This is a genomic window from Streptomyces lacrimifluminis (assembly GCF_014646095.1).
Classification (GTDB): domain Bacteria; phylum Actinomycetota; class Actinomycetes; order Streptomycetales; family Streptomycetaceae; genus Streptomyces; species Streptomyces lacrimifluminis.
The window spans coordinates 1-56,895 of record NZ_BMMU01000034.1 but is presented as its reverse complement, the minus strand read 5'-3'; the positions used below and the strand labels follow the sequence as shown (position 1 = coordinate 56,895).

Annotated in this window: 52 protein-coding genes and 3 pseudogenes (1 of these 55 only partly in view); 29 read left to right on the top strand and 26 right to left on the bottom strand. The window is 71.0% G+C overall.

Features of this window, described 5'->3' with window-relative positions:
- Positions 1-1,415: the 5' portion of a heavy metal translocating P-type ATPase gene (locus tag IEY89_RS34175; RefSeq protein WP_189151421.1), read on the bottom strand. The gene continues 895 nt to the left of window position 1, outside the view; only the first 1,415 of its 2,310 coding nucleotides appear in the window; its start codon is at positions 1,413-1,415; its stop codon lies beyond the left edge, outside the window.
- 19 nt (positions 1,416-1,434) lie between these two features.
- Complete coding sequence (locus IEY89_RS34170; protein WP_189151420.1) at positions 1,435-1,674, bottom strand: heavy-metal-associated domain-containing protein; 240 nt, start codon at positions 1,672-1,674, stop codon at positions 1,435-1,437.
- A 151-nt stretch (positions 1,675-1,825) separates the two neighbouring features.
- Here IEY89_RS34170 and IEY89_RS34165 point away from each other — a divergent pair, with 151 nt between their 5' ends.
- Positions 1,826-2,869, top strand: coding sequence for a zinc-dependent alcohol dehydrogenase family protein (locus tag IEY89_RS34165; RefSeq protein ID WP_189151419.1), 1,044 nt, complete (start codon positions 1,826-1,828; stop codon positions 2,867-2,869).
- 404 nt (positions 2,870-3,273) lie between these two features.
- Here the strand turns inward: IEY89_RS34165 and IEY89_RS34160 are convergent, their stop codons facing one another.
- Positions 3,274-3,474, bottom strand: coding sequence for a helix-turn-helix transcriptional regulator (locus IEY89_RS34160; protein WP_189151418.1), 201 nt, complete (start codon positions 3,472-3,474; stop codon positions 3,274-3,276).
- Positions 3,475-3,871: 397 nt separating this feature from the next.
- Positions 3,872-4,810, bottom strand: coding sequence for a sugar phosphate isomerase/epimerase family protein (locus IEY89_RS34155; RefSeq protein ID WP_189151417.1), 939 nt, complete (start codon positions 4,808-4,810; stop codon positions 3,872-3,874).
- 216 nt (positions 4,811-5,026) lie between these two features.
- On the opposite strand from IEY89_RS34155, the gene iolC reads away from it, so the two are divergent.
- From iolC to IEY89_RS34125, 6 genes and pseudogenes are all read left to right on the top strand, one after another.
- Complete coding sequence (gene iolC / locus IEY89_RS34150; RefSeq protein WP_189151416.1) at positions 5,027-5,977, top strand: 5-dehydro-2-deoxygluconokinase; 951 nt, start codon at positions 5,027-5,029, stop codon at positions 5,975-5,977.
- On the top strand, positions 5,974-6,918 hold the full coding sequence (locus tag IEY89_RS34145; protein ID WP_229695572.1) for a Cgl0159 family (beta/alpha)8-fold protein: 945 nt from the start codon (positions 5,974-5,976) through the stop codon (positions 6,916-6,918). The genes iolC and IEY89_RS34145 overlap by 4 nt, the downstream gene beginning before the upstream one ends.
- 23 nt (positions 6,919-6,941) lie before the next feature.
- Positions 6,942-7,154 (top strand): annotated as a pseudogene (locus tag IEY89_RS34140) (5-deoxy-glucuronate isomerase); the annotation flags it as partial.
- 35 nt (positions 7,155-7,189) lie between these two features.
- On the top strand, positions 7,190-9,100 hold the full coding sequence (iolD, locus tag IEY89_RS34135) for a 3D-(3,5/4)-trihydroxycyclohexane-1,2-dione acylhydrolase (decyclizing) (protein WP_189151414.1): 1,911 nt from the start codon (positions 7,190-7,192) through the stop codon (positions 9,098-9,100).
- Positions 9,101-9,114: 14 nt separating this feature from the next.
- Positions 9,115-10,617 carry a CoA-acylating methylmalonate-semialdehyde dehydrogenase gene (gene mmsA / locus IEY89_RS34130; RefSeq protein WP_189151413.1) on the top strand — a complete coding sequence of 501 codons (1,503 nt, stop codon included), beginning with the start codon at positions 9,115-9,117 and terminating at the stop codon, positions 10,615-10,617.
- A 117-nt stretch (positions 10,618-10,734) separates the two neighbouring features.
- Positions 10,735-11,436 (top strand): 2-phosphosulfolactate phosphatase, encoded by a 702-nt coding sequence (locus tag IEY89_RS34125; protein ID WP_189151412.1) that lies wholly within the window; start codon positions 10,735-10,737, stop codon positions 11,434-11,436.
- Between the two features lie 129 nt (positions 11,437-11,565).
- Here IEY89_RS34125 and IEY89_RS34120 read toward each other — a convergent pair whose 3' ends face one another.
- Positions 11,566-11,985, bottom strand: coding sequence for a GNAT family N-acetyltransferase (locus IEY89_RS34120; protein WP_189151411.1), 420 nt, complete (start codon positions 11,983-11,985; stop codon positions 11,566-11,568).
- Positions 11,986-12,177: 192 nt separating this feature from the next.
- Between IEY89_RS34120 and IEY89_RS34115 the strand changes: the two genes are divergently transcribed.
- From IEY89_RS34115 to IEY89_RS34105, 3 genes are all read left to right on the top strand, one after another.
- Positions 12,178-14,841, top strand: a complete 2,664-nt coding sequence (locus IEY89_RS34115) for an alpha/beta fold hydrolase (RefSeq protein WP_189151410.1) — start codon at positions 12,178-12,180, stop codon at positions 14,839-14,841.
- Complete coding sequence (locus tag IEY89_RS34110; RefSeq protein ID WP_373287329.1) at positions 14,838-15,728, top strand: ABC transporter permease; 891 nt, start codon at positions 14,838-14,840, stop codon at positions 15,726-15,728. The genes IEY89_RS34115 and IEY89_RS34110 overlap by 4 nt, the downstream gene beginning before the upstream one ends.
- 157 nt (positions 15,729-15,885) lie before the next feature.
- On the top strand, positions 15,886-17,487 hold the full coding sequence (locus IEY89_RS34105) for a vWA domain-containing protein (RefSeq protein WP_189151409.1): 1,602 nt from the start codon (positions 15,886-15,888) through the stop codon (positions 17,485-17,487).
- A 133-nt stretch (positions 17,488-17,620) separates the two neighbouring features.
- Here the strand turns inward: IEY89_RS34105 and IEY89_RS34100 are convergent, their stop codons facing one another.
- On the bottom strand, positions 17,621-18,256 hold the full coding sequence (locus IEY89_RS34100; RefSeq protein ID WP_189151408.1) for a chorismate mutase: 636 nt from the start codon (positions 18,254-18,256) through the stop codon (positions 17,621-17,623).
- 173 nt (positions 18,257-18,429) lie between these two features.
- Between IEY89_RS34100 and IEY89_RS34095 the strand changes: the two genes are divergently transcribed.
- Positions 18,430-20,361, top strand: a complete 1,932-nt coding sequence (locus IEY89_RS34095; RefSeq protein WP_189151407.1) for an AMP-dependent synthetase/ligase — start codon at positions 18,430-18,432, stop codon at positions 20,359-20,361.
- Between the two features lie 81 nt (positions 20,362-20,442).
- On the opposite strand, the gene IEY89_RS34090 is transcribed toward IEY89_RS34095, so the two are convergent.
- The 5 genes from IEY89_RS34090 to IEY89_RS34080 form a co-directional block, all read right to left on the bottom strand.
- Entirely contained in the window at positions 20,443-20,850 is a 408-nt protein-coding gene (locus tag IEY89_RS34090; RefSeq protein WP_189151406.1) for a rodlin, read from the bottom strand.
- Between the two features lie 165 nt (positions 20,851-21,015).
- A complete protein-coding gene (locus IEY89_RS41100) occupies positions 21,016-21,285 on the bottom strand; it encodes an LCP family protein (RefSeq protein ID WP_229695571.1) in 270 nt (89 codons plus the stop codon).
- Positions 21,282-21,821, bottom strand: coding sequence for an LCP family protein (locus IEY89_RS41095; RefSeq protein WP_229695570.1), 540 nt, complete (start codon positions 21,819-21,821; stop codon positions 21,282-21,284). The genes IEY89_RS41100 and IEY89_RS41095 overlap by 4 nt, the downstream gene beginning before the upstream one ends.
- On the bottom strand, positions 21,791-22,027 hold the full coding sequence (locus IEY89_RS41090) for a hypothetical protein (protein WP_229695569.1): 237 nt from the start codon (positions 22,025-22,027) through the stop codon (positions 21,791-21,793). The genes IEY89_RS41095 and IEY89_RS41090 overlap by 31 nt, the downstream gene beginning before the upstream one ends.
- 182 nt (positions 22,028-22,209) lie before the next feature.
- The gene (locus tag IEY89_RS34080; RefSeq protein ID WP_189151405.1) at positions 22,210-22,620 is read right to left on the bottom strand and encodes a rodlin; all 411 of its coding nucleotides are present in this window, start codon (positions 22,618-22,620) and stop codon (positions 22,210-22,212) included.
- Between the two features lie 253 nt (positions 22,621-22,873).
- On the opposite strand from IEY89_RS34080, the gene IEY89_RS34075 reads away from it, so the two are divergent.
- Positions 22,874-23,281, top strand: a complete 408-nt coding sequence (locus IEY89_RS34075) for a rodlin (RefSeq protein ID WP_308437473.1) — start codon at positions 22,874-22,876, stop codon at positions 23,279-23,281.
- A 288-nt stretch (positions 23,282-23,569) separates the two neighbouring features.
- Positions 23,570-23,821 carry a chaplin gene (locus IEY89_RS34070; RefSeq protein WP_189151403.1) on the top strand — a complete coding sequence of 84 codons (252 nt, stop codon included), beginning with the start codon at positions 23,570-23,572 and terminating at the stop codon, positions 23,819-23,821.
- A 366-nt stretch (positions 23,822-24,187) separates the two neighbouring features.
- On the opposite strand, the gene IEY89_RS34065 is transcribed toward IEY89_RS34070, so the two are convergent.
- From IEY89_RS34065 to IEY89_RS34055, 3 genes are all read right to left on the bottom strand, one after another.
- A complete protein-coding gene (locus IEY89_RS34065; RefSeq protein WP_189151402.1) occupies positions 24,188-24,751 on the bottom strand; it encodes a hypothetical protein in 564 nt (187 codons plus the stop codon).
- A gap of 116 nt (positions 24,752-24,867) precedes the next feature.
- Positions 24,868-26,142: an NAD(P)-binding domain-containing protein gene (locus IEY89_RS34060; RefSeq protein ID WP_189151440.1), complete on the bottom strand. Its 1,275-nt coding sequence runs from the start codon at positions 26,140-26,142 to the stop codon at positions 24,868-24,870.
- Entirely contained in the window at positions 26,142-27,458 is a 1,317-nt protein-coding gene (locus IEY89_RS34055; protein ID WP_189151401.1) for a carboxylate--amine ligase, read from the bottom strand. The genes IEY89_RS34060 and IEY89_RS34055 overlap by 1 nt, the downstream gene beginning before the upstream one ends.
- A 186-nt stretch (positions 27,459-27,644) precedes the next feature.
- Between IEY89_RS34055 and IEY89_RS34050 the strand changes: the two genes are divergently transcribed.
- On the top strand, positions 27,645-28,991 hold the full coding sequence (locus IEY89_RS34050; RefSeq protein ID WP_189151400.1) for a glycoside hydrolase family 26 protein: 1,347 nt from the start codon (positions 27,645-27,647) through the stop codon (positions 28,989-28,991).
- 22 nt (positions 28,992-29,013) lie between these two features.
- Here the strand turns inward: IEY89_RS34050 and IEY89_RS34045 are convergent, their stop codons facing one another.
- From IEY89_RS34045 to IEY89_RS34005, 9 genes are read right to left on the bottom strand one after another with little or no spacing between them, the layout of a single operon-like run.
- The gene (locus tag IEY89_RS34045; protein WP_189151439.1) at positions 29,014-30,165 is read right to left on the bottom strand and encodes a GNAT family N-acetyltransferase; all 1,152 of its coding nucleotides are present in this window, start codon (positions 30,163-30,165) and stop codon (positions 29,014-29,016) included.
- Positions 30,166-30,173: 8 nt separating this feature from the next.
- A complete protein-coding gene (locus tag IEY89_RS34040; protein WP_189151399.1) occupies positions 30,174-30,827 on the bottom strand; it encodes a YveK family protein in 654 nt (217 codons plus the stop codon).
- Entirely contained in the window at positions 30,824-31,978 is a 1,155-nt protein-coding gene (locus IEY89_RS34035; protein ID WP_189151438.1) for a glycosyltransferase, read from the bottom strand. Before IEY89_RS34035 ends, IEY89_RS34040 begins: the two co-directional genes overlap by 4 nt.
- Before the next feature lie 5 nt (positions 31,979-31,983).
- Positions 31,984-32,673: a polysaccharide deacetylase family protein gene (locus tag IEY89_RS34030; protein ID WP_189151436.1), complete on the bottom strand. Its 690-nt coding sequence runs from the start codon at positions 32,671-32,673 to the stop codon at positions 31,984-31,986.
- 46 nt (positions 32,674-32,719) lie between these two features.
- Positions 32,720-34,432: a murein biosynthesis integral membrane protein MurJ gene (murJ, locus tag IEY89_RS34025; protein WP_189151398.1), complete on the bottom strand. Its 1,713-nt coding sequence runs from the start codon at positions 34,430-34,432 to the stop codon at positions 32,720-32,722.
- Between the two features lie 35 nt (positions 34,433-34,467).
- A complete protein-coding gene (locus tag IEY89_RS34020; protein WP_229695568.1) occupies positions 34,468-35,805 on the bottom strand; it encodes an O-antigen ligase family protein in 1,338 nt (445 codons plus the stop codon).
- A 5-nt stretch (positions 35,806-35,810) separates the two neighbouring features.
- Positions 35,811-37,259: a sugar transferase gene (locus tag IEY89_RS34015; protein WP_189151397.1), complete on the bottom strand. Its 1,449-nt coding sequence runs from the start codon at positions 37,257-37,259 to the stop codon at positions 35,811-35,813.
- The gene (locus IEY89_RS34010) at positions 37,256-38,437 is read right to left on the bottom strand and encodes a glycosyltransferase (RefSeq protein WP_189151396.1); all 1,182 of its coding nucleotides are present in this window, start codon (positions 38,435-38,437) and stop codon (positions 37,256-37,258) included. The genes IEY89_RS34015 and IEY89_RS34010 overlap by 4 nt, the downstream gene beginning before the upstream one ends.
- Before the next feature lie 45 nt (positions 38,438-38,482).
- Positions 38,483-39,598, bottom strand: a complete 1,116-nt coding sequence (locus tag IEY89_RS34005) for a DUF3344 domain-containing protein (protein WP_189151395.1) — start codon at positions 39,596-39,598, stop codon at positions 38,483-38,485.
- 338 nt (positions 39,599-39,936) lie between these two features.
- Here IEY89_RS34005 and IEY89_RS34000 point away from each other — a divergent pair, with 338 nt between their 5' ends.
- From IEY89_RS34000 to IEY89_RS33970, 7 genes are all read left to right on the top strand, one after another.
- Positions 39,937-40,176 carry a chaplin gene (locus IEY89_RS34000; protein ID WP_006382607.1) on the top strand — a complete coding sequence of 80 codons (240 nt, stop codon included), beginning with the start codon at positions 39,937-39,939 and terminating at the stop codon, positions 40,174-40,176.
- A 276-nt stretch (positions 40,177-40,452) separates the two neighbouring features.
- Positions 40,453-41,385, top strand: a complete 933-nt coding sequence (locus IEY89_RS41085; protein WP_229695567.1) for a hypothetical protein — start codon at positions 40,453-40,455, stop codon at positions 41,383-41,385.
- Positions 41,386-41,625: 240 nt separating this feature from the next.
- Positions 41,626-41,916, top strand: a complete 291-nt coding sequence (locus tag IEY89_RS33990; RefSeq protein ID WP_189151394.1) for a hypothetical protein — start codon at positions 41,626-41,628, stop codon at positions 41,914-41,916.
- A gap of 152 nt (positions 41,917-42,068) precedes the next feature.
- The gene (locus tag IEY89_RS33985) at positions 42,069-42,563 is read left to right on the top strand and encodes a DUF5949 family protein (protein ID WP_189151393.1); all 495 of its coding nucleotides are present in this window, start codon (positions 42,069-42,071) and stop codon (positions 42,561-42,563) included.
- Positions 42,564-42,768: 205 nt separating this feature from the next.
- Entirely contained in the window at positions 42,769-43,278 is a 510-nt protein-coding gene (locus IEY89_RS33980; RefSeq protein WP_189151392.1) for a hypothetical protein, read from the top strand.
- 189 nt (positions 43,279-43,467) lie between these two features.
- The gene (locus IEY89_RS33975; protein WP_189151391.1) at positions 43,468-43,872 is read left to right on the top strand and encodes a tyrosinase family oxidase copper chaperone; all 405 of its coding nucleotides are present in this window, start codon (positions 43,468-43,470) and stop codon (positions 43,870-43,872) included.
- Positions 43,856-44,725, top strand: coding sequence for a tyrosinase family protein (locus IEY89_RS33970; RefSeq protein WP_189151390.1), 870 nt, complete (start codon positions 43,856-43,858; stop codon positions 44,723-44,725). Before IEY89_RS33975 ends, IEY89_RS33970 begins: the two co-directional genes overlap by 17 nt.
- An 83-nt stretch (positions 44,726-44,808) precedes the next feature.
- Here IEY89_RS33970 and IEY89_RS33965 read toward each other — a convergent pair whose 3' ends face one another.
- Complete coding sequence (locus tag IEY89_RS33965; RefSeq protein WP_189151389.1) at positions 44,809-45,114, bottom strand: chaplin; 306 nt, start codon at positions 45,112-45,114, stop codon at positions 44,809-44,811.
- Positions 45,115-45,345: 231 nt separating this feature from the next.
- On the opposite strand from IEY89_RS33965, the pseudogene IEY89_RS33960 reads away from it, so the two are divergent.
- The 6 genes and pseudogenes from IEY89_RS33960 to IEY89_RS33935 form a co-directional block, all read left to right on the top strand.
- A pseudogene (locus IEY89_RS33960) lies at positions 45,346-45,630 on the top strand (DUF2087 domain-containing protein); the annotation flags it as partial.
- A gap of 350 nt (positions 45,631-45,980) precedes the next feature.
- Entirely contained in the window at positions 45,981-47,180 is a 1,200-nt protein-coding gene (locus IEY89_RS33955; RefSeq protein WP_189151387.1) for an ATP-binding protein, read from the top strand.
- Positions 47,177-47,578, top strand: coding sequence for a roadblock/LC7 domain-containing protein (locus tag IEY89_RS33950; protein WP_189151386.1), 402 nt, complete (start codon positions 47,177-47,179; stop codon positions 47,576-47,578). The genes IEY89_RS33955 and IEY89_RS33950 overlap by 4 nt, the downstream gene beginning before the upstream one ends.
- Entirely contained in the window at positions 47,575-47,955 is a 381-nt protein-coding gene (locus tag IEY89_RS33945) for a DUF742 domain-containing protein (protein ID WP_189151385.1), read from the top strand. The genes IEY89_RS33950 and IEY89_RS33945 overlap by 4 nt, the downstream gene beginning before the upstream one ends.
- Positions 47,930-48,520 carry a GTP-binding protein gene (locus IEY89_RS33940; protein WP_189151384.1) on the top strand — a complete coding sequence of 197 codons (591 nt, stop codon included), beginning with the start codon at positions 47,930-47,932 and terminating at the stop codon, positions 48,518-48,520. The genes IEY89_RS33945 and IEY89_RS33940 overlap by 26 nt, the downstream gene beginning before the upstream one ends.
- A gap of 215 nt (positions 48,521-48,735) precedes the next feature.
- Entirely contained in the window at positions 48,736-50,049 is a 1,314-nt protein-coding gene (locus IEY89_RS33935; protein WP_189151435.1) for a cytochrome P450 family protein, read from the top strand.
- A 139-nt stretch (positions 50,050-50,188) separates the two neighbouring features.
- Here IEY89_RS33935 and IEY89_RS33930 read toward each other — a convergent pair whose 3' ends face one another.
- On the bottom strand, positions 50,189-50,737 hold the full coding sequence (locus IEY89_RS33930) for a PadR family transcriptional regulator (RefSeq protein WP_189151383.1): 549 nt from the start codon (positions 50,735-50,737) through the stop codon (positions 50,189-50,191).
- A gap of 249 nt (positions 50,738-50,986) precedes the next feature.
- Positions 50,987-53,002, bottom strand: coding sequence for an NADPH-dependent 2,4-dienoyl-CoA reductase (locus IEY89_RS33925; RefSeq protein ID WP_189151382.1), 2,016 nt, complete (start codon positions 53,000-53,002; stop codon positions 50,987-50,989).
- Positions 53,003-53,383: 381 nt separating this feature from the next.
- Between IEY89_RS33925 and icmF the strand changes: the two genes are divergently transcribed.
- Together icmF and IEY89_RS33915 are read left to right on the top strand one after the other, a co-directional pair.
- Positions 53,384-56,611, top strand: a complete 3,228-nt coding sequence (gene icmF / locus IEY89_RS33920; RefSeq protein ID WP_189151434.1) for a fused isobutyryl-CoA mutase/GTPase IcmF — start codon at positions 53,384-53,386, stop codon at positions 56,609-56,611.
- A 156-nt stretch (positions 56,612-56,767) separates the two neighbouring features.
- Positions 56,768-56,895: pseudogene (locus IEY89_RS33915) on the top strand (S-(hydroxymethyl)mycothiol dehydrogenase); the annotation flags it as partial.

Genomic DNA, 56,895 nt, shown 5'->3' with positions numbered 1-56,895 from the left:
ACCGTGCCCGTCTTGTCCAGGACGATCGTGTCGACGCGGCGCGTGGACTCCAGGACCTCGGGGCCCTTGATGAGGATGCCGAGCTGCGCCCCGCGCCCCGTGCCGACCATCAGCGCGGTCGGGGTGGCGAGGCCCAGCGCACACGGGCAGGCGATGATCAGGACGGCGACGGCGGCGGTGAAGGCGGCGACCGTGTCGCCCGTGACGCCGAGCCAGCCGCCGAACGTACCGGCCGCGATCAGCAGCACCACCGGTACGAAGATCCCGGAGATCCGGTCGGCGAGCCGCTGCACGTCGGCCTTGCCGTTCTGCGCGTCCTCCACCAGCCGGGCCATCCGCGCGAGCTGGGTGTCCGCGCCGACCCGGGTCGCCTCGACGACCAGTCGGCCCCCGGCGTTCACGGTCGCGCCCGTGACGGCGTCCCCGGCACTCACGTCGACCGGCACGGACTCGCCGGTCAGCATCGACGCGTCGACCGCCGAGGCTCCCTCGACGACCGTGCCGTCGGTGGAGATCTTCTCCCCGGGCCGTACGACGAACCGGTCACCGATCGCCAACTCGCCGACCGGAACGCGCACTTCACGCCCCCCGCGCAGTACGGAGACATCCTTCGCGCCCAGTTCCATGAGCGCCCGCAGGGCCGCGCCCGAGCGCCGCTTGGCGCGGGCCTCCAGATAGCGCCCCAGCAGGATGAACGCGACGACCCCGGCGGCGACTTCGAGGTAGATCTCCGCGGAGCCGCCGGTGCGGGAGGCGGTGAACGAGAAGCTCTCCCGTATCCCCATCCCGGTCATCCCGTCCGTACCGGTCATCCCTGGCATCCCCGCCATGCCCGGTGTCACGGGCCTGCCCGCGTCGCCCCAGAACAGCGCCCACAGGGACCAGCCGTACGCGGCGAGCGTGCCGACCGACACGAGGGTGTCCATGGTGGCCGCGCCGTGCCGCGCGTTGGTGAACGCGGCCCGGTGGAAGGGCAGTCCGCCCCAGACGACGACCGGCGAGGTCAGCGTCAGCGCGAGCCACCGCCAGTTGTCGAACTGGAGCGCGGGAATCATGGACATCAGGACGACGGGCGCGGCGAGCAGTACGGAGACGACGAGCCGCTCCCGCAGACCGGCCAGTTCGGGGTCCGTGTCCTGCTCGGCAGCGGGCGCCTCAGTCACAGCCGGCGGGGGCGGCTCCTCGGCCGTGTACCCCGTCCTCACGACGGTGGCGATCAGATCGTCGACCCCGACCCCGTCGCCGTACGCGATCTTCGCCTTCTCCGTCGCGTAGTTGACCGTGGCGAGGACGCCGTCCATGCGGTTGAGCTTCTTCTCGACGCGGGCCGCGCAGCTGGCACACGTCATCCCGCCGATGGTCAGCTCGACCTCATGGGGGGTGACTGCCGGGGTCTCGGTGCTGGTGCTGGTCATGGTCGCCGCGTCCGTACGGTCAGGCCCGGCCGGCCAGCTCGAAGCCCGCCTCGTCCACCGCGGCGCGCACGGCGGCCTCGTCGAGCGGGGCCTCGGACACCACGGTGACCTCACCGGTGGCGGCGACGGCCTTCACCGAGGTGACGCCGGCAAGCTCGGAGAGCTCGGTCGAGACCGAGCCCTCGCAGTGCCCGCAGCTCATGCCGGTCACCTGGTAGACGGCGGTGACGGAACCGGGGGTGTCGGTCTGGGCGGTCATGTCGTTGCTCCTCTTCGAGGTGTCATCGAGGGCGTCGTCGTGGCGCACGTGCCCTGTGAGTCTCACACTACTATACCCCTGGGGGGTACTTTGCTCGTGTCAGTGGCAAGATCTCCGGTACGGGGGACGGCGACGGTGAGGGCGAGGGCGTATGCGTGCGGTGGTGTTCGAGCGGTACAGGGAGCCGGCCGAGGTGCGGGAGGTACCGGACCCGGTGCCCGCGCCGCACGGTGTCGTGGTGCGCGTCGAGGCCACCGGGCTGTGCCGGAGCGACTGGCACGGCTGGATGGGCCACGACCCCGACATCGCGCTGCCGCACGTGCCCGGCCATGAACTCGCCGGTGTCGTCGAGGCGGTCGGCGCCGGGGTGGGCGGCTGGCGGGCCGGGGACCGGGTCACGGTGCCCTTCGTCTGCGCCTGCGGGAGCTGCCCGTCCTGCGCGGCCGGTGACCAGCAGGTGTGCGAGCGGCAGACCCAGCCCGGGTTCACGCACTGGGGCTCGTTCGCGGAGTTCGTGGCGCTGGACCACGCCGACGTGAACCTCGTCGCCATGCCGGAGGAGATGTCCTTCGGGACGGCGGCCTCGCTGGGCTGCCGGTTCGCGACGGCGTACCGGGCGGTGGTCCAGCTCGGGCGGGTGTCGGCGGGGGAGTGGGTCGCCGTGCACGGGTGCGGTGGCGTGGGCCTCTCCGCGGTGATGATCGCGGCGGCCTCCGGTGCCCGGGTCGTCGCTGTCGACGTGTCCCCCGGGGCACTGGAACTGGCGCGGAAGTTCGGCGCGGCGGAGTGCGTGAACGCGGCCACCACCGGCGACACGGCAGCGGCGGTACGTGAACTGACCGGCGGCGGTGCTCAGTTGTCGCTGGACGCGCTCGGCTCACCGGTCACCTGCGCGGCCTCGGTCAGCGGCCTGCGCCGCCGTGGCCGCCATGTGCAGGTCGGCCTGCTCCCGTCGGACACCGGTACGACACCCGTCCCGATGGCCCGCGTTGTCGCTCTCGAGCTCCAACTCCTGGGCAGCCACGGCATGGCCGCCCACACCTACCCGCCGATGCTGGAGTCGGTGGCGGCGGGCGTCCTGCGGCCGGACCTGCTGGTCACCTCCACCATCCCGCTGACCGAGTCCCCGGCCGCGCTGGCGGCGATGGGGGCGGGGCCGGGGGCGGGGGTGACGGTCATCGAGCCGTGGCGCTGACCTCTTCGAGGCCGGGACACCCGCGGTGTGCGGCACATCCGTGGGAGAGGACCGACATGCGTACGGCGTCGATCCACTCGCCCTGGTCAGGTCGTGAGGGCCGTGTCCGTCAGCGGCCTCCGGCCGCGGGGGCCTCCCGGGCTCGGACCACGCACAGGATGCGTGGCGCCACCCGGGGTCGAGTAGGCCGGGGACCAGCTCGCCCAAGACCGTTCGGGGCGCGCGGCTGAACGGACTCACGCCCGCTCAGCCCACAGGAACGGTTGAAGGCGAAGACGTGCAACGCCACGCGGTGCGGGCTCCCATGTCTGGATCCTCGGCTTCCCCCCTCGTATGCCCCGGCGGACCAGTAACGGCCGCGCCCCGCTCGTGACGGGCGGGGCACGGCCGGGGCTCGGGGTGTCTCAGCCGTCTCTTCGGCCGCGGTTGCCGGGGCGGGCCGCGACCCATGCCCGTACGGTGTCGGCGTACCAGTAGGGCTTGCCGCCCTCCACATGGTCGGGGGCGGGCAGCAGACCGTGTTTGCGGTACGACCGCACGGTGTCCGGCTGGACACGGATGTGTGCGGCGATCTCTTTGTACGACCAGAGCCGTCGGTCGGTCATCGGTGCACCTCCCTGTCGCGTGCGTCACGGGGTCGGCCAGGGTCGGCCGTCGGGGGAGCCGGACGCTGCGCTGGCGATCACAAAGCCATTGCCCGTTAAACGACCTTTGGTTACCCCTAGTGATCACCTGTTGACGTCATGTGACGTAGAATCCGCGTACGCGCGACATGTGTGACAGGAGAGGGGCTTTTGTGACACGAGTGATGAAAAGGCGCACGCCCACAGGCCGGAGTGGCTCGTTGACCTGCGGGGTGCACGCCGATAGGGAAGAGGGTGGCGGACGTGGAGGGGGCTGGTAAGTCCCCGGTGCGGGTCAGCGCCCCCTAAGAGGCGCGGGGAACTGCGCGACCAGCCCCCACCGGCCCGCGGATGGGGGAACCGCCGATCCCGCGGAGCGCTACGCCCCGCAGGACCTCAGGAACGCTCGCGTCCGCTGTGCGATCGGCAGCGGCTTGTCCGGCTCGCACGGGTACATGTCCTGCTCGACGATCGCGAACAGGTCCACGTCCAGCTTTTGGGCGGCGGCCAGGACGGGCCCCAACTCCGGCACCCCGGCCGGGGGTTCGCACATGACACCGCGGGCTACCGCCGGGCCGAACGGAACCTCGTTCGCCCGTACGTCCGCGAGGATCTCGGGGTCGACCTGCTTGAGGTGCAGGTAGCCGATCCGCTCGCCGTAGGTCTCGATCAGCTTGACGCTGTCGCCGCCGCAGTAGGCGTAGTGGCCCGTGTCCAGGCACAGCGAGACGAGCGACGAGTCGGTGCCGTCGAGGAAGCGGGTGACGTTCGCCTCGCTGTCGATGTGGGTGTCGGCGTGCGGGTGGACGACGATCTGCAGGCCGTACCGCTCCCGCACCTCGTGCCCGAGCCGCTCGGTCAGCGTGGTCAGGTTGCGCCACTGCTCGGGCGTCAGCGTGTCCGGCTCCAGCACCTCACCGGTCTTGTCGTCCCGCCAGAAGGACGGGATGACCACCAGGTGGGACGCGCCCATGGCCTGGGCGAGCACCGCGTTGTCCGCGACGTGCGCCCAGGTCTTCTCCCAGACGGACTCGCCATGGTGCAGCCCGGTGAAGACCGTGCCGGCGGAGACCTTCAGCCCGCGCCTGGCCGTCTCCTCGGTGAGGACGGCCGGGTCGGTCGGCAGGTACCCGTACGGGCCCAGCTCGATCCACTCGTAGCCGGACTGCGAGACCTCGTCGAGGAAGCGCTGCCAGGGAACCTGCTGGGGGTCGTCCGGGAACCACACGCCCCAGGAGTCTGGCGCCGAGCCGACCCGGATGCGTGACAGCGGGGGACTTGACTGGGAGGAAGCGGAGGAAGGGGACACCGTAGTCATGGGCGTCAGCTTCAGCCGATGCCTGGACGCGTGTCAAGGTCTGGTCCGAATGTCCGGACAAAGTATTGACAGGGCTCCGTGAAGCGGGCTAGACCTGAGTGCGAGCCGCTGTGACGACTGCCGTGACCACTGCTGTGCCGACCGATGTGCCGACCGATGTACGAGCAGTGCGAGCCACGTGAGCCGCTTGAGCCGAAGAAACGCGAAGGGAAGTCGATGGCGTACGACCTGATCACCATGGGGCGGATCGGAGTGGACCTGTATCCACTGCAGACCGGTGTGCCGCTCGCCCAGGTGACGTCATTCGGAAAGTTCCTCGGCGGCTCGGCGACGAACGTCGCGGTCGCCGCGTCCCGCCTCGGGCGCAGCACCGCGGTGATCACGCGGACCGGTGACGACGCCTTCGGGCGCTATCTGCACGACGCCCTGCGCGACTTCGGCGTGGACGACCGCTGGGTCACCTCGGTCCCCGGCCTCAACACCCCGGTCACGTTCTGCGAGGTGTTCCCGCCGGACGACTTCCCGCTGTACTTCTACCGGCAGCCCAAGGCGCCGGATCTTGAGATCGACGTCCACGAGCTGGACCTGGACGCGGTCGGCGAGGCGAGCGTCTTCTGGGTCACGGGCACCGGCCTGAGTGAGGAGCCCAGCCGCGCGGCGACCCTGGCCGCCCTCGCGCACCGCGCCAAGTCCGGTACGACGGTCTTCGACCTCGACTGGCGCCCCATGTTCTGGAAGGACCCCGAGTCGGCGCGCCCCTTCTACACCGAGGCCCTGCGCCACACCACCGTCGCCGTCGGCAACCTCGACGAGGTGGAGGTGGCGACCGGTGTACGCGAGCCGCACGCCGCCGCCCGCGCCCTCCTCGACGCCGGAGTCGAACTGGCGGTCGTCAAGCAGGGCCCTAAGGGTGTTCTCGCCGTCAACAGCAAGGGCGAGACGGCAGAGGTGCCCCCGCTCCCCGTGAACGTCCTCAACGGCCTCGGCGCCGGTGACGCCTTCGGCGGCTCCCTCTGCCACGGTCTCCTCGAAGGCTGGGACCTGGAGCGCGTCATGCGGTACGCCAACGCGGCCGGCGCGATCGTCGCCTCCCGCCTGGAGTGCTCGTCGGCGATGCCCACCCCGACCGAGGTCGAGGCGGCACTCGCGGCGGGAGCGGTGCGATGAGTTCCACCGCGTCCCTCGCGTCCATCGGCAACGCCACAAGCAGCGGCACCAGCCCTCTCGCCCCCGTGGACATCTCCGCCCTCGCCGCCACCCGTGCCCGGCACCCCGAGGCCATCGCGGAAGCCGCCGCCCGGCGGACCCGCCGCCCTCTCCTCGGGGACTCCGGCCGGCTGATGATCGTCGCCGCCGACCACCCGGCCCGCGGCGCCCTCGGTGTCGGCAACCGCGGGCTGGCCATGGCCAACCGGGCCGACCTGCTCGAACGTCTGTGCCTCGCGCTGTCCCGCCCCGGCGTCGACGGGGTCCTCGCGACCGCCGACATCCTGGACGACCTGCTCCTCCTCGGCGCGCTCGACGGCAAGGTCGTCATGGGGTCGATGAACCGCGGCGGCCTCTCCGGCGCCAGCTTCGAGCTCGACGACCGCTTCACCGGCCACCGCCCCGAGGACATGGCACGCCTCGGCTTCGACGCCGGCAAACTGCTCGTACGCATCGACTACGACGACCCGGGCTCCCTCACCACCCTGGAGTCCACGGCCCACGCGATCGACGCGATGGCCGAAAGGCAACTCCCGCTCTTCGTCGAGCCGTTCATCAGCAGGCGTGGCCCCGACGGCAAGCTCCGCAACGACCTCTCCGCCGAGGCCGTCACCAAGTCCATCGCCATCGCGTCGGGCCTGGGCGGCAGTTCGGCGTACACCTGGCTGAAGGTCCCCGTCACCGAGAACCCGGACGACATGGCCGAGGTCATGCAGACCTCCACCCTGCCCGCCGTGCTGCTCGGCGGTGAGGTCGGGGACGACCAGGAGGGCGCGTACGAGAAGTGGCGCGGTGCGCTCCAACTCCCCACCGTCCAGGGCCTGGTGGTCGGCCGCTCGCTGCTGTATCCGGCGGACGGCGATGTGTCCGCCGCCGTGGACACCGCCGTCGGACTCCTGTGAGGCGCGCGATGACAGAGGGGTACGGCGGCTGTACCGTGCGGGCGGCGTCCGGCGCGGCGCACGACGACTTCCAACTCCTGGGCAGGAAAAGGGTGTTCGCGTCGGTCATCGACCTCGCGCACGCACCCCGGAACGCCCGGGCACTGATCGCCTCCGGCGCGGGAGACCGCTTCGCCCTGGCAGGAGCGAAGTGCGGGCGACGACTCCCCGCTCGCTACGGCCCCGCGCCGGAGGTCCACTTGGCACACCCGGACAGCACAGGGGGACACCGATGACCCCGCCCACCTCGACCACCTCCACGAACTCGACGACGAGGCTCACGGTCGCGCAGGCGCTCGTACGCTTCCTGGCCGCCCAGTACACCGAGCGGGACGGCGTCCGCCGCCGCCTGATCGAGGCCACCTGGGGCATCTTCGGCCACGGGAACGTCGCCGGGCTCGGCCAGGCGCTCGTCGAGTACGCCGACGACATGCCGTTCCACCAGGGCCGCAACGAACAGTCCATGGTGCACGCGGCAGTTGGCTACGCCCGTCAGTCCAACCGCCTCTCCACGCACGCCGTGACGACATCGATCGGCCCGGGCGCGACCAACCTCGTCACCGGCGCCGCGCTCGCCACGATCAACCACCTCCCGGTGCTCCTTCTCCCCGGCGACACCTTCGCGACCCGCCCGGCGGACCCGGTTCTCCAGCAGCTCGAAGTCCCGTACGCGGGCGACGTGTCGGTCAACGACTGTCTGCGCCCGGTGTCGAGGTACTTCGACCGCGTCACACGCCCCGAGGCACTGATCCCGGCGGCGCTCCAAGCGATGCGGGTCCTCGCCGACCCCGTCGAGACAGGCGCGGTAACTCTCGCTCTCCCGCAGGACGTTCAGGCCGAGGCGTACGACTGGCCGGACGAGTTCTTCGCCGACCGCGTGTGGCACGTACGCCGCCCAGCCGCCGACCCCGACGAACTGGCGGAAGCGGTCCGGGTGGTCCGTGCCGCCCGCCGTCCCCTGATCGTCGCGGGCGGCGGGGTCCACCACAGCCGCGCCGAGGGGGCGTTGGCGGAGTTCGCCTCGGCGACCCGCATCCCGGTCGCCTCCACCCAGGCCGGCAAGGGCTCCCTGCGCCACGACCACCCCCAGGACGTAGGCGGCATCGGCCACACGGGAACGGCTACGGCGGACGAACTCGCGCGCCTGGCAGACCTGGTGATAGGGGTCGGCACCCGCTACACGGACTTCACCACGGCCTCCCACACCCTGTTCGCGGAGCCGGGCGTCCGCTTCCTGAACCTCAACCTCGCTCCGTACGACGGCCACAAGCTGTCCGCCACCCCGTTGATCGCGGACGCCCGCAGCGCGCTGGAGCAGCTGACGGAAGCACTGGCGCTCCACGAGCACCGGGTCACGGACGGGTACGCCCGCGAGTACACCGAGGACAAGGAGCGCTGGGAACAGCGCGTCGACGCCGCCTACGAGGCCGACGAGCCGGACGTACGCCCGACGCAGCCCCAGGTGCTGGGCGCGCTGGACGCCCTCGCCGACGAGTCGGACATCATCATCAACGCGGCCGGTTCGCTCCCCGGTGACCTGCACAAACTCTGGCGCGCCCGGTCGCAGGACCAGTACCACCTGGAATACGGCTACTCCTGCATGGGATACGAGATCCCGGCCGCGATCGGTGTGAAACTGGCGGCGCCCGAGCGTCCCGTCTGGGCGCTGGTGGGCGACGGCACGTACCTGATGATGCCGACGGAGATCGTGACGGCCGTACAGGAGGGGATCGCCATCAAGCTCCTCCTCATCCAGAACCATGGCTACGCGTCCATCGGCGGCCTGTCCGAGTCGGTCGGCGGCGAGCGCTTCGGCACCGCCTACCGCTACCAGGCGGACGACGGAACGTACACGGGCGCCCCCCTGCCCGTGGACCTGGCCGCCAACGTGGCGAGCCTGGGCATGCGCGTCCTGCGCGCGAAGACGGTACGGGAGCTGCGGGCGGCGCTCGCCGAGGCCCGTACCGCCGACACTCCCACTTGTGTCTACGTCGAGACGGAAACGGCAGACACAGTGTCGGGCGCGCCTCCGGCGCAGGCCTGGTGGGATGTTCCTGTGGCCGAGACCGCGACCCGCCCGTCGGCGGTCAAGGCACGTGAGCTGTACGAACGGCACGTCTCTACCCGACGCCGCCATCTGTGAAGGAGAACCTGGGCATGACGAAGATCGTCAACCACTGGATCGGCGGCAAGACCGTCGAGGGCGCGTCGGGCACGTACGGGCCGGTCACCGACCCCGCGACCGGCGCGGTCACCACGAACGTCGCCTTCGCGACGGTCGACGAGGTCGACGCGGCGGTCGCGGCAGCCAAGGACGCGTACGCGACCTGGGGCAGGTCGTCCCTGGCCAAGCGCAGCACCATCCTCTTCAAGTTCCGCGCGCTGCTGGACGCCAACCGCGACGCGATCGCCGAGCTGATCACGGCGGAGCACGGCAAGGTGCACTCCGACGCGCTGGGTGAGGTGGCCCGCGGCCTGGAGATCGTCGAACTCGCGTGCGGTATCACCGTGCAGCTGAAGGGCGAGCTGTCGACGGAGGTGGCGAGCCGTGTCGACGTCTCGTCCATCCGCCAGCCCCTCGGCGTCGTCGCGGGCATCACGCCGTTCAACTTCCCGGCCATGGTGCCGATGTGGATGTTCCCGATCGCCATCGCGTGCGGCAACACGTTCGTGCTGAAGCCGTCCGAGAAGGACCCGTCGGCGGCCATGAAGCTCGCCGAACTGCTGTCCGAGGCGGGCCTGCCGGACGGCGTCTTCAACGTCGTCCACGGCGACAAGGTGGCGGTCGACCGCCTCCTGGAGCACCCGGACGTCAAGGCGGTCTCGTTCGTGGGCTCGACTCCCATCGCCCGCTACATCCACACCACGGCCTCGGCGAACGGCAAGCGCGTCCAGGCCCTGGGCGGAGCCAAGAACCACATGCTGGTCCTCCCGGACGCGGACCTGGACGCGGCGGCCGACGCCGCCGTGTCGGCGGCCTACGGCTCGGCGGGCGAACGCTGTATGGCGATCTCCGCGGTCGTGGCGGTCGGCGCGATCGGCGACGAACTGGTGGAGAAGATCCGCGAGCGCGCCGAGAAGATCAAGATCGGCCCCGGCAACGACCCCACCTCCGAGATGGGCCCGCTCATCACCAAGGTCCACCGCGACAAGGTGGCCTCGTACGTCACGGGCGCGGCGGCCGAGGGCTCGGAGGTCGTCCTCGACGGCAGCGGCTTCACGGTCGAGGGCTTCGAGGACGGCCACTGGATCGGCATCTCGCTCCTCGACAAGGTGCCCACGTCGGCAAAGGCCTACCAGGACGAGATCTTCGGCCCGGTCCTGACCGTCCTGCGCGTCGACACCTACGAGGAGGGCCTGGCGCTGATCAACGCCTCCCCCTTCGGCAACGGCACCGCGATCTTCACCCGGGACGGCGGCGCGGCCCGCCGCTTCCAGCTGGAGGTCGAGGCGGGCATGGTCGGCGTCAACGTCCCGATCCCCGTCCCGGTGGGCTACCACTCGTTCGGCGGCTGGAAGGACTCCCTCTTCGGGGACCACCACATCTACGGCAACGACGGCACCCACTTCTACACCCGCGGCAAGGTCGTCACGACCCGCTGGCCCGACCCGGCGGACGGTCCCTCGGGCGTCGACCTGGGCTTCCCGCGCAACCACTGAGAACCCGGTACGCATGCCCGCCGACCCGCTACTTCCAGGTCGGCGGGCATTGCCGTTCCGAACCGGATCCGCAACATCCCGGATGCTCCGGGCCGGGCGTACGCGACCATGATGAGAATGGACGCTCAGTTCCTCGGTATCCCCGAGCTGACCGAAACCCCGTCCGTGGCGGTCGTGGTCGACGTCATGCGTGCTTTCACCGTGGCGGCCTGGGCCTTTGCCCAAGGGGCGGAAAAGATCGTTCTCGCCGAGTCACTGGACGACGCTCTGGCGCTCAAGGCGGCCCACCCGGACTGGACGGCGCTCAAGGACGGGCCGCCCGCGCCCGGGTTCGACATGGTCAACTCGCCCGGCATGCTGCGATCCGTCGACCTCGGCGGACGGACCGTCGTGCAGAAGACCACGGCAGGCACGGTCGGCGCCCTCGCGGTCAAGGAGGCGTCGCTGGTGCTGTGCGCCGGCTTCGTGGTGGCGGAGGCAACGGCTCGGCTCCTGCGGACCCGCGCGAGTGACAGCGTCACGTTCGTGGTCACCGGCGAGGACGGCCGGGCCGACGAGGATCTGGCGTGCGCCCAGTACATCGCCCGGAGAGTCACCGAGGCTGCGACGGATCCCACCGAGTTCCTCCGCCGCGCCGCCGAGTCCCGAGCCGCCACGGAACTGACGGAGGGCGTACGCCAAGGAGCCCACCCCGACGACGTCGCCCTCTGTCTCGGCCTCGACCGGTTCCCCTTCGCCATGAGGGCCGAACCGCAGAACTCGCTCATGATCCTGCGCCCGTACGCCGTGCCTTCACTGACCGGCGACGCTCAGACCTGACCTGACCTGATCACTCGTGAGGTCCGAACTCCCACCGGGACGCCCCCCGCGTGATCCGGGCCGGGTTGCGCCATTGACGTGAGCGCTACGGATCTTCGCGCCCGGAGGCCCTGTCCGGCGGTTGAGGCCCTACTCGAACTCCCAGTTCACCACCGCGCACACCCCGTCGTCCTTCCCACCCGCACTCCGATACGTGGCGAGGGCGACGTCATTGTCGGTGTCGACCAGCACCCACATCCCGTAGCACCCGAGTTCACGCCCCAGCCCCGCCAGCCGCCGCACCAGGGCCCGCCCGATCCCCCTGCGCCGGTGCGACTCGGCCACCCCCAGTTCGTACAGCAGCATCTCCGCACCCTTGTCCGGGTGGATCGTCTCGACGCCGCTCACGAAGCCGACGGGGGCTGTCGCGTCGGCGGACTCGTAGGCCAGATACAGGTGATGTCCGGTGGACGACAGGAAACGTTCCGCCCACTCGGTGCGGACCGGGTGGTCGAAGAGGTGTTCGGCGGCGGCCAGCTCGGCGACCGTCAGGGCGCGGCGAATATCCACAGACCGAGTCTCCACCGATCGAATCTCCCCGGACGGGATTTCCCCAGGCCGAATCTCCTCAGACGGAATCTCCATGTGCCCGTTCGTACCACGCCTGGTGTACGCCGTACCCGTGCCGTACGCCCGGAGGATGGCACGAGGTTCCGACCGCCGGTTGCCCCGGATGTCAGTGGCGGCCCGTACCGTTGACGTATGGATCTTCGAATGCCCGGACTGCGGGGAGCGCGGCTCCGGCGGCCACGGCGGCTGGTCGCCGTGGCCGCCGCCGTCGCCCTGCTCGCCGGTGCCGGTACGTGGACGGCTGTCGCCTCGGACGAGGCGCCCGCGGTGCACCGCGCCGACCGGGTCATGGACATGGGCGGCGGGGTGCGCATCGACACCTCGTACTTCACCGCGGGTCCGGACTCCGACCGCCGCCCCGCCGTCCTCCTCGCGCACGGCTTCGGCGGCAGCAAGGACGACGTACGGTCCCAGGCCCAGAACCTCGCCCGCGACGGGTACGCGGTGCTGACCTGGTCCGCCCGGGGCTTCGGCAGATCGACCGGGAAGATCGGGCTGAACGACCCGAAGGCCGAGGTCGCCGACGTCTCGAAACTCATCGACTGGCTCGCCGCGCGCCCCGAGGTCCAGCTCGACAAGAGCGGCGACCCGCGCGTGGGCATGGCCGGCGGGTCCTACGGCGGCGCCGTCTCCCTCCTCGCCGCCGGGTACGACCAGCGGGTCGACGCCATCGCGCCCGCGATCACCTACTGGAACCTCGCGGACGCCCTGTTCCCGGGCGGCGTCTTCAAGAAGCAGTGGGCCGGCATCTTCATCAACACCGGCGGCGGCTGCGACCGGTTCGAGGCCACGCTGTGCGGGATGTACGACCGGGTCGCCGAGGCCGGCCGGCCGGACGCCGAGGCCACCACCCTCCTCGCCGACCGGTCACCCGCCGCCGTCGGTGACCGCATCAAGGTGCCCACCCTGCTGATCCAGGGCCAGACGGACTCCCTCTTCCCGCTCGGCCAGGCCGACGCCGCCGCGAAGGCGATCCGCGCCAACGGCGCGCCCGTGGACGTCGACTGGATCGCGGGCGGCCATGACGGCGGCGACATGGAGACGAGCCGCGTCGAGTCCCGGATCAAGTCGTGGTTCGACCGGTACCTGAAGGACGACAAGGGCGCCGACACCGGCCCCGCCTTCCGCGTCACCCGCACCGGCGGTGTCGACTCCACCGACGGGGCGGCGACCCTGCGCGGCGCCACCTCGGACACCTATCCGGGGCTGGAGAGCGGCCGGCGCGAGGTCGCCCTGACCGGCCGGGAGCAGACGTTCGACAACCCGGCCGGCGCCGCCCCGCCCGCCGTCTCCTCCCTGCCCGGCCTCGGCGCGGCGGGCGGACTCTCCCAGCTCTCCTCGCTCGGCGTCGGCGTCTCGCTCGACTTCCCGGGGCAGAACGCACGCTTCGAATCGGCGCCGGTCGCCGACGACGTACGGATCACCGGTTCCCCCACGGTCACCGTCCACGTCAAGTCGACCAGCGAGGACGCCGTCCTCTTCGCCAAGGTGTACGACGTCTCGGCCAACGGCAGGCAACAGGTGCTGCCCGGCCAGCTCGTCACCCCGCTCAGGGTCGAGGGCGCCAAGGAGGGCAAGGACGTCACCATCACCCTCCCGGCCATCGACCACGAGGTCGAACAGGGCCACCGTCTCCGCCTGGTCCTCGCCTCCACGGACCTCGCGTACGCCTCACCGGTCGCCCCGGCCACGTACACCGTCTCCGTCACGAGCGACCTGAAGATCCCGACCGCCCCCGGCGTCACCACGGCCTCGGCCGGGCTGCCCGCCTGGGTGTGGTGGCTGCCCCTCGCGGGCGCCGCGATCGCCCTGGCCCTGCTCCTGTCCGGCCGCAGGCGTACGGCGGCACCCTCCGCCCCGGACCCCGAACTGGCCGAAGTCCCGCTCCAGATCACCGACCTGAGCAAGCGGTACGCGAAGTCGTCGGACCGGTACGCCGTACGGGACCTGTCGTTCCGCGTCGAGAAGGGCCAGGTTCTCGGACTCCTCGGCCCCAACGGCGCCGGCAAGACCACCACCCTGCGCATGCTGATGGGCCTCATCAGGCCCGACGGCGGCGAGATCCGCGTCTTCGGGCACGCCATCCGCCCCGGCGCTCCCGTCCTCTCCCGCGTCGGCGCCTTCGTCGAGGGCGCCGGCTTCCTCCCGCACCTCTCCGGCCGCGAGAACCTGGAGCTGTACTGGCAGGCGACGGGCCGCCCGGCCGAGGACGCCCACATGGAAGAAGCCCTGGAGATCGCGGGCCTCGGCGACGCACTCGCGCGCGCGGTGCGCACGTACTCCCAGGGCATGCGCCAGCGCCTCGCCATCGCCCAGGCCATGCTCGGCCTGCCCGACCTCCTCATCCTCGACGAACCGACCAACGGCCTCGACCCGCCCCAGATCCGCGAGATGCGCGAGGTGATGATCCGGTACGCGGAGGCCGGCCGCACGGTGATCGTCTCCAGCCACCTGCTGGCGGAGGTCGAGCAGTCCTGCACCCACCTCGTCGTCATGGACCGCGGCAAGCTGGTCCAGGCGGGTCCGGTCAGCGAGATCATCGGCTCCGGCGACACCCTGCTCGTCGGCACCACCACCCCCGTGGAGGAGCCGGTCGTCGAGAAGGTCGCCGCCCTGCAGGGCATCGTCTCCGCCGTACGCACCGACGACGGCCTCCTGGTCCGTCTCGCCCCCGAGGACGGCAGCGCCCAGCGCCTCGTCGTCGAACTCGTCCGCCTCGAAGTGCCCGTGGAGTCGGTGGGCCCCCACCGCCGCCTCGAAGACGCCTTCCTCACCCTGATCGGAGGTTCCGCATGAGCACGATGAACACGACGAGTACGACGAGTACGGTCGTGGAGCGGGCGGAGACGGCCGACGGGTACCGCGCCCGGCGGACACTGCCCCTGCGCGTCGAGCTGGTCCGCCAGCTCAAGCGCCGCCGTACGCTCGTCATGGGCGGCATCCTCGCAGCGCTGCCGTTCATCCTCGTCGCCGCGTTCGCGATCGGCGGCGAGCCCGGGGAAGGCAACAACCAGGTCACCCTGATGGACACGGCCACCGCGTCCGGCGCCAACTTCGTCGCCGTCAACCTCTTCGTCTCCGCGGGCTTCCTGCTCGTCATCCCGGTCGCCCTGTTCTGCGGGGACACGGTCGCCTCGGAGGCCAGTTGGTCGTCCCTGCGCTATCTGCTCGCGGCCCCGGTGCCGCGCGCCCGCCTCCTGTGGTCCAAGCTCGCCGTCGCCCTCGGTATGAGCCTCGCCGCGATGGTGCTGCTGCCGGTCGTGGCCATCGCGGTCGGCACGGCGGCCTACGGCTGGGGGCCACTGGAGATCCCCACCGGCGGTTCGCTCGCCGCGGGCACGGCGGCCCAGCGTCTGGTGGTGGTCGTCGGCTATCTCTTCGTGTCCCAACTGGTCACCGCGGGACTGGCGTTCTGGCTGTCGACGAAGACGGACGCCCCTCTGGGAGCGGTCGGCGGCGCCGTCGGCCTGACCATCGTCGGCAACGTCCTGGACGCCGTGACGGCCCTCGGCGACTGGCGCGACTTCCTTCCGGCGCACTGGCAGTTCGCGTGGGCCGACGCCATTCAGCCCCGCCCGGAGTGGGGCGGCATGATCCAGGGGACGGCCGTCTCGATAACGTACGCCCTGGTCCTGTTCGCCCTGGCCTTCCGGGGTTTCGCCCGTAAGGACGTCGTCTCCTAGGTCACCGGAGGATCACCTACCGGTCTCGACGGCCGCCTCTCGTGGCCACTTCGAGATCCATCCGCAACACCCCGTACCGCACATTCCGGCCCCCTCCACCGTCACAGTCACAGAAGTTGACGTCGTCCGACGTCAACGGACGGAGGGGGCACGGCAGATGGAGCGGAACCGGACACACCGAACACGACGCCTGCGGAGCGCGCTGATCGCGGCGACGGCCGCAAGTGGCCTGCTGCTCACCGGCTGCAACGGGGTGAGCGACAGCAGCGGCGACAACGGCCAGAGCGGCAAAGCGGACAGTCGGCAGAACTCCGGCGGCGGCTCGGGCTACGCACCCGCGCCCGCCCAGAGCGGAGGCGCCGGCGAACAGCAGGACGGCCGAGCGGACGGCGAACAGGGCGACACGGAAGGAAACCCGGAAGGGGATTTCGCCCCGGCCCCCGACTACCTCTCCACCTTCGCCCTCGATGTCGACACCGCCTCGTACGGCTACGCGCGCCGCACCCTCGCCGACGGTCACCGCCCCGACCCGTCGACGGTCCGGCCGGAGGAGTTCGTCAACAGCTTCCGCCAGGACTACGAACGACCCGACGGCAACGGCTTCTCGGTCACCGTCGACGGCGCCCGCACCGACCGCGAGAACTGGTCCCTGGTCCGTGTGGGCCTCGCCACCCGCACCGCCGGGCAGGAGGGCGAACGCCCGCCGGCGGCCCTCACCTTCGTCATCGACATCTCCGGTTCCATGGCCGAGCCCGGTCGCCTCGACCTCGCCAAGGACTCCCTCGGCGTGATGACGGACCGACTGCGCGACGACGACTCGGTGGCGATCGTCACCTTCAGCGACGAGGCGGAGACCGTCCTGCCGATGACCCGTCTCGACGACCACCGCGACCGCGTCCACGACGCGATCGACGACCTGGAACCGACCGATTCGACCAACCTCGGCGCAGGCGTGCGCACCGGCTACGCCACCGCAGTCGAGGGCCTGCGCGAGGGCGCCACGAACCGGGTCGTGCTGATCTCGGACGCGCTGGCCAACACCGGCGACACGGAGGCCGCCTCGATCCTCGACCGCATCTCCGACGCCCGCCGCGAACACGGCATCACCCTCTTCGGTGTCGGCGTCGGCAGCGAGTACGGCGACGCCCTGATGGAAAGCCTCGCGGACAAGGGCGACGGCAACACCACCTACGTCTCGAACGAGACCGACGCCCGCGAGGTGTTCTGCGAGCAGCTCCCGCGCAACATCGACCTCACCGCCCGCGACGCCAAGGCCCAGGTCGCCTTCGACCCGGAGACGGTCGCCGAGTTCCGCCTGATCGGCTACGACAACCGCCGGGTCGCCGACGACGACTTCCGCGACGACCGTGTGGACGGCGGCGAGGTGGGCCCCGGCCACACGGTCACCGCCCTGTACGCCGTCCGCACCAAGGAGTCCGCCTCGGGCCACCTGGCCACGGCGACGGTCCGCTGGCTCGACCCCGACACCCGCGAACCCCACGAGGAGTACGGCCAGTTGGAGTCGGAGGCGGTGGACGAGGCGCTCTGGGACGCCCCGTCCCGCCTCCAGGTCACAGCGGTGGCCGCCTACTTCGCCGACGCCCTGCGCAAGGGCGACGACAACTGGACCACCCTGCCGGGCGCCCCGTCCCTCAGCGAACTCGCCGACAGGGCCGACGAGTTGGCGGACACGACAGAGGACAAGGCGGTACGCCAACTGGCCGAGGCAATAGACCAGGCAGGCCGCTACGAGGACTGAGAGGTGCAGGTGAACGCCGGAAGCGACGAGCGCCCCTCTCTTTAGGGGCGTGGGACCGTGTCAGCCTGCGGCTCCGCCGCGTGGGCGCGACCAGCCCCCATCGACCGGCGGTCAACAGACAACCCAAGGCACGCTAACCGCACACGGACGGAACAGCCCTCGCAAGCCCCTCCAAATGCAGCCTGTCCAACCGGTGCCCAAAGGCGGAGCGTGCCGCAGCCGGCACAAGCCGAGGCTCACACCCGTACCCCGACCGAACCCCCTCCGTCTCCTTCAACGCGTCCAGCAACTCGGCGGTGATCCGATCCAGGATCGGCCGGACCTCCTTGACCAGATCGGGCCGCTCGGTGGGCCGCAGCTCGGGATGCGCGTCCCAACGGGCGTACAGCCCCCGCTGAACCAGCTTGTTGGCCTCGATCTGGTCTGGGAACACGGCCGCCACCGCCTCCGGGTCGAGGCCGAGCCCGACGGCCCGCGCGGAGACGTCGGTCAGGATCTGCTGCTCGCGTACCGGGTCGTCGATCGGCTTGTCGGTGCCGTACTTGGCGGCGGCGACCTTGTCGGCCACCAGCAGCCGCTCGGCGAACAGGTCGGTCAGGGAGGTCAGGGAGGTCAGGGAGGTCAGGGAGGTCAGCGAAGTCAGGGAGGACGTGGGGGAGAGGGCAACGCTGCCGACGGGTACGGGAGTTGATGCGTGAGCGACAGCGGGCGCCGCGCCGGAGACGGCCAGGACGGCCGACGCGCACACGGCGAGAAGAACAGACCGCACGGAATTTCCTTTCGGTGGGGGGAGGCCGAGCCGACGCCGGAGCGAAGCCCTGCGCCAGGCTGCAAAATATCCGCCCCGGATGATCTGCTTCTGCGCGACCCATTGAACTTCCGCTACGCGCCGGTAATTTGACCCGGGATCAGGAGTAGCACCAGCCACCGGGAGCGATCGTCATGGGCGTACGCAAGGATCTGAAGCAGGCGAAGCGGCGCACCGATCTGGCGGCCCGCCACCGCGTCGAGCTGATCCGCGACGAGAAGACCGGCACCGTCCGCGAGGCCCGCGCCGCCGCCATCGTGACGACCCCCACCACGGGCAGCATCGCCGACCTGCCCTACACCAACGCGGCCGATGCCCCCGACGCGGTGATCCTGCGCCGCCGTACGGACGACGGCACCTGGCGCCCGATCACCGCCGCCGCCTTCGCCGCCGAAATCACCGCCACCGCCAAGGGGTTGATGGCCGCCGGCCTCGAACCCGGTGGCCGGGTCGCGGTGATGTCCCGTACCCGCTACGAGTGGACGGTCCTGGACTTCGCGATCTGGGCGGCCGGCGGCCAGACCGTCCCCGTCTACGCCACCTCGTCCGCGGCCCAAGTGGACTGGATCGTCCGGGACTCGGGGGCCCACCTGGTCGTCACGGAAACGCCGGACAACACGGCCACCGTCATCACCGGCACGGCCACCCACCCCGAACCCCCGCGTGTCCTCACCCTGGACGATGACGCGATGGCCGAACTCACCGCCCTGGGACGGGAGGTGTCGGACGAGGAGGTGGCCAAGCGGCGCACGGCACTGACCCCCGACACCATCGCGACGATCTGCTACACCTCCGGCACCACAGGACAGCCGAAGGGCTGCGTCCTCACCCACGCGAACCTGCACGCCGAGGCCGCCAACGTCGTCGAACTGCTGCACCCGATCTTCAAGGAGGTCACCGGGCAGACCGCCTCGACCCTCCTCTTCCTCCCCCTCGCCCACATCATGGGCCGGGCCCTTCAGATCGGCTGTCTGATGGCCCGCATCGAGATCGGCCACTTCCCGAGCATCAAGCCCGACGAACTCCGCCCGATGCTGAAGGAGTTCAAACCGACCTTCCTGGTGGGCGTCCCGTATCTCTTCGAGCGGATCCACGCCGCCGGCCGCGCGACCGCCGAGAAGATGGGCCGCGCCGCCTCCTTCGACCGCGCGCACGGCATCGGCGTCCGCTTCGCGAAGGCGTACCTGGAGAAGTTCCTCGACACCGGTACCGCCAAGGGCCCCGGCCTCGGCCTCTACGCCGCCTGGGCCCTGTACGACCTGCTCGTGTACCGCCGTATCCGCAACGAGCTGGGCGGGCGCATGCGGTACGCCATCAGCGGTGGCTCCCCGCTCGACCGCGACCTCAGCCTCTTCTTCTACGCCGCCGGAATCATCGTCTACGAGGGCTACGGCCTGACCGAGACGACCTCCGCCGCCACCCTCGTCCCGCCGCTGGCGCCCCGCCCCGGCACGGTCGGCCTCCCCGTCCCCGGCACGGCCGTCCGCATCGCCGACGACGGAGAGGTCCTCCTCAAGGGCGCGGTCGTCTTCGGCGCCTACTGGAACAACCCGGCGGCGACGGACGCGGTACTGAGCGACGGCTGGTTCGCGACCGGCGACCTCGGCGCCCTCGACGACGACGGCTACCTCACCATTACCGGCCGCAAGAAGGACATCCTCGTCACCTCCGGCGGCAAGAACGTCGCCCCGGCCGTTCTGGAGGACCGGCTGCGCAGCCGTGCGCCGGTCGCCCAGTGCATGGTCGTCGGCGACAACCGCCCCTTCGTCGCCGCCCTGATCACCCTCGCCCCCGATTCCGTCGCCCACTGGCTCACCGTCCGAGGGATGCCCGCCGACACCCCGATGTCCGAGGTGATCCGCGACCCCCGGATGCGCGCCGATGTCCAGCGGGCCGTGGACCACGCCAACGCGGCGGTCTCCCGGGCCGAGTCGATCCGTGCCTTCACCCTGGTCGACGGCGAGTTCACCGAGGAAAACGGCCAGCTCACCCCGTCCCTCAAGGTCAAACGCCATGCGGTACGGGAGGCGTACGCGGCCGAGATCGAGGCGCTGTACAGCAAGTGAGGCAGTGAGGTACTGCCACAAACGCCGAACGGCGGGCCACCGGAGAACCGGTGACCCGCCGCCGCAACCGAGCGGGGAGGCTCAGTTGTTGCCGGCGCCGTTGCCGGACAGCACGGGGATGTCGCTGAGGATGTGCGACAGGGGCTCGTCGCCCTTGGCCTGCGTCGAGTTCTCGACACACTGCTGGTTCTGCGGGGCCGACAGGATCGGAATGTCCTGGAGGGCGACCGGCACGACGCCGACGACAGAACCGACGTTGAGCTTGGCCGGGAGGCCGACACACGGCTTGTTCAGCGAACCCTGGACCAGCGAGAGCTGCGGGCTCATGTCGCCGAACGTGGCCGAGTTGCCGAACGACTGCTCGGCACCGTTGCCGCTGACGGAGGTGGTGCCACCGTCGTTGGCGATCGCCAGGGCCTGGGGTGCTGCCGTCGCCGAGATACCGGCGACGGAGGCGGCGATGGCCGCGGTAGCCCACACCTTCTTCATGTTTGTTCCCTTCGAAAAGCGGACTCCGGTGAGGAGCTGCGTGATCAACAACGGTTCAACCCCCGTGAGGGTTGCGATGATTGCCCCATTTGGCCCAGCGGACGAGGTGTGGGGGCATCCGTTCGGGGGAACAGGGCCGCCTGCTCGTCCGCCCGACCGCCCTGCTCAGGGGCACCCCAGCCGGTTCCCGCGCACCGGTACGTCCTTGCCGAACAGTGGCGGGTCCCCGGGCTTGGGCTCCGCACCCGCCGCGATCAGCGGCCGGTCCTCGCGCACCTTGGTGAACATCGCCTTGGCCTTCGCGGCGTCCCAGCGCAGCGTCGAACCGACGTCCTTCATCGGCGGGTTGAACCCGGCGATCGGCACGGTGGCGAACTCGGTCCGCGTGGCCGGCACCTTGCTCAGCGCCGAGGCGAGCGCGACCAGTGCCTTCACACCGTCCTTCCCGAAGCCCTGCCGGACCTTGGCGGACCGAGCAGTGTCCGGGCCACCCGGCCCATGAGGACGGGGTCGGTGAGCACCTTCCGGGCGGTCAGCTGCTCCAGCGCCGCGACCAGGAACCGCTGCTGTCGCTGGATCCGCCCCGGGTCGGCACTCTGGTCGACGTGCCGCGAGCGGACGTACTGCAAGGACTGGCCACCCTTGAGCAGATGCCGTCCCGGCGCCAGGTTCAGCTTGGTCTTGGAGTCCTTGAGGCGCCGTTTCGTGCCCACCTCGACCCCGCCGGCCTGGTCGACGGCGTCGATGAACCGCCGGAAGTCGAGCTGCAGATACTGCTCGACACTCACCCCGGTCGCCGCCTCCACCGTCCGCTCGACGAGCGGGGCGCCGCCCTCCGTGTGCGCGTTGTTGAGCTTCACGGGGTGTGCGGGACGCTGTTTCCCGGACGGTGTGGGTCTGTACGCCGGAATCGTGGCCAAGGAGTCGCGTGGCAGTCCGATCACGCTGACGCGGTCGCGCTTGGCGGACACAGCACGAGCATCATCACGTCCGCGCAGTTGCGGGCGATGCCGCCCGCGTGGAACGTGCGGCGTTCCTTCTCGGTGATGGTGCCGCGGCCGTCCGTGCCCAGCAGCAGGATGTCGGTGCCCGTGGCGGGGGCGGCGCCGCCCGCGGGTTTCAGCGGCGGTGTCCGCGGTGTGCCGCAGCCGATCGCGGTCGCCGCGCACAGCAGCACGATCCCGCACAGCCGGGAGAGGCGGGAAGGACGGGAATACCGGACAAAGGGTGTCTCGTCGTCACCTGACGCAACGTAGGCCAGCGGGCCGCCGAGAGTTCGACGGCCCGCTGGTGAAGGCTCGAAGAGAGCCTGGACGTACGCCCCGGCTCAGTTGTCGCCGGTGGTACTGGTGCTGCGGATCAGTTGTTGCCGACGCCGTTGCCGGACAGCACGGGGATGTCGCTGAGGATGTGCGACAGCGGCTCGTCACCCTTGGCCTGCGTCGAGTTCTCGACACACTGCTGGTTCTGCGGGGCCGACAGGATCGGGATGTCCTGGAGGGCGACCGGCACGACGCCGACGACAGAACCGACGTTGAGCTTGGCCGGCAGACCGATGCAGGGCTTGTTGAGCGAGCCCTGGATGAGCGCCATCTGGGGGCTCATGTTGCCGTACGTGGCCGAGTTGCCGTACTTCTGGATGGCGCCGTTGCCGCTGGTGGAGGTCGTGCCACCGTCGTTGGCGATCGCCATTGCCTGCGGGGCGACCGCGGCGGAGGCACCGATGACGGAAGCGGCGACTGCGGCGGCAGCCATAACCTTCTTGATCACTTGCTAGTCCCTTCGGAAGAAACCCCGTCCACCGGAGCGCTCTGATCAACTGCCTTGAGCGCGCATAGTTGCTCCGGTTCACTCCGATGGCCCACAGCGAGAAGTGTTCCCGAGGGCCGTGCGAGCCGGGCGATGCCACGAATTTCCGGGCCGGAACGGGCCAATCGGGTGAAGAAGCGAAACCAATCCCCGCCCATCCGGTTGATGGCGAGAGCAGGAACATGTGTCTCTGCCAGGAAAGGAAAGCGAAATGCTGAAGAAGGCAATGGCCGCGGCGGCGGTAGCCGCATCTGTCGTCGGAGTCTCGGCGGCGACCGCCCCTCAGGCGCTTGCCACAGCGGACGACGGCGGCACCACGTCCGTCAGCGGGAACGGCGCGGTCTCGAAGTTCGGCAACTCCATGACCAAGGGCGACATGAGCCCTCAGATGAGCCTGGCGCAGGGCACCCTGAACAAGCTCTGTGTCGGTCTGCCCGTCAAGGGCAACGTGGGCTCCGTCGTGGGTGTCGTGCCGATCGCCGTCCAGGACATTCCGATCCTGTCCGCCCCGCAGAACCAGCAGTGCGCCGAGAACTCGACGCAGGCCAAGGGCGACGAGCCGCTGTCGCACATCCTCAGCGACATTCCGGTCCTGTCCGGGAACGGCGTCGGCAACAGCTGATCTGTCGCCGACTGCTGACCGGTCGTCAACAGTCTTCCGGTCGCCCATAAATGCAGCTCGGACAGCCTCCGCACACGGTGCGGGGGCTGTTCGCGTTTTGTCATCTCCCCGATTTCCTTCAGCCTTTCGTGTGGACTGTGTTTTCTGCTGCTTCGGAGCGTTCGAGTGAATTAACCGTGCGACCACGTTCCGTAGTTTCTTCGGCTGTCTATGCCTCGTTTTACAACTGCCGGTCATGGTGCGAGCCGTTCATGTTGTGCTCGCTCGGTCTTCGGCCGACATCTGGGCATGACCGCAGAGAAGGGAAACCTCATGAAGAAGAGCGTTGCTGTCATCGCGGGCGCCATCATGTCGCTCGGAATGGCCGCCCCGGCCTTCGCCGACGCCGAGGCGGAGGGCTTCGCCGCTCACTCCCCGGGTGTGCTCTCCGGCAACGTGGTCCAGGTGCCCGTCCACGTTCCCGTCAACGTGTGCGGCAACTCGATCAACGTCATCGCGCTGCTGAACCCGGCGTTCGGCAACACCTGCGTCAACGACTGACGTCGTAGCACCAGCCGTTCGGCGGTGTCTGGGCCGGTCTTGGAGAGCCTTTCGGTGCCAAGGCCGGCTTTTTCTCACCTCTCCCAGCAGGAAGATAATCAGAATGCGACAGAGTCTGAGCAGGGGGATGGTCGTGGCGGCCGCCGCGACGAGCCTCTTGTCCCTGTACGGCATTTCCGCCCTCGCCGACGCCGACGCGGGCCGGTCCACCCAGGGTTCGGCTTCGCACGGAGCCCCCAGCACCCGACACGACGACCACGGCTACGGCAGCGGTCACGGAAACGGGAATGGTCACGGCAACGGCAACGGCAACGGCAACGGCAACGGCAACGGCAACGGGAGCGGGAGCGGCGACACTCCCGGCGGTTACGGCGACACCCCTCCGACGAAGCCGCCGACGACTCCGCCCACGAAGCCTCCGACGATGCCGCCGACGACTCCGCCCACGAAGCCTCCGACGATGCCGCCGACGACTCCGCCCACGAAGCCTCCGACGATGCCGCCGACGACTCCGCCCACGAAGCCTCCGACGATGCCTCCGACGAAGCCGCCCACGGGTCCGCCGACGACGATGCCTCCGACGAAGCCGCCCACGGGTCCGCCGACGACGATGCCTCCGACGAAGCCGCCCACGGGTCCGCCGACGACGATGCCTCCGACGAAGCCGCCCACGGGCCCGCCGACGACGACGCCTCCGACGAAGCCGCCCACGAAGCCTCCGACGACGCCTCCGACGAAGCCCCCCACGGGCCCGCCGACGACCACGCCTCCCACCACCACCCCGCCGACGAAGCCGCCCCACCTGCCGCCGACCGGCAGTCGTGAGGAGTTGATCGCGGCCTCGGCCGTCAGTGTCGCGATGATCGCCGGGGGCGTCATCCTGTACCGCCGGGGCAGGCGCAGCCAGCCCGGCGCCCACGAGTGAGGCACGGGTAAGGCCCCAGGCACCCGGATGAGCCACGCACCCCGCGAGGGGCGCGTGGCTCATCAAGGGGCGCGGGGAACTGCGCGACCAGCCCCCACCGGGCCCGCAGCGAACGAACCGCCTACCCCGCGGACGCGGACCGCGCCCCCTCGCGCAACCCCTGCCCCGGCACCGGCCCGCCGCCCGCCCGGGCCCCTGCCCGCAGCCGGCGCCGTACCCCTCGTACGAGCGTCTCCGCGGTGAATGTCGCGCCGTGCACGAAGCGCATCGCCGGGCCGAAACCGGACGCCGTCACCAGTCCCGCCAGGAACAGGCCGGGGTACGAGGACTCGAAGTGCCGCCCGACCGCCGGGGAACCGTCTCCCCACACGCCCAGGCTGCCGCCCAGTCGGGGGTCCAGCAGGCCCAGTCGGTCGCACGTCGCTCTGAACCCCGTTGCCGCGATGACGTGTTCGGTCTCCAGAGAGCACCGCTCGCCGGACCGGGTCAGCGTGTCCAGCCGTACGCCGCTGCCGGTGCCCGTCAACTCCCGTGCCTCCGCCACCTCTTGGCCGAGGAGGACTTGCACCGCCGGTTCGACGCGGTCGCGTACCCACCAGGCGCCCGCCGGGCCGAGGGCCGTGGCGGCGATCTTGGCGCGGGTCGGTTCCGGGAGGCGGTGGAAGAGGCCGGGGCGTTCCGCGTAGAACCAGTTGCGCCAGCCGCAGCCGAGGCCGCTGTGCGGGGCACGGGCCGAACGCCACCAGGGGCGCTGCCACGGCGGCGGTACGTCGTTCCAGCGCAGCTGCTCCGCACGGGCCAACACCCTTACCCGGGTGCCCTGTTCGGCGAGCAGGGCCGCCGTTTCCAGGGCTGCCTGGCCGCCGCCGATCACCGTGACGTCCCGGCCGCGGAAGCGGTCGAGGTCGCCGTGGTGACTGCTGTGCGAGACCAGGTCGGGGCCGAGGCCGCGCAGCGCGGCGGGGATCTCGACGAAGGGGAGCACACCGACGGCCAGGGCGACGGTCCGGGCGCGTACTGTCTCGCCGTCCTCCGTCACCGCCTCGAAACCACCGGGTACGGGCGTCACCCGGGTCACCGTCCGTTCGTCGACCTCGGGCACGGCATTGCGCGCGAACCACTGACCGTACGCGGCGAACATCTCCAGCGGGATCGGCTGCCCGTGCCGTGCCTCGACGCCCTGACCGGCGCAGTACGTGTCCAGGCGCCAGCGGTCGTCGGGGTCGGACAGGTTCGACGCCCACGGTTCCGACTTGAGGTACATGCCCCGGGGCATGTGGTCGCGCCAGGAGGCCATGGGCCGGCCGAGGACGCGCAGCCGGAGCCCGGCGCCGGCGGCGTGGGAGGCGATGGACAGGCCGTAGGGGCCGGAGCCCACCACCAGCAGGTCGTACATCAGCAACTGTTCGCTTTCTCGTCGTCGGTCAAGGAGCCGGCTGTCAGCGAGCCGTCGGGCAGGGGCTGCGGCGCGTCGGCCACCGCCTGCCGGATCACGCGTGCCCGTGTGCCGTCAGGTTCGGGCCGTGCGCACAGTCGGCGCAGCCGGGTCGGCAGGCAGCGGACGGCGTGCCGCGCCCACAGGGCCCACATCGCCCAGCCGGGCGCGAGGTCGTCCGGGGCGTGCCAGGCCAGTTCGCGGCCGGCCGGCGCCGGGCGCAGCGCGCTGAGCGGCGCGTAGTTCTCGACCACGAACGCCCGCCCGGGCCGCGGCGCCCCCTCGGGCAGCGGACGGTGGGTCAGGTCGAGGTGCTGGGCGCGTACGACGTCCAGCCCGGCCGTGTCGGTGAAGAGCCGGAACTGGGCGCCGGGACGCGGATTGAAGTCGAGCAGGTGGTAGTCGCCGGTGCTGGCGCAGCGGCGGAAGTCGAGGTCGAAGATGCCCCGGTAGCCCAGTTCGCCGACGACGCGTTCGGCGAGCACCTGCACCGTGGCGTTCGGTGTCCAGTGGCCGACCGCGGTCAGTCCGGCGCCGCGCGGCCAGGCGTGCAGCTTGCGGCCGGGGCCGCCGCCGCGCACGGTCCCGGCGCGGTCGACGTACCCGTGGCAGAACCAGTCGAGGTCGGGTCCCGGCGGCAGGAACGCCTGGAGCAGCAGTCGGCTGCCTGCCTCCTCCGTGCGCAGGTACAGCTCCCGTGCCTGCCGCGCCGAGCGCACGACGACCGTGCTGCGCAGGTCGCTGTCGGCCGGGAGCAGCCAGGGGCGGCTCCACTTCGCCACCGCCGGCAGCCCGAGACGCCAGGCCACGGCGGCGGCCTCGGTCGCGCTGTCCGGGATCAGTGTCAGCGGATGCGGCACGCCCACGGCGGCGCACACGGTGGCCAGTTCGGCCTTGTCGGCCACCCGTTCGGCCAGTGCGCCGGGCTGCTGCGGCAGCAGAAAGGCGGGCGCCAGCGCGGCCCGGGCCAGGCCCACCGCGACGGCGCTCGCGTCGTCGAGCGGGATCAGCACGGCGGGCCGCGCGATCCGGGAGGCCACCCGCAGCAGTGCGCGGGCGATGTCGGCGGGGGCGGCGCCGGGCAGCGGCGGCGGATGCAGTTGGCGCACGAAGCGGGATCTGCGTACGGGACTTCCACCGACGTCGGCGATCAGGTGGACGTCGACACCCGCCCGGCCGAGTGAGCGTACGGCGCCCAGTGTTCCGTGGTGAAAGGGATTCCGGTCGGTCCGCACGAGGACGGCGGGGACGCGGGTGTCGAGCAGCGACACGGACATGTGTTTTCGGGTTTCCTTCGGGTCGGTTCACTCGTGCGGGCGAGCGGAACACTCGAAAGTCTCAAGCGCGGTGGCGGAATTCATACTCATATGACTGAGTGTCAGTAGGTGAAAAGGCAGGACGAGAACAGGCAGTGCGAAACAGGCAGTGCGAGAGGGAGTACGCGCGTGGAGGAAGGAGCAGGCATGGCCCCACACAAGCGACGGGCCCGCACCGGACGGCTGGCGTCCCTGGCGGCGGCGGTCGCCGCGTCGGCCGTCCTGGCGGCGGGGCCGGGACACGCCGTGGGCGCGGGGGTGGCCGATCCTCCCGTCCCCCCGCCGGACACGGTCACGCAGCCGACACCACCCACGGGGATGGTGGCACCGGTCGCCCCCGTGGCCCCCGTGGCCCCCGAACCCCCGGTGGCTCCCGAGCCTCCCAAGATCGAGCCGCCAAAACCCCCCGAGCCGCCCAGGCTCCCGGCCTTCGGCGCGTACGTCGACTACGACGGCATCCGGGGCACGGCCAGGATCGCCGAGCTCAGCCGTTGGCTGGGCGGTGCCGAACTCAAGGTCGGCCACACCTATCTGCCCGGTGACCGGTGGAGCAACATCGAGGGGCTGCCCGGCTTCCTCGACGTGTGGGCGGACTGGCGGCGGGCCGAGGAGGACCGGCTGTTCGTCCTCAACGTGCCCATGCTGGAGCGTAACGAGGAGGGTGTCTCCGACCGTCAGGTCCGGGTGCAGTTGAGGCGTGGCGCGGCCGGTTTCTACGATCATCACTTCCGCGCCCTGGCCGAGCGGCTGGTCGAGCTGAGGATCCCGGACACGGTCATCGTGCTCGGGTGGGAGATGAACGGCATTACGTACACCCATCGCTGTGGGCCGGACCCGGAGGCCTGGAAGAAGTACTGGAACAGGATCGTCACCACCATGCGGGCGGTGCCGGGCCAGAAATTCCGGTTCGATTTCAATCCGACCCGGGGCAAGGACGCCGTTCCGTGGCCGCAGTGCTATCCGGGGGACGACACGGTCGACATCATCGGGATGGATTCGTACGACCAGCCCCGGGGAATCTCATTCGACGATCAGGTGAGTGAGCCCTACGGACTTCAGGCGCACGTGGATTTCGCCAAGGCTCATGGAAAGCCCATTTCCTATCCGGAATGGGGACTGTTCCGCAACGGTGACAATCCGGAGTACATGCGGCGCATGCTCGCGTGGATGGACGAGCACAAGCCGCTGTACAACACGCTGACCGACTACTGCCCGCACGGTGTGTGGCAGTGCGGCGGCAATCCGAAGGCGTCCGAGGTGTACCGCCAGGTCCTGACGGGCCGTAAGGACACCGAACCGACCGTCCCGACCCCGGTACCGCCGGTTCCGACGCCGGAACCGACCCCGCAGCCGCCGAAGCCCACGGACCCGGTCATCCCGCCCGTGCCGCTGCCGCCGCCCAACTGTTCGCCGCTGGATCTGGGCGACTGGGTGGAGTACTGGATGGGCGGCAAGCTGTGCCTGCGCTTCGACTGGTGGTCGCGCAACCGGTGACCGCCCGGAGGCGGCGGGTCGTTCACGATCCGCCGCCACCGTTGCCGGTTTCCCCTCCGCCGTTGCTTCCGCTTCCGTTGCCGTCGCGGTCCCGCAGCCGGCGCAGGAGTTCCTTGCCCCGGCTGCGGGCGGCGACATCGCACACGACCGCCGACATCAGCGGTGCCGTCAGCCGCCGGGCCAGCAACAGCCGTTGGTTGACGACGGGTTCGGGGCGCCAGTGGTGCTTGTACGGCTCGTCACCGCGCAGCAGGCTCAGTGTGCTGTGCCCGCCCGCCCCGGTGTGCTGGGCGCAGGCGTCGAGGAGCATCACGGCTACGTCCGCCTTCCGCTTCCGCAGGCCCGGATGGGCGCCGTACAGATAGCCGCCCGCGAGACGTCCCGACAGCAGCGTCAGATCGACGGCGACCACGCTGTCGTCGAGGCGGAACTCGGTGACCACGGCGTCCCCGGAGCGCACCATCGGTCCGACCGACCGGGCGAGGTGTTCGCGGAACCGGGGCTGGAGGTGTTCCGACGTCACCTTGCGCCCCTGCCACTGGAGTTGGTGCAGTTCGAGAAGGCGGGCCAGGGCCGCGTCGACCTCGTCGGGGCGGACGACGCGGCGCTCGACGCCGAGCGCGGTCAGCTTGCGCAGCTTGGCGCGGACCCGTTGGGCCTTGGCGGAGGGGAGACGGGAGACCAGAGCGTCCATCGAGACGGCCGGCAGTTCCAGGCACAGGGAGTCCCTGACCTGGCGGCGCGGGCCACGCCAGCGCTCGTACACGCGTTCCGCCGCGCCGCCGGGCCGGACCTCGCGGAGGTCGATCAGGGCGGTGCGGGCGGCGTCGGAGAGGCCCTCGGCCAGGGCGGCGGCGGCCTCGTCGGCCGTGTCGTCGTCGAGGAGCACATCACCGTAGTCGGAGATCGCGCCGCCGAGCGGCACGAGGGCGGGCAGCGGGCGGTGTACGCGCATCAGCGGGGCGGCTGCGAGGAGTTCACCCTCGGGATCGCGGACCACGACGATCCGCAGCCGGCCCGGGACGCCGTACGACAGCCACCACGAGTGCAGCCAGGCATGGCTCTGGAACGGGGTCGCCGCACCGCACCGCCGGTACAACCGGCCCCAGGCCGGGCCTAGTTCGGCGAAGACGGCCTCGTCGCTGACGACTTCGGTGCGCAGGGCGCCCGTCATCGTGACCGTCACAGCTGGCCATGTGAGTCGGCGGCGACGGCCGGGCCCGGTACGGAGGCGGCGGGCGCCGGTTCCTCCGTACGTCGCCGGGGCCGCACCAGCAGCGCCAGCCCGCCGAGCAGGCCGCCCGCGCTCGTGCCGACCAGCCCGGTCACCGCGGCCGGGGCCGAGGACGGCTCGGTCGGCTTGACCGCGCGCGAGAACTGGAGCAGCTCCACGTGGGTGGACTCCTGGGTGTCGTCGGCGTGCCGGGTGAGGGAGCGGGCCACGGCGTTCGCCATGTCGGCGGCGAGACCGGGGCGGGTGGAGGTGGCCGAGACGGCGACCATGGGAGCGTCCGGCGAGGTCGCCGTCTGCACGCTCTTGCGCAGCGTCGACACCGGTACGCCCGCCCACACCTGGGCGTCCCCGAGCACCGCGAGCTGCGTGGCGACCCGCCCGTAGGCCTGCGCGAATCCGAGAGCGGACGCCGGGTCGGACTTCTCGGCCGGTACGGCGACGACGTAGCTGGTGGCCGTGTAGGTGGGCGCCTTGAAGGTGCCGTACGCGCTGCCGAGGAGACCGCCGAGCACGGCACTGGCCGCGAGGAGGTACCAGGCGGGCAGGGCGCGAGTGCGGGCCAGGGGCGTGAGGCGGGGGACTCTGCTGGCGTTCTCGGTCATGAGGATGGGGCTCCCTGAGGTGACGGGGACTGCTTCATGGCAGGGGTGGTCGCCGCGTACACGTCCATGAGCTGGGCGGCGCTGCGGGTGATGTCGTAGTGGTGGGCGGCGGCGGGGGGCGTGCGGTCCTGCGGGCCCAGCGCGCGGGCCTCGGTGAGGGCGCGCGCGAAGGAGTCCGCGCCGCCGGGTACGCGCCGGGCGCCCTCGGCGGCCTCCGGGGGCAGGTCCTCGATCGCCGGGCAGGACACGTACCGGACGGGCAGCCCGGCGGCCAGCGCCTCCACGGCCGCGAGGCCGAATGCCTCCTCCGGGCAGGGCGAGGCGAGCAGGTCCATCGCGGAGGTGAGGGAGGGCAGGTCGGGGCCGGGGGTGCCGTCCGGTACGTAGGGGCGTTCGCCGGTGAACAGCACCCGGTCGGCGACGCCCGCCGCGCTCGCGGTGCGCCGCAGGACGTGCTCCTCGGGGCCGCCGCCGACGAGCAACAGCCAGTAGTCGTCGGGGAGTTGGGCCAGAGCGCCGATGATGTCACCGAAACGCTTGCCCGGTGCGAGCCGTCCGACGCCGCCGACGACGTACGCCCCCTCGGGCAGCCCGAGGCGCTGGCGGGTGCGGTGCCGGGCGACCGGGTCGAAGCGGAAGCGGGCCAGGTCGATGCCGTTGGGGACGACCTCGATCCGGGGCGCGGGCACACCCCAGCGGCGGAGCCGCTCGGCGACCGTGGGGGACACGGCGACGGTGGTGCGGCCGAGGCGTTCGCCGGCGAGATACAGCGCGCGGACCCCGGCGGTCAGCCGCCGTCCCTCCATCTGCGAGTCGCCGAGGGAGTGTTCGGTGGCGACGATCGCGCGGACGCCCGCGAGCCGCGCGGCGATCCTGCCGTACACGCAGGCCCGGTAGAGGTGGGTGTGGACGAGGTCGTAGCCGCCGGAACGGATGACGTTCACCAGGCGGGGCAGGGCGGCGAGGTCGCGGTTGCCGGCCATGCCGAGGTGGACGACCCGGACGCCGTCGGCGATCAGACCGTCGGCGACCGAGCCCGGGTTGGTGAGCGTCACGACGTCGCAGTCGACCGGCAAGTGCCGCAGCAGCAGCCGGAGTTGCTGCTCGGCGCCGCCGACCCCGAGGCCGGTGATGATGTGCAGGGCCTTCATCGCCGTCACGCCCCCTCGACCGGCCGGCGCCGCAGCCGGTGCAGCCGGTACTTGAGATGCAGGCGTACGGCGGTGTCGTTCTCGCCGATGTGGACGCGGGGGAGGACGTGGACGCCGTTCAGTCCGCCGGGGTCGATCGCGCAGCCGTATCCGTAACCGGCCGCCCGCACGGCATCGACAGCCCGCTGGTCGACCGTCCCGTACGGGTAGCAGAACCCCTCGACCGGAGCACCGCTCAACTCCGTGAGCACCGCTCTGCTTTCGGCGACCTCGGCGCGCAGCAGCTCGTCGTCCGCCTTCGTCAGGTCGACGTGTGTCAGCCCGTGCGACCCGATCTCGACACCGGCCCCGGCGACGGCACGGATGCCGTCCGCCGTCAGCAGCGGTTTGCGCGGGCCCAGCGGATCCCAGGCGTTCTCCCCGCCGAGCCGTCCCGGCAGGACGAAGAGGGTCGCGCCGCACTCCCAACGCTCCAGCACCGGAAGGGCGTTGGTCAGGAAGTCGGCGTATCCGTCGTCGAAGGTGAGCCCGACGAGCCCGCGCCCCTCGCCCCGGGAGCGGGCGGCGAGCAGCTCGGCCACCCCCACGCCCCGGAGCCCGCGCCGGTGCAGCCACCGCAGTTGGGCGTCGAGGCGCTCGGGTGTGACCGTGACGCGGTACGGGTCGTCCGAACAGTCGTCCACCGAGTGGTACATCGCCACCCAGGGCACGGACCCCGGGCGGTCGGCTCTCCGGGTGCGGTCAGCGGACCCGGTCGCGGCGGCGGGTACGGGGGCGGGCGTGGGAGGGGGTGCGCTTGCGGGCATGCGGAAGCCTTCGGGTCATGGAGCGTACGGAACGGAGTGCGAGTACGAGGCTCTGCACGGCCTGGGCCCGCATGAGCCGGCCGAGCAGGAAGTAGACGACGGTGACGGTCGCCGTACCGGCGGCGAGTCCCGTGGGCCCGTCGATCCGGCTGGTCACGAACGCCCCCGCGGCCGTCGCGCACACCGCTGCGCGTACCGGCTTGCTCAGTTCGGCCAGCACCTGCCCGGTCCGGATCGGCACACTGCGCGGGCCCATCCCGTACAGCAGCAGTGCGGCCGACAGCGTGATCCCGGCGGCGTTGGCGGCGGCGATTCCGCACACCCCCCACGGACCGACCGCCCACGCGCCGATCCACGAGGTCGCGACGATGCCCACGGCCATCGCGGCCAGCGGGTACCAGGTCGGCCGGTTCGAGGAGAAGTAGGAGCGGACGAGCGCGCCGACCAGGGTGTGCCCGAGCAGCCCGACCGCGTACACGCGCATCACGGTGGCCGTCGCCTCGGTGTCCCGGGCGGTGAACGCGCCCCGCTGGAAGAGGAGTTCGATGACCTGCGGCGCACAGGCGATCACCGAGGCGGCGCCGAGCAGCACCACCCAGGCGGCCAGCGCGATGTCGCGCTCCACCCGGCTGCGGGCCCGCTCGGTGTCGCCCTCCGCGATCGCCTGCGCGACCACCGGGAAGGTGACCGTGCACAGCATCAGCGACAGCGTCATCGGGATCTGCGCCACCTTCTGCGCGTAGTTCAGGTGCGAGATGGCCCCGGCGGGGAGGGTGGAGGCGAGGAACCGCTCGATGAGCACCTGCGACTGCCGGGTCAGCGCGAAGAGCAGCACGGGTGCGACGAGCGCGAACGCCATCGGCGCCCCGGACGTCTCCTCCACCACGATCTCCTCCGGCACGGCCGACCGGCGTCGCCGCAACTGCCGAAGAACAGAGGGGAGTTGGGTGACAACCATCAGTGCGCCGCCCACCGCGACCCCGGCCGCCGCCGAGCGCACCCCCCAGCGCCCGCCCAGCACGAACATCGCCGTGATGATGCCGGTGTTGTAGGCCACGTAGATCGCCGCCGGCGCCAGGAACCGCCGGTGCGCGCGCAGGGCCGCGCTGCAGTACCCGGCGAGTCCGAAGCTGAGCACGCAGGTGGCGGTGAGGCGGGTGCAGTCCACGGCGAGCGACGGGTCGGGCAGGCCGGGGGCGAGCGCCTCGACCAGGTAGGGAGCGGTGGCGATCAGCAGCGCGCCGACCGCCGTGAACGCCAGCGCCAGCCGGGGCAGCGTCGTGGCGACCAGCGCCCGCACCGGATCGCCCGGGGCACCCTGGGCGCGCCGGGCCAGCGCCATGCTGAACGCCGGGATCAGGACGAAGGCCAGCCCGTCCTCGATGAGCAGCGTCGCCGCGAACTCCGGCACGGTCCAGGCGACCAGGAAGGCGTCCGTGTCACTGCCGGCCCCGAACAGCCGGGCCAGCGACTGGTCCCGGACCAGCCCGAGCAGCGCGCCCGCGACCGAGAGGACGGCCGTGATGAGCGTGGCCTTGGCGAGGAACCCGCGGGAAACGGGGGCCAGTCCGGCGGGCTCGTTGCCGTCCCCCTCCTCTCCGCTCCCCTCCGCGGCCGGCGAAGCGGCGCGTGCCGCGGGCAGCGTCACCCTGGTCTCTTTCTCGGCCCGAGGAGGCGTCGCGTTCACCGCGCCGAGGCCTCGGGCATGTCGTCGCCACCGACGAGGGCCCACCAGGCGGCGAGGCCGAAGGCGACGGCGGTCAGCACGGTCGCGGGCCCGCCGATGTCGGCGTACAGGAAGTCGATCAGCTGCCAGATCAGCAGCCCGCAGGCGACGAGAGCGCAGTCGAGCCCGGCGGGCGCCGACCGCCGGGCCCGCACCAGCCCCCGCAGGCCGCACACCAGCAACGCCAGCCAACTGCCCCCGAGGGCCAGCAGCCCGATGAGGCCCTGCTCGCTGAGCACCAGCAGGTACATGTTGTGCGGGGACAGCAGCGGCTGCTTGCGGAACGCGGCGCCGGCGCCCTCCGTGTCGCTGCCCGAGGACAGGGCCAACGAGGCGTGTCCGTCGCGGTGTTCCGGGAACCCCTTCAACCCGACGCCGGTGAGCGGGTGTTGGCTCCACATGTCGGTCGCCGCAGCCCACATCGTGTACCGGTCGGTGACCGACTGGTCGGGGGCGTCTGTGACCTGGGTGATGCTGCTGATCCGCTCCTGGAGCATCGCCGAACCGAGGCCGAGACCGCCGACCAGGATCACCGCCGAGGCGGCCACCACCGCGCCCACCTTCAGGGCGCGCCGCATCCCGGCCAGCACCAGCTGCAGCGTGCAGGCCGCCGCGGTGGCGATCCAGGCGCCCCGGCTGAAGGAGACGGCGAGCGGGGCGAGCAGCACCAGGGCGCAGCCGGCGGCGACGGCCCGCTGCCGGGCGGCACCCGACCCGAGGGCCAGCCCCACCGAGCACATCAGCCCGAAGGACACCACGGTCGCCATGCCCATCACGTCGGTGGGCCCGAACGTGCCCACCGCCCGGATCTCCTCACCCTGGTAGGAGGCACCGGTCCCGGTCACGAACTGGTGCACCCCGACCGCCCCCTGGAACAGGGCGAGCCCGATGAACGCCCAGGCCAGCACCCGGAAGTCACGCCGGTCCCGGACCAGCAGCAGCACGGACGCCGGGACCAGCACGAAGATCTGGAGGTAGCGTCCCAGGCCCCCGATCCCGGCCGCCGGCGACGACGCCCCGACAGCCGCGACCGCGAGCCCGACCACCGGCAGCCCGAGCACCACGGCGGCCGTGCGGGACAGGGGGCGCCGCCGCTCCCGTACGAGCCGGATCGCGCAGTGGAGGACCACCAGCCCGGAGACGGCGTCGGCCGGGGTCGCGCCGCCGTCGGTGCCCTGCGCGGCCGGCAGCGCCAGCAGGGCGATCACCAGGAACACGGGCAGGAGCGGAGCGAACGACGCGACGCGCGGGAAGGGCGCTCGGCGCGGCAACGTCAGCGCGGGGCTGTGGCTCACTGCGCTCAGCTTCCTGTCGGGCGGACGAGCGTGGCGGCGGTGCGCAGCAGGATGCAGATGTCCTGCCACAGCGACCAGTTGTCGATGTAGGCGTTGTCGAAGCGGCAGCGGTCCTCGATCGAGGTGTCGCCGCGCAGTCCGTGGATCTGGGCGAGCCCGGTGATTCCGGCCTGCATCCGGTGGCGGGCCGCGTAGCCGGGGTAGGTCTGGCTGAACTTGCCCACGAAGTAAGGGCGTTCGGGCCTCGGGCCGACCAGGCTCATATCGCCCCAGAGGACGTTCCACAGCTGGAGGAGCTCGTCCAGCGAGGTACGGCGCAGGAGGCGGCAGAACCAGTTCATGCGCTGCTCGTCGGCGACGCTCCAGCGGGTCGCCGACTCCATCTCGTCGACCGGGCGGTGGGTGCGGAACTTCAGGAGGGTGAAGGGGCGCCCGTCCAGGCCGATGCGCTCCTGCTTGAAGACCACACCCCGCCCGCCGGTCAGCCGCAGCACCACCGCGCACAACAGCAGCAGCGGCGAGACCATCAGGAGCAGGGTGCCCGAGACCACGACGTCGAGCATCCGCTTGCCGAGGCTGCCCGGCCGGTCCGGCACCATCGCGAGCCGCCGGCAGGAGAACCCGGCGAGCCGCTCGGCACTCTCGTACGAGGGCGACTCGGCGTCGATCTCCCACACCGTGCAGCCCGACTCCGCCAACGCCCTCAGCAGCGGCCCCTGTTCGGCCCGTACGGACGGATGGACCGCGAGGACGGCGCGGACGCCGTTCTGGATCAGCGCCCGCTGGACCTCCTCGCCCGTGGTCAGCACGGGCAGGCCCGCCCCGCCGTCCGGATGGTCGGTGACGAGCCCCACCGGCCGCACCCCGCACGCCGGGTGGCGCAGGAACGCGGCGGCCACGCGCCGGGCGTTGCCGGCCGGGCCGATGACCAGGGCCGAGTGCGGGCGCCGCAACAGCGCCCGGCGCCGCCGCCAGTGGACGGTCGCGCGGCCCGCCGCACTCGCCGCCACCTGTACCGCGCAGCCCAGGACGAGTGTCCGCGCGGACATCGCGTCGGCGGGCGCGTACGCCCCGACCACGGCCGCCAGAGCCAGCCAGCCCATCGCGATCCGGCCGCAGACGGCGGGCAGTTCGTCGAGGAACGCGGGCACGGACCCCGGCCGGTAGAGCGAGGCGCGCGTGTTCAGCACGACCACACCGAGCAGCAGCACGCCGACGAGGACGGGGTGGCGCTGGGGCCCGGTCAGGGCCAGGGCGCCGAGCAGGGCGGCGCTGCTGTCGACGGCGAGCAGGGGCAGAGGGGAGGCCGGCCGGGGCGCGGGGCGTCGGCCGGCCGGGAATCTGAAGCCGCCGGCCGCCCCGCGGCGCGGGATGACCGAGACGGCCGACGCTGTCGAGAATCCGTGCTCCCGAGGCCCTCCGCCGGGGGAGGGGACGGTACTTTCCGCAGTCACGAGTGGATGGACTCCCTGTACTCGGCGCGCACGGGCCGCACGGCGTGCGCGGTGATCAGCTCGCGGTACACGCCCGCGACGGCCTCGGCACAGTGCCGTACGTCGTGCGCGGACAGGACGTGTCGGCGTCCCAGTCGCCCCAGCGACTCACGCAGTGGGGGGTCGAGCAGCAGTTCGGCGACGGTCCCGGCCAGCGCGTCCGGGTTCTCGGCCGGCACCAGACAGCGCGGAGCGAGAGCGGCGGGCAGACTCTCCCGCCCGCCGTCCACATCGGTGACGACCACCGGCCGCCCGCAGCCCATCGCCTCCAGCGGCGCCAGCGCCATGCCCTCCCACCGCGAGGGCAGGACGACCAGATCGGCGGCCCGGTACCAGGGGACGGCATCGGCGACGGCCCCCGCGAACAGCACGGACTCGGGGGCGAGCGCCCGCAGCCGCCGGGCTTCCGGACCGTCACCGACCAGCACCAGCCGGGCCCCCGGCACCCGCCGCGCCACCTCGCCCCACGCCCGGAGCAGCACGTCCTGCCCCTTCTGCCGGCACAGCCGCCCCACGCACACGACCAGCGGGGCGGCCGGATCGACCTCCGCGAGCAGCGGAATCCCGGCCCGTACGGAGTCCACGGGAGCAGGGTGGAAGTGCTCCGTGTCGATCCCGTTCGGGATCACCCGCCACTGCCCGGTGATCCCGGCGCGCACCCCGGTCGCCCGTTCCGCGTCGCTCACGCACACCACGCGGGAGGCCCAACGAGCACCCCACCGCTCCCACTTGAGCGCCAGTGCGGCGGTGGGCCCGCCGACCGCCTCGAACGACCAGGCGTGCGGCTGGAACACCGTCGCCACCCGTCCCCGTACCGCCAGCCGGGCGGCGAGCCCGGCCTTCGCACTGTGGGCGTGGACGACATCGGGCCGCACCGCCCCGACCACCCGCCGAAGCCGCCGCACCTCCCCGACGAGCGAGGGCCCCGGCGCGCGGGTCGCCTGCCAGGGGTGTACGTCGGCGCCGAGCGCCCGCAGTCGCGCGGCGAGGTCACCGCCGTCCGGGCAGGCGACCGTGACGTGCAGACCGGCGGCGAGCTGGGCCCGCGCCAGGTCCGTCACGACCCGGGCCGCCCCGCCGTCCACCGGCTGGGTGACGTGCAGGACCCGTGGCCCGGGGTCCGGTGCGATCTGTTGCATGCGCGGTTTCCTCGCTCACGGGTGGCGGTGCCGGACGCACCTCGGCTACTGCCGGGCGTCGACGGCCACGAAAAGTGCGCCGGCCCACGCCGCGTCCCGCTGGGAAACGAGCCGGAAGGCCAGCTGGTCACCGCCGCGCCGCAGCGCCGTACCCAGTTCGAACACGTCGGAGTCGTAGCCGAGGGTGTTCGCGTACGCCGGAACGCGCTCCGAGACAGCTCCGCCGATCGTGGAATTCAGCACGTCGTCGAGGGGATTGGCCGCGTCCCCGAGGGCGGTGGTGCGCCCTGCGGCGGACACCGTCAGGGAGTCGCCGGCGCTGCCGCGGTCCCCGTTGTAGGCGACCAGGCCCGCGCTCCCGTTCGCGCCCGCCGGGAACGCCAGTTCGGCCAATCGGACCAGGGTGCCGTCACCCGTCCGGCCCCCCAGCGCGTCGAACCCGTCCCACACGGCGAGGTGCCGCAACGGCTCCGCCGCCTTCTCGTACGCCACGACCAGCGTCCAGCCGCCCCACGCGCCGGCCGTCGACCTCCCCATCGCCACGTTGACCTGCGCGACCGTGTACAGCCCCGAACCGCTCGCCCGGACCAGCTTGGTGACATCGGCGGATGCCTGGAACGCGTCGGCGCCGTGCGCCACCCGGTGCCCGACGACCGAGTCCGCGAGCAGCTCCTTGTACTGGCCGCCGGGCTCGGCGATCAGCACCCGCCCGTTGTCCTTCGGCGGCTTCTGCTCCCCGACCCTGAGGTTGCCGCCCCAGTACAGCCGCGCGTACGAGACCCGGCCGCCCTGCGGCACCCGGACCTCCGCGCGGCTGGAGTTGTACGTGTTCGGGTCGCTGTCGACGTCGACGTAGAACATGTCCAGGTCGCCGTTGACCGCCGCCCTGGCGCCGCCCGCTCCCGGCACGAGGCGCTCGCCCCTGCGGATGCCCGCGCAGGTTCCGAGGGTCGCGCGGCAGCTGATGGACGCGTTGGCCGCGCGGACGATCCCGCCGTGCTGGAGCGCGCGGTACCGCTGGGCGAACGCGAGGCGCTCCGACTCCTTCACCTGGCCGGCCGGCGGCACGGCCGTCGCCGTACCTCCCGGAGTCCAGATCGCGGCGAGGGCAAAAGCGCCCACCATCGCACGGCGCAGCAGAAGACCGGGGGAATGAGGCATGACCGGCGTTGCCCTTTCGGGGAAATAGGTCGTGGACCGACGGACGGAAAATCTGGAGGTCACTTGTTTGCCGCAGGTGCTCCCGGTCTGTTTCACGCGACGGATTCGGGGTGGCGGTCGATCTCTTGGGCGGTACCGGGGCGGCTGGCAGAAGGTGAGTCACTCTAGCCGCTATGCGCATTTGTTGGTGATTCATGGTGACTGTGTCGTAATCGTGCAGCCGAGCGATTCGAGAGATCACCCCATTGGCGGCACAACCCGGGCGCGTGCCACGCGTTGACACAGCGCCGGGCATCCCCGCCCGACTGTTTGTGACAACTCCCAAGGAGCACTTCTCCATGTCGCGTATCGCGAAGGGCCTTGCCCTTTCCACCGTTGCCGTCGCCGCCGTGGCGGGTACCGCCGGTGTCGCCGCCGCCGACAGCGACGCGCACGGCGCCGCTGCCCACTCCCCGGGTGTCCTGTCGGGCAACGTCCTGCAGGTCCCGGTCCACGTTCCGGTCAACGTCTGCGGCAACACCGTCAACGTCATCGGTCTGCTGAACCCGGCGTTCGGCAACACCTGCGTCAACGACTGACGTAAGTCGGCGCGGACCCTTCTGCCGGCCGCTCTCCCTTCCAGGGAGGGCGGCCGGTTCGCGTTTTCGGTGTTTGCCCCGAATGGCGGGCGGCGCGGCCGACTCGCGGGGTGGGCCCCGATATATGCCCTCACCAGCGATGACGTACGGGACTCGGCGGACATCCCGTCGCTTTGTGTGGATGACCGGTTGCAGGTGGCAACGGTGGATCTGACGGTGGATCCGACAGCGGACACACCGTCCGGCACACCACCGCACCACCGAAAGGAAACCTCCATGCCTGCTCTGCCCGCACGGCGTATCGCGTCCACCGCACTCTGCGCCACCTTCCTGCTCGGAATAGGCGCACCGGCCGCCCTGGCGGCGGACGGCGACGCGGCCCGCGAGCGCGGCCACGTGGCTTCGCAGGCGCCCGTCCCCAACGCCGACGCGCTCCTCGCGCAGGTGAAGTCGCTGGGCGACCTGGGCGGCGTACTGAAACCCGTCACGGATCTCCTGGCCGCCGTGCTCAAGGCGGACAACGGCCAGCTGCCGCTGGACGAGGCGACGAAGCTGGGCGACGCCGTGAAGGCGGCCATCGCCGCGGCCACGGCGGCGGCCCCGGTCCCGGCCACTCCGCCGGTGTCCCTGCCTGCGACTCCGGAGGTCCCGGCGGCTCCGGCCCTGCCGGCGACCCCGGAGGTTCCGGCGACTCCGGTACTTCCGGAGGTTCCGGCGGCCCCGGCCTTGCCTGCGACCCCGGAGGTTCCGGCGACTCCGGCCCTGCCAGCGGCTCCGGAGGTCCCGGCCACTCTGCCGGTGGCCCTGCCGGCGACTCCGGCGACTCCGGCGGCTCCGGAGGTCCCGGCGCTGCCGGCGACCCCGGTTCTCCCGGTGGCGCCCGCCCTGCCGCCCGCGCCCGCTCTCCCGCTGAGCCTCAAGGACGCCAAGGCGGGCAAGGGGCCGCTCGACATCAAGGGGGACGCGCTCGCCGTGCTGCAGAAGTCGGTCGACACACTGCTCAAGGCGGTCACGTCCGGCGATGTCGCGAACGTCGTCCCCGCTGTCACCGGAGTGTTGACGAGTCTCGTCGGTTTCGTCGCCGCCACCCTGCTCGGCGGCGGGCTGCCGGCACCCGACCTGGCAGGCCTGCCGCCGCTGCCCAAGCTGCCGGTGGAGGTACCGCCGCTGCCGGTCCCGGTGCCGCCCCTGCCGCTGCCGGCCCGCTAGGGCAGGCTCCAGGGCGTCCTCCCGGCCGCCGTGCCGACCTACCCGGTCGGCACGGCGGCCGTTCTTCTGTCCGCGCGTCGATTTCGCTTGTGCGTCAATCCTTATGAGGCGCGTTCCGTGTTCCGGAATCATCGGCGCCGCAGAAATTTCTGCGTACGGGGTTTCCGCCGTGACCGGGGCTCGTTAGGCACGACGACAGAATTTCCTCTGGTGACATGAGTTGCCGAAGAAAGGAACACGATGAAGTCCCTGAAGGCTGCCGCTGTTGTTGCCGGGTCCCTGGTCATCGCCGGAGCTGCCGCGCCCGCGTTCGCCCACGACACCGCCGACCTCACGCCCACCAGCCTCAACGGCGCCGTCGACACGATCGCCAAGGGCCCCCTCGACGTGGAGCAGCTGCAGCCGCTGCAGCACCAGTCGAACGCGCTCGACACCGAGAACAAGGACTCGGTGCTCAACACGGTGAAGGGCGCGACGACCGCCCTCAACGCGAACGGCGGGCTGCTCGGCGGTCTTCCTCTCCAGGGCTGACACGGGTTTCGAAAGGACCGATTCCGCTCGGCGGAATCGGTCCTTCGCGTTGTTCGAGTCCGGTCCCTCTTTCGTGTGGATACCGGCGGGAAATCCCCCGGTCGAGTGAGAACGCGGCCGGGGGAGTCACATCCCGTCGATAAGGTTCCGCGGTGACCTCAACCTCAAGCGAAACGCGCCCTTTCCGCATCGCAGACCTGGGCACGCTCGTCGTGATGGCCTGGAGCGGTGAGGCCCCCGACGGCGACATGCCCTACCTCCTCGCCTACTCCCTCGGGGACGGCGAGGGCGGCCCGGAGGCCTCGGCCGTCGCCGTCGAGCAGCTCCTCGCCAACACCGGTCTGCCGGTCGGCGCCGACATCGTCGACGGCTCCACCCGCCCGAGCCTGCCGGTCAGCCTGCTCGTCGAGGCCGGGTCCGCCGTCGTCAACATGCCGCAGCTCAACGCCCAGTGCACCCCGCCCCCGGAGTGGCTCACCGCGGTCGCCGAACGGGGCTTCGCCTACCTGGTGTTCACCACCCGCGCCTGGCCCGAGGCCCAGCCCGGCAAGCCCGTCGAGCCGGAGGCGCTGGCCGCCTTCGCGGGCGCCGAGGAGACCCTGACGGCCGCGGCCCACGTCATCCTCCCGGCCCGCAACCTGCGCTGACGGCCGAGCGACAGCCGAAGGGCGAGCGGCGAAGTCCGGATGCCCGGGCGGGTGGGACGGTCGTCCGGGCCGGGCCGGGCCGCCCGCCCAGGCTGATCGGACGATTAATGCACCACACGGGGGAATCTTGAGCTGATGCGGTTCCCAGGATCGTTACGCGATACGGACGAATACCCCCCGATTCCTGAAAAGGACCGTACCTGTCATGAAGTCGACCACTCGAATCCTTGCCGCCGCCGTCCTCACCGGCGTGGCGGCGGCGGTCAGCTCCGCGGCCCCCGCCGTCGCGGCCGACACGGTCCCCGTACCCGTCCCGCTGGACGGCGTCGAGAAGTCCCTCAACCTGAGCCTGCCCAAGGTCGGCGGCGAACTGCCGCTGCTGACGCCGGGCGTGCCCGAGGGGCCGCGGTACGTCGAGGGGCGGATGATCCCGGACAGCGCGCTGCCGCAGGTGCCGATGGGCGCCGCGCTGCCCGGTCTGTCGGCCCAGACGCCGCTGCCGCAGGTGCTCGGGAAGGGCTTCGACGAGGCCGGCGCCAGCGTTCCCGCGGCGGACCTGCGGACCCTGACCCCCGGTCTGTCCGTGGACACCCCGATGACCGCGTCGAACCCCGACGTGTTCGGCCTGCCGACGCTCAAGGAGCCGCAGGCCGCCGTGCTCACGCCGCTGCTGCAGACGGCCCCCACGGGTGTCCTGGGACTCGGCTCGCTGTAGTCCGGGGCAGTCCCCGGCTCTGACGAACTGGACTCTCTGGGCCCGGGGTTGACACCCGGGCCCGGTCACCGGGCGGTCGCCGTTCCTGAACGAACCGAACGAGAAGATGGGGAGAGAGCGTTGTTCGTCAGCAGAGTGCCGCGGGGACCGGAAGGCCCCCGTGCCTGTTCCGGTACGCGGCGGGAAGCGATGCGTGCCCTGTGCGTGTCGGCCCTCGCCCTGGCCGTGGTCCCGGTCATCGCCGCCGCGTGGCCCCGACGGGACCAGGACGGCGACGAGGCGGCGTCGTTCGACGAGACGTACCGGGGCCGCCATCTGCGGGGTATGAAGTCCGGCGCCGAGCGTGCGGATCACCTCGACCACATGGCGCAGGCCCTGCGCCCGCCCGGCGGCGGCCGGTGGCACGTCACCGTCGACGGGCGGCCCCTGCATCTGATGCGGCGCGCGGACGGGACGTATCTGAGCATGGTCGACCACTACCGCTCGTACCCCACGGCCCTGGAGGCGGCCCGTGCCGCCGTCGACGAGCTGGGGCCGGGGCGGCGGTTGACGGTCGACGGCGTGGGAGAGGGCGGTCATGGCGTACACGCGTAAGGACGTCAGCACGCTGACGCGTTCCGAGCGGAGGCGGTTCGTCCGGGCGCTCCTGGAGGTCAAACGGCGGGGCGAGTACGACGAGTTCGTGCGCGTCCACATCGAGTACTACGTCTCCGACGGCGAGAAGGGGCTGCGTACGGCTCACATGGCGCCGTCCTTCCTCCCGTGGCACCGGCAGTTCCTGCTGGACCTGGAGCAGGCGTTGCAGCGGGTGGACCCGTCGGTGACGCTGCCGTACTGGGACTGGACCCGGGACCGTACGACGGCCGGCGTGCCCTGGCGCGAGGACCTGCTCGGGGGCACCGGGCGCTCCTTCGACCAGCGGGTCATGACCGGGCCCTTCGCCTACGACCACGGTGACTGGACCATCAAGGAGAGCGTCACCGACGGCGAGTTCCTCACCCGGGACCTCGGCCGCGCCCGCGAGCCGCTCACGCTGCCGACCCGGCGGGACCTGGACTCGGCCCTCGCCGATCCCGTCTACGACGTGTCGCCGTGGAACTCGACGTCCGCGAGGGGGTTCCGCAACCGGCTCGAAGGGTGGGGGAGCGGGCGGGGCCCCGGCTCGTGGCGCAACCACAACCGCGTCCATCGCTGGGTCGGCGGGCACATGGTCGGCGGAGCCTCCGTCAACGATCCCGTCTTCTGGCTGCACCACGCCTTCGTCGACCTGTGCTGGTCGCGCTGGCAGCGCCGGCACGGTACCGGTGCCCGCTATCTGCCCGACCGGCCGCCGCGGTTGGGCGACGCGCAGCGCGGCCGGGTCGTCGCCCGGCACGAGACGCTGCCGCCGTGGGACCTGACGCCGGACCAGCTGGAGGACCACAGCGCCGTCTACCGGTACGCGTAGGAGGTACGAGGTAAGAGGTACGGACATGGAAGAGCCCCGACGGTGGGACCGTCGGGGCTCTTCCGGTGCTTGCGTAGGGCGGGTCAGCTGCCGTAGCCGCTGGGGCCGTGGTTGCCGTTCTTGTCGTCGTTCTTCTTGTCGTCGTCGTTGCTGGCGTTGATGCAGGTATTGCCGAATGCCGGGTTCAGCAGACCGACGACGTTGACCGTGTTCCCGCACACGTTGACGGGCACGTGGACCGGGATCTGCAGGACGTTGCCGGACAGGACGCCGGGCGAGCCGACCGCCGCGGCGTGGGCATCCGCGTCAGCCGTGGCCATACCGGCACCGCCGAGCACCACGGCACCGGTGCCGAGCGCGGCGACGGCTGCCTTCGCGATGCGAGACATCACGTTCTCCTTTGGTTCGATGAGTGCGGACACTCGACTCGCGCCCGCACTTCCCCTACAACGCGCTCGCTCACGCCTGGTAACGGCGTTCGGCCGGGCGTCACCCTTTTCGAAGAGCGGGCAGGGGAAAGGTGACGGGAAAAGTGGTGGGACACCGCCCGCGCACGGGTTAGCCTCGCGGGCATGGCATCCGACCAAGCCGAGCAGAACGCGCGGCAGCAGACCGAGAACGTGTTGCGGACCTTCGTACGGGAGGACGGTCGACTCGTGCGGCTGCCCGCCCGCTGGAGCCGGAAGCTGATCGTGCTCCGGCACATCGCCGAGGAGACCTTCGAGCCCGGCGTCGAGTACGCGGAGCGGCTCGTCGACGAGCGGCTGCGGGTGTGGTGCGAGGGCGCGAGCCGTATCGACCATGTGACGCTGCGCCGGTATCTGGTGGACCTGAACCACCTGCGGCGCGGCGACGGCGTCTACTGGCGGCCCGACGAGGCCGATTTCGGCGCCCAGGCCGCCTGAGCCGTACGCACACACAGGCCCGCTCCCCTGTTCTCCGGGGAGCGGGCCTGTGTGTGCGTACGGACGGCGTCGAGCCTTAACTGTCGTGGGCCCGTTGGCGAATCCTGTGTGAAGGTCTCCAAGTAAGCCTAAGCGGAACCTTTTTGACGGTCCCTTGACTGATAAGATCATCCCACTTTCAGTAGGCTGAGGCGCCACGCGCACGGGGGACAGTCTCTAAGGGCCCCATCGCGAAGGAGTGGCTGAGTTGGTCCGCAGGTAAGGTACGCCACCGGGCGGGGCCCGAGTTCCGGGCCAGGACCCGTCGGACTGCAACTGCTCCTGTCGCAAGGCGACTTGAAGAGAGTCTCATGACGTCATTGATCCAGGATCCACTACTGTGGATCTTGCTCGTGGTCCTGGTCGCTGCGGTCGTCGCAGTGATGCGGGCCCGGAGAACCAACATGGCGCTCCGCAGGAAGAACAGCGACCTGCAGAGCGCCCGTGAAGCCGTACAGAGTGAACGCGACCGCCTCTATGCGGAATACGCCCAACTGAACGCACAGCACGCAGGCGAGCTGGCGGGGGTGCGCAAGGACGCGGAGGAGGACACCAAGGCCGTCCTGAAGTCCGCGATGCGGACGCTTCAGGTGCTCGCCGACGAACAGCAGCTCATCATCGAGAAGTCGCAGCGCCGCTACGGCGACGACGAACAGGTCCTCGGCGACCTGATGATGATCGACCACACCAACAGCCAGTTCGGCCGGCGTGCACAGGGCATCGCCGTGCTGTGCGGCGGCTGGCTCGGCCGGCGCGAGTCCACCGCCTCCGTGTACGACGTCGCCCGCAGCGCCCAGGGCCGCATCAAGCACTTCGACCGCGTCACCATCAACACCCAGGTGAACGTCACGGTGGCCAGCCGGGCCGTCGAGCCCATCGCGGTGGTCCTGGCCGAACTGCTGGCCAACGCCACCAACTACAGCGCGCCCGGCACCCGCGTCGACATCAACATCCAGGCCGTACCCACCGGTGTCTGCCTGATCGTCGACGACGCCGGCCTCGGCATGAACACGGAGGAGAAGGCGCGGGCCTCCGTTCTGCTCTCCCCCCAGGCACCGGTCGACATCACGAGCCTCGGCGACCCGCCGAAGTTCGGCTTCGCCGTGTCCGGGATGCTCGCCACCCGGTACGGCTTCAAGGTGTCGGTCGACTCGGTGTCACCCTACGGCGGCGTACGGGCGGTGATTCTCTTGCCGGAGAACCTGTTGACGACGGACGTTCCCGAGCCCGAGGGCGGGGCGGCCAAGGCCGAACCCCGGACCGAGGTTCCGGTCGCTCCGCAGCGGCTGACCCCGGTGGCCACGCCCGGTGGACCGCCGCGTCCGATCGGGACGACGGCCGGCGGACTGCCCAAGCGGCGGCGGCGCGGCAGCCCGGTGGCGGTGGTGCCACCACCGCCGGAGCCGGCGGAGCACAACAACGAGGTGACGGCCTCACGTATCGGTGCGTTCCAGCGCGGAACGCTGCTCGGGCGGGACACGACGACCATGGAAGGACCACAGGACCAGTGAATCCCGATCTGTCGTGGGTGCTGAACGACGTGCTGCAGGTGCGCGGCGCCCGTCACGCGATCCTCGTCTCGGCCGACGGCCTGCTGCTGGAGCGGTCCAGTGACATCGACCGCGACGCGGCGGAGACCAACGCCGCCGCGATGAGCTCGATGCAGTCCCTCAGCCGTGCCGTCGCCCCCTTTGTCGGCTCCGGACTCGGTCTGTGGAAGCAGACGCTGATCGAGTACGACGGCGGCTGGATCTTCCTCATAGCCGCGGGCAGCGGCGCCTACCTCGCCGTGTCGGCAGCGCTGGACGTCGACATGGAGGCCATGTCCTTCCGTATGCAGCAGCAGGTGGGGGCGCTCGGCAAGGCGATGACCACCCCGCCGCGTCAGAACGCCGGTGCCGACGCATGAACGCCCACGGCGAGGAAGCTCCGGTCACGGTCGCCGGCGACTTCGTCCGCTCGTACGTCATCACGGGCGGACGACGGCTGCCGACCGCCGACGACCTGTCCCTGCACACCCTGGTCACGCTGGCTCCCGACCGGGAGCTGCCGCTCGGCTCCAGCCCCGAGGTACGGGCCATCTGGGACCTGTGCGGTGGCGGCTACCTCTCGGTCGCGGAGGTCGCCGCGCACCTGTCGCTGCCGGTGGGGGTCGCCCGACTCCTGCTGACCGATTTATTCGAACAGGGTCATCTCCTGCGCCGTGCCGCGCCCCCACGCGCCCAGTCCGTCGACAGAGGAATCATCGAAAAGGTGCTGCATGGACTCGAATCGCTCTACGGCTGAGACGATCTACGTCTCAGACGCGGTCACCACCACCGCGAAGATCCTTGTCGTAGGGCACTTCGCCGTGGGCAAGACCACGTACATCGGCTCGCTGTCGGAGATCGCCCCGCTGCGCACCGAGGAGAAGATGACCGAGGCGTCCGCCCACGTGGACGACCTGAAGGGCGCGCCGGACAAGGTGACGACAACGGTCGCGCTGGACTTCGGCCGGCTCACGCTGAGCGACGAACTGGTGCTGTACCTGTTCGGTACGCCCGGTCAGCAGCGCTTCATGCAGCTGTGGGAGGACATGGCCCGCGGCGCACTCGGAGCACTGCTCCTGGTCGACCCGTCCCGGCTGGCTGAAACGTTTCCGGTGATCGACCTGGTCGAGAAGTACGGCCTGGAGTACGCCATCGCCGTCAACACCTTCGACGCTACGGCCGAGTTCGACGAGGACGAGATCCGCGAGGCCCTCGACCTGCTGCCCGACACCCCGGTCGTCTACTGCGACGCCCGGGACCAGACGTCCTCGGCGAGGGCCCTGATCGCCCTCGTCCAGCACCTGCTCACCCGCGCGGCCTGAGCCCCGGTCCCTCCCTGCCGGGCCCCTCCCCGCACCGGGGGTCCGGACCGGGGGTCCGGTCAGGGGTCCGGACCATCCCGGCCGTCCCGGACACCGCCGCGCACAAGGTTTTTCCTCACCCCCGTCCCCCGCCCCGACGCGCGGGGAATCCTAAGGAACCTTCAATGGACACACAGCACGCGGGTGCCACGCCGAGCGCGCCCGCCAGATGCCCCATGCACGGCGCCGACTTCGCCGCCGAACCGCACCGCGCCTACGACCAGATGCGCGCCTACGGCCCGGCGGCACCCGTCGAGCTCGCCCCCGGGGTGGACGCCACGCTCGTCGTCCAGCACGAGATGGCCCTCAGGGTGCTCCAGAACACCACCCTGTTCTCCCGTGACTCGCGCCGCTGGGCCGCCCTCAACGAGGGCCGCATCTCCCTCGACAGCCCGGTCCTGCCGATGATGGCCTACCAGCCCAACGTCCTGTTCACCGACGGGGCCGTGCACCTGCGGCTGCGCAAGGCCGTCACCGAGAGCCTGGCCAAGCTGAGCATCAGCCGGATCCGCCGGGACGTGGAGCCGATCGCCGACTACCTGATCGACCAGTTCAGTGAGCGGGGCCGCGCCGACCTCCTCAACGACTTCGCCAAGCTGGTGCCGCTGCTTCTGTTCAACAAGATCTTCGGCTGCCCGGCCGACATCGGCGACCGCCTCACCACCGGTATGGCCGCCATGTTCGACGGCGAGGACGCCCAGAAGGGCCTTGAGGAGGTGGCAGGTTCCCTTCTGGAACTGATCACGCTCAAGCGCCGTGAGCCGGGCGACGACGTGACGTCCTGGCTCATCCAGCACCCGGCGGGCCTCAGCGACGACGAACTCCGGTACCAGCTGATCGTGTTGATGGGCGCGGGACTCGAACCCGAGCGCAACCTCATAGCCAGCTCCCTGCTCCTGCTGCTGACCGACGGCCCGTCCGGGCGCGGCAGCGGCATGCTGGTCGAGGAAGCCATCGAGCATGTGCTGTGGAACAACCCGCCCATCGCCAACTACGCGACGCACTACCCGTTGCAGGACGTCGACCTCGGCGGTGTACCGGTCGACGCGAACAGCCCGGTCGTCGTCAGCTTCGCCGCCGCCAACAGCGACCCGGCCCTCAACGAGGCCCGGCAGCTGGCCAGTAAGGGCGCGCATCTCGCGTTCGGCGCGGGCCCGCACGCCTGTCCCGCCAAGGACCCGGCCCAGGTCATCGCGCTCACGGCGATCGAGAGGATCCTCAACGCGCTGCCCGACCTGACCCTCGCGGTCCCGCAGGACAGCCTGATGTGGCGTCCCGGCCCCTTCCACCGCGCCCTGGTGGCGCTGCCGGTGCGGTTCGGTCCGACGCCGGCCACCCGGATGACGACGGCCCTGCGCAACCTGACGCCAGCGGCGGCGGCCGAGCCGGTGCCTCGTCCGGCGCCGCAGCAGACCCCCGCCCCGGCGGGCCGTCAGGAACAGCGCAAGAAGGGGTTCTGGAGTTCGTTCCTCGATGTCTTCCGGCTCTGACGGTCAACTGCCCACCCACTTAAGTCGGTTGCAACGGCTGAACCGGCTGAACCGGCTGAACCGGTCGCGCTGGTTGCGTCGATCGAGTCGACCGGCAGGAGCGTCCTGTGTCCGAGGCCCGTTCTCGGGGACGGGGCGCTCACCGGTTTTCGCCGGGCAGCTCCGTGAACTCCGCCAGGGCGTGCGTGAGCCACTGGGTCCAGAAGGTCTCCAGGTCGATGCCCGCGCGCAGGACCAGGTGCTGGAGGCGGCCCTGGGGGCTGGCCGCACCGGGCGGGAAGTCCCGCTCCTCGATGTCCTGGTACTCGGCCAACTGCTGCTGGTGCAGCGCCAGATGGCGGCGCAGGTCGGCCTCGATGCCTTCGGTGCCGACGACCGCCGAGGCGCGCAGTCGCAGCAGCATCGTGTCGCGGTAGGGCTTGGGGTCCTGGGACGAGGCGGTCCAGCGGGCCAGCTCGGCGCGGCCCGCGGGCAGGACCTCGTAGCTCTTCTTCTGACCGCGGGTCGGCTGCTCGGCGGGCAGGGCGCGGATGTGCCCCTCGGCCTCCAGTTTTCCCAGCTCGCGATAGATCTGCTGATGCGTGGCCGACCAGAAGTAGCCGATCGACTTGTCGAACCGCCGGGTCAACTCCAGCCCCGAGGACGGCTTTTCGAGCAGGGCGGTGAGGATCGCGTGCGGGAGGGACATGGCTCAGTCCTAGGGTCTGTCGTTCGGATCACGCTGACTTCGGGTTGCGGTGCTGTTGTCCGCCGGTGAGCGGGGTGTGGTGCGTGCGGCTGCATGGCGGAGGAGGGCGTCGACACGATGGGGTCCCCCCTCCGGGGGAGTGCGCACCACACCCCGCGGCCCAGGCGTGATCCAAACGACAGGCCCTAGGGATCGGCGACGCTGGGGTTGGCCGGCCTGCGCTCGGGTGATCGGGTGCTCGTACGGCCGTCAGAGTGCCGCGGCGAGCTCGGTGCCCTGCTTGATGGCGCGTTTGGCGTCCAGTTCGGCGGCCACGTCGGCACCGCCGATCAGGTGCACGCTGCGGCCGGCGGCGAGCAGCTCGTCGTACAGGTCGCGGCGCGGGTCCTGGCCGGTGCACAGGACGACGGTGTCGACCGGCAGGACGGTGGAGGTGCCGTCGACGGTGATGTGCAGACCGGCGTCGTCGATCCGGTCGTACCGCACGCCCGGGACCATGGTGACGCCACGGTGCTTGAGTTCGGTGCGGTGGATCCAGCCGGTGGTCTTGCCGAGCCCGGCGCCGACCTTGGACGCCTTGCGCTGGAGCAGGTGGACGCTGCGGGGAGGGGCGGGGCGTTCGGGTGCGGCCAGTCCGCCCGGGGCGCGGTAGTCCATGTCGACGCCCCAGGCGCGGAAGTACGCCGCCGGGTCCTCGCTCGTCTTGTCGCCGCCGTCGGTGAGGTACTCGGCGACGTCGAAGCCGATGCCGCCCGCGCCGAGGATCGCGACGCGGTCGCCGACTGGCGCGTTGTCGCGCAGCACGTCGAGGTAACTGAGGACGCTCGGGTGGTCGACGCCGGGGATGTCGGGGGTACGAGGGGTCACGCCGGTGGCGACGACGATCTCGTCGTACGTGGTCAGACTGCCTTCGTTCACAGGGGTGTTGAGGCGTACGTCCACGCCGTGGGCGTCGAGCTGGTGGCGGAAGTAGCGCAGGGTCTCGTCGAACTCCTGCTTGCCGGGGACCTTGCGGGCGACGTTCAGCTGGCCGCCGATCTCCGGGGCGGCGTCGAAGAGGGTGACCTGGTGGCCGCGTTCGGCGGCGGAGACGGCGCAGGCGAGTCCGGCGGGGCCGGCGCCGACGACGGCAACTCGCTTGCGCAGCTTGGTCGGTGAGAGGACGAGCTCCGTCTCGTGACAGGCGCGCGGGTTGACCAGGCAGGAGGTGATCTTGCCGCTGAAGGTGTGGTCCAGGCAGGCCTGGTTGCAGCCGATGCAGGTGTTGATGGCTTCGGGGCGCCCCTCGCTCGCCTTGTTGACGAAGTCGGGGTCGGCGAGCATCGGGCGGGCCATCGACACCATGTCCGCGCACCCGTCGGCGAGCAACTCCTCGGCGACTTCGGGGGTGTTGATGCGGTTGGTGGTCACCAGGGGAATGCCGACCTCGCCCATCAGCCTCTTCGTCACCCAGGTGTACGCGCCGCGCGGCACCGAGGTGGCGATGGTGGGGATCCGGGCCTCGTGCCAGCCGATGCCGGTGTTGATGATGGTCGCGCCGGCCGCCTCGACGGCCCGGGCGAGGGTGATCACCTCGTCGAGCGTGGAGCCGCCCGGTACCAGGTCCAGCATCGACAGGCGGTAGATGACGATGAAGTCCTCGCCGACCGCCTCGCGCACCCGCCGCACGATCTCGAGGGGGAAGCGGGTGCGGTTCTCGTAGGAGCCGCCCCAGCGGTCGGTGCGGTGGTTGGTCTGCGTGGCGATGAACTCGTTGATCAGATAGCCCTCGGAGCCCATGATCTCGACGCCGTCGTAGCCGGCCCGGCGGGCGAGGAGGGCGGTGTGGGCGTAGTCGTCGATGGTCTGTTCGATCTCGGCGTCGGTGAGCTCGTGCGGGGGGAAGGGGCTGATGGGGGCCTGGAGGGGGCTCGGTGCGACCAGGTCCCGGTGGTAGGCGTAGCGGCCGAAGTGCAGGATCTGCATCGCGATCCTGCCGCCCTCGCGGTGTACGGCGTCGGTGATCGTCCGGTGCTGGTCGGCTTCCGCGTCGGTGGTGAGCTTGGCGCCGCCCTCGCCCGGGCGGCCGGCGTCGTTGGGGGCGATGCCGCCGGTGACGATGAGGCCGACGCCGCCGCGGGCGCGGGCCGCGTAGAACTCCGCCATGCGCTCGAAGCCGTGTTCGGCTTCTTCCAGGCCCACGTGCATGGAGCCCATGAGGACGCGGTTGGGGAGGGTGGTGAAGCCCAGGTTCAGGGGGGTCAGCAGGTGGGGGTATCGGCTCATGGGGGCGGGCCTCCGAGGGCGGGGCGGGGCGGGCTGGGTCTGTCCTGCCTTTGTAGAGGACGGGGGAGGGGTTGTGCAACTAGTTGCATAATGGCGTGCGGCACATTGTGGGTGGGGGGTGTTTCTTCGCCCCCGCCGCCCCTGCCCGTCCCATCCCGTTCCTGAGGGCTGGCGCCCCCGGACCCCCGCTGTCGGCCTGAACGGCCTCGTCCTCAAACGTCGACGGGCTGGAAATGCGGGCCTGGTCCTCAAGCGCAGGGAGGGCTGGCGAGACGCGTCACTCCCGCCATTTACTTGGACGTCCTAGTATCCTGGTTACTAGGACGTCCAACTAAATTCATGTCGCGCTCCCGGGCGCGTTTTGGGAAGGCCCCCATGACCATGAACGATCTCCACCGACCTGTGCACCCCGTCCGGCTGGTCACCGCCTCGGCGCTGTTCGACGGGCATGACGCCTCGATCAACATCATGCGGCGGATCTTCCAGTCCCAGGGTGCCGAGGTGATCCACCTGGGGCACAACCGGTCGGTGCGGGAGGTCGTGGACGCGGCGCTGGAGGAGGACGCGCACGGGGTGGCCGTCTCGTCGTACCAGGGCGGGCATGTGGAGTACTTCGAGTATCTCGTCGAGTCGCTGCGCGGGCAGGGGGCCGAGCACATCCAGGTGGTCGGGGGCGGCGGTGGCGTCATCGTGCCCGAGGAGATCACCCGGCTGCGCCGCAGCGGCGTGACCATCTTCTCGCCCGAGGACGGACAGCGGATGGGCCTCGCCGGGATGGTCAACTCGGTCGTCAAGGACTGCGACTTCGACCTCTGGGAGAGCAGGTCGGTCGATGCCGCCGCCGTTCTGACCGGCGACCGCTTCGCCATCGCCCGCGCGATCACCGGTGCGGAACTGGGCAAGCTGCCCCCGGAGCTGCTGGAGCAGGTGCGTGCCGCTGCCGCGGCGCGGGTCACGCCCGTCCTCGGTATCACCGGTACCGGCGGCTCCGGGAAGTCGTCGCTCACGGATGAGCTGGTACGGCGGTTCCGGGTCGACCAGCAGGACAAGCTGCGGATCGCGGTGATCGCCGTCGACCCCACCCGACGTCGGGGCGGCGGGGCGCTGCTCGGCGACCGCATCCGGATGAACTCCCTGGACGGCGGCCGGGTCTTCTTCCGGAGCCTGGCCACCCGCGGCAGCCGTGAGCTGCCCGAGCACCTGTCCGACGTGATCGACGTGGTCAAGGCCGCAGGCTTCGACCTGGTGATCGTGGAGACACCGGGCATCGGCCAGGGCGACGCGGCGATCGTGCCGTACGTCGACACGTCGATGTACGTGATGACGCCGGAGTTCGGTGCCGCCTCGCAGCTGGAGAAGATCGACATGCTCGACTTCGCCGACGTCGTGGCGATCAACAAGTTCGAGCGGCGCGGCGCCAAGGACGCGATGCGTGACGTGGGCCGCCAACTGGTCCGCAACCGCGAGGCGTTCGGCAAGAAGCCGGAGGACATGCCGGTGTACGGCACCTCGGCGGCCACGTTCAACGACGACGGCGTCACCGCGCTCTACCAGCACCTGAGGGCCGGTCTGGCCGAGCGAGGGCTGCCGCTGGTCGAAGGCACCCTCGCGCCGGTCGCCGTACGGCACTCCTCCGGCATCCGGCGGGTGGTGCCCGCCGAGCGGGTGCGCTACCTCGCCGAGATCACGGAGGCGGTCCGCGCGTACCACGACCGGACCGAGGCGCTGGCCGATACGGCTCGGCGAGTGCAGCGGCTGGATGCCGTCAGGGGCGAGCTCGTCGAGGCCGGGGCCGATGCGGCGAACGTGGAGTCGTTGCTCGCCGACGCCCGCCGGGACCTCCCGCACGAGATCGGGGACCAGATCGTCAACTGGCCCGCGGTCGTGGCGTCGTACTCCGGTGACGAGCAGGTGGTGAAGGTACGGGACCGGGAGATCCGCACGAAGCTGAACCGCGAGTCCCTGTCGGGGAACAGGATTCCGCGCGTCGCGTTGCCCGCGTTCACCGACCACGGCGAGCTGGTGCGGTTCTGGCGCCGGGAGAACCTGCCCGGCCTCTTCCCGTTCACCGCCGGGGTGTTCCCCTTCAAGCGCGACGGTGAGGACCCGGCGCGGATGTTCGCCGGAGAGGGCGACCCCTTCCGTACCAACCGGCGCTTCAAGCTGCTCTCCGAGGGCCAGCCGGCCACCCGGCTGTCCACCGCCTTCGACTCCGTCACCCTCTACGGCCGTGACCCCGACGAACGCCCCGACATCTACGGCAAGGTCGGCACGTCCGGCGTCTCGGTGGCCACCCTCGATGACATGAAGGCGCTCTACGACGGGTTCGACCTCGTCGCGCCGACGACCTCGGTGTCGATGACGATCAACGGCCCGGCGCCGACCGTACTGGCCTTCTTCCTCAACACCGTCATCGATCAGCAGGTGGAGAAGTTCCGGGCGGCGGAAGGGCGGGACCCCTCGCCCGAGGAGGCCGCCGAGCTGCGGGCATACGCGCTCGCGAACGTGCGCGGCACCGTGCAGGCCGACATCCTCAAGGAGGACCAGGGGCAGAACACCTGCCTGTTCTCCACCGAGTTCAGCCTGCGGATGATGGCCGACATCCAGGAGTGGTTCATCGAGCAGAAGGTCCGCAACTTCTACTCGGTGTCCATCTCCGGCTACCACATCGCCGAGGCCGGGGCGAACCCGATCAGCCAGCTGGCCTTCACCCTGGCCAACGGATTCACCTATGTCGAGGCCTACTTGGCACGCGGTATGCGCATCGACGACTTCGCGCCCAACCTGTCGTTCTTCTTCTCCAACGGCATGGACCCCGAGTACTCCGTGCTGGGCCGGGTCGCCCGCCGGATCTGGGCCGTGGCGATGAAGGAGCGGTACGGGGCAGGGGACCGCAGCCAGAAGCTGAAGTACCACGTGCAGACCTCCGGGCGGTCCCTGCACGCCCAGGAGATGGACTTCAACGACATCCGCACCACCCTGCAGGGCCTGATCGCCATCTACGACAACGCCAACTCCCTGCACACCAACGCCTACGACGAGGCCGTCACGACCCCGTCCGAGGAGTCGGTGCGGCGGGCGCTGGCCATCCAGCTCATCATCAACCGTGAGTGGGGACTCGCGATGAACGAGAACCCGCTCCAGGGGTCGTTCATCATCGATCGGCTCACCGACCTGGTCGAGGAGGCTGTGCTCGCCGAGTTCGACCGGATCAACGAGCGTGGTGGCGTACTCGGCGCGATGGAGACCGGCTACCAGCGTGGGCGCATCCAGGACGAGTCGATGCTGTACGAGCAGCGCAAGCACGACGGCACGCTGCCCATCATCGGCGTCAACACCTTCCGACGGCCCGGCGGTGAGGGAGCGCCCCACGAGGTCGAGCTCGCCCGTGCCACGGAGACGGAGAAGGAGTCCCAGCTCGCGCGCGTCCGCGACTTCCGGAACACGCACGGAACGGAGGCCACGCAGGCACTCGCCCATCTGAAGGAGGCCGCCGTGGGCGGCGACAACGCCTTCGAGGCCCTGATGGCGGCAGCCAGGGTGTGCACCCTGCGCCAGGTCACCGAGGCGTTCTTCGAGATCGGGGGGCAGTACCGGAGGAACGTCTGACTCCTTCGACTCCTTTCCTTCGGCTCCTTGACCGGCGCTCGGCGCTCCATGATGCTGTGTTGCGGCACATGAGATGTGTGCCGTAATAAGAAACATCCAGGCTCGCATCAGCCGAGTTACGTACCAGCCGAGTTTCGTACCAGCCGAGGAGTGGCCATGACTCACCAGGTCCGTGCTGTCGTCGCGCGGGGCAAGGGCGCCCCCGTCAGCCTGGAGACGATCATCGTGCCGGACCCCGGGCCGGGCGAGGCGCTGGTGCGGATCCAGGCCTGCGGGGTGTGCCA

Coding starts and splice junctions, on each gene's coding strand:
- IEY89_RS34170 (WP_189151420.1), bottom strand. CDS start 1,674: ATGACCGCCCAGACCGACACCCCCGGTTCCGTCACCGCCGTCTACCAG.
- IEY89_RS34165 (WP_189151419.1), top strand. CDS start 1,826: ATGCGTGCGGTGGTGTTCGAGCGGTACAGGGAGCCGGCCGAGGTGCGG.
- IEY89_RS34160 (WP_189151418.1), bottom strand. CDS start 3,474: ATGACCGACCGACGGCTCTGGTCGTACAAAGAGATCGCCGCACACATC.
- IEY89_RS34155 (WP_189151417.1), bottom strand. CDS start 4,810: ATGACTACGGTGTCCCCTTCCTCCGCTTCCTCCCAGTCAAGTCCCCCG.
- iolC (WP_189151416.1), top strand. CDS start 5,027: ATGGCGTACGACCTGATCACCATGGGGCGGATCGGAGTGGACCTGTAT.
- IEY89_RS34145 (WP_229695572.1), top strand. CDS start 5,974: ATGAGTTCCACCGCGTCCCTCGCGTCCATCGGCAACGCCACAAGCAGC.
- iolD (WP_189151414.1), top strand. CDS start 7,190: ATGACCCCGCCCACCTCGACCACCTCCACGAACTCGACGACGAGGCTC.
- mmsA (WP_189151413.1), top strand. CDS start 9,115: ATGACGAAGATCGTCAACCACTGGATCGGCGGCAAGACCGTCGAGGGC.
- IEY89_RS34125 (WP_189151412.1), top strand. CDS start 10,735: ATGGACGCTCAGTTCCTCGGTATCCCCGAGCTGACCGAAACCCCGTCC.
- IEY89_RS34115 (WP_189151410.1), top strand. CDS start 12,178: ATGGATCTTCGAATGCCCGGACTGCGGGGAGCGCGGCTCCGGCGGCCA.
- IEY89_RS34110 (WP_373287329.1), top strand. CDS start 14,838: ATGAGCACGATGAACACGACGAGTACGACGAGTACGGTCGTGGAGCGG.
- IEY89_RS34105 (WP_189151409.1), top strand. CDS start 15,886: ATGGAGCGGAACCGGACACACCGAACACGACGCCTGCGGAGCGCGCTG.
- IEY89_RS34095 (WP_189151407.1), top strand. CDS start 18,430: ATGGGCGTACGCAAGGATCTGAAGCAGGCGAAGCGGCGCACCGATCTG.
- IEY89_RS34090 (WP_189151406.1), bottom strand. CDS start 20,850: ATGAAGAAGGTGTGGGCTACCGCGGCCATCGCCGCCTCCGTCGCCGGT.
- IEY89_RS34070 (WP_189151403.1), top strand. CDS start 23,570: ATGACCGCAGAGAAGGGAAACCTCATGAAGAAGAGCGTTGCTGTCATC.
- IEY89_RS34060 (WP_189151440.1), bottom strand. CDS start 26,142: ATGTACGACCTGCTGGTGGTGGGCTCCGGCCCCTACGGCCTGTCCATC.
- IEY89_RS34055 (WP_189151401.1), bottom strand. CDS start 27,458: ATGTCCGTGTCGCTGCTCGACACCCGCGTCCCCGCCGTCCTCGTGCGG.
- IEY89_RS34050 (WP_189151400.1), top strand. CDS start 27,645: ATGGCCCCACACAAGCGACGGGCCCGCACCGGACGGCTGGCGTCCCTG.
- IEY89_RS34045 (WP_189151439.1), bottom strand. CDS start 30,165: ATGACGGGCGCCCTGCGCACCGAAGTCGTCAGCGACGAGGCCGTCTTC.
- IEY89_RS34040 (WP_189151399.1), bottom strand. CDS start 30,827: ATGACCGAGAACGCCAGCAGAGTCCCCCGCCTCACGCCCCTGGCCCGC.
- IEY89_RS34035 (WP_189151438.1), bottom strand. CDS start 31,978: ATGAAGGCCCTGCACATCATCACCGGCCTCGGGGTCGGCGGCGCCGAG.
- IEY89_RS34030 (WP_189151436.1), bottom strand. CDS start 32,673: ATGTACCACTCGGTGGACGACTGTTCGGACGACCCGTACCGCGTCACG.
- IEY89_RS34010 (WP_189151396.1), bottom strand. CDS start 38,437: ATGCAACAGATCGCACCGGACCCCGGGCCACGGGTCCTGCACGTCACC.
- IEY89_RS34005 (WP_189151395.1), bottom strand. CDS start 39,598: ATGCCTCATTCCCCCGGTCTTCTGCTGCGCCGTGCGATGGTGGGCGCT.
- IEY89_RS34000 (WP_006382607.1), top strand. CDS start 39,937: ATGTCGCGTATCGCGAAGGGCCTTGCCCTTTCCACCGTTGCCGTCGCC.
- IEY89_RS41085 (WP_229695567.1), top strand. CDS start 40,453: ATGCCTGCTCTGCCCGCACGGCGTATCGCGTCCACCGCACTCTGCGCC.
- IEY89_RS33990 (WP_189151394.1), top strand. CDS start 41,626: ATGAAGTCCCTGAAGGCTGCCGCTGTTGTTGCCGGGTCCCTGGTCATC.
- IEY89_RS33980 (WP_189151392.1), top strand. CDS start 42,769: ATGAAGTCGACCACTCGAATCCTTGCCGCCGCCGTCCTCACCGGCGTG.
- IEY89_RS33975 (WP_189151391.1), top strand. CDS start 43,468: ATGCGTGCCCTGTGCGTGTCGGCCCTCGCCCTGGCCGTGGTCCCGGTC.
- IEY89_RS33970 (WP_189151390.1), top strand. CDS start 43,856: ATGGCGTACACGCGTAAGGACGTCAGCACGCTGACGCGTTCCGAGCGG.
- IEY89_RS33965 (WP_189151389.1), bottom strand. CDS start 45,114: ATGTCTCGCATCGCGAAGGCAGCCGTCGCCGCGCTCGGCACCGGTGCC.
- IEY89_RS33955 (WP_189151387.1), top strand. CDS start 45,981: ATGACGTCATTGATCCAGGATCCACTACTGTGGATCTTGCTCGTGGTC.
- IEY89_RS33945 (WP_189151385.1), top strand. CDS start 47,575: ATGAACGCCCACGGCGAGGAAGCTCCGGTCACGGTCGCCGGCGACTTC.
- IEY89_RS33940 (WP_189151384.1), top strand. CDS start 47,930: ATGGACTCGAATCGCTCTACGGCTGAGACGATCTACGTCTCAGACGCG.
- IEY89_RS33935 (WP_189151435.1), top strand. CDS start 48,736: ATGCACGGCGCCGACTTCGCCGCCGAACCGCACCGCGCCTACGACCAG.
- IEY89_RS33930 (WP_189151383.1), bottom strand. CDS start 50,737: ATGTCCCTCCCGCACGCGATCCTCACCGCCCTGCTCGAAAAGCCGTCC.
- IEY89_RS33925 (WP_189151382.1), bottom strand. CDS start 53,002: ATGAGCCGATACCCCCACCTGCTGACCCCCCTGAACCTGGGCTTCACC.
- icmF (WP_189151434.1), top strand. CDS start 53,384: ATGAACGATCTCCACCGACCTGTGCACCCCGTCCGGCTGGTCACCGCC.